General features: G+C 35.9%; 50 protein-coding genes (1 of these 50 cut by a window edge). 18 read left to right on the top strand and 32 right to left on the bottom strand.

Annotated features, from left to right (window positions below):
• Nucleotides 1-56 precede the first annotated feature (56 nt).
• From BXY58_RS03860 to BXY58_RS03845, 4 genes are all read right to left on the bottom strand, one after another.
• Nucleotides 57-1,265, bottom strand: a complete 1,209-nt coding sequence (locus tag BXY58_RS03860; protein WP_120212467.1) for an NAD(P)/FAD-dependent oxidoreductase — start codon at nucleotides 1,263-1,265, stop codon at nucleotides 57-59.
• Between the two features lie 95 nt (nucleotides 1,266-1,360).
• Nucleotides 1,361-2,029, bottom strand: coding sequence for a hypothetical protein (locus BXY58_RS03855; RefSeq protein ID WP_120212466.1), 669 nt, complete (start codon nucleotides 2,027-2,029; stop codon nucleotides 1,361-1,363).
• 93 nt (nucleotides 2,030-2,122) lie between these two features.
• The gene (locus tag BXY58_RS03850; protein ID WP_120212465.1) at nucleotides 2,123-5,470 is read right to left on the bottom strand and encodes a methylmalonyl-CoA mutase family protein; all 3,348 of its coding nucleotides are present in this window, start codon (nucleotides 5,468-5,470) and stop codon (nucleotides 2,123-2,125) included.
• 236 nt (nucleotides 5,471-5,706) lie between these two features.
• Complete coding sequence (locus BXY58_RS03845; protein ID WP_120212464.1) at nucleotides 5,707-7,341, bottom strand: leucine-rich repeat domain-containing protein; 1,635 nt, start codon at nucleotides 7,339-7,341, stop codon at nucleotides 5,707-5,709.
• 98 nt (nucleotides 7,342-7,439) lie between these two features.
• Between BXY58_RS03845 and BXY58_RS03840 the strand changes: the two genes are divergently transcribed.
• Entirely contained in the window at nucleotides 7,440-9,032 is a 1,593-nt protein-coding gene (locus BXY58_RS03840; protein ID WP_147366802.1) for a hypothetical protein, read from the top strand.
• A gap of 45 nt (nucleotides 9,033-9,077) precedes the next feature.
• On the opposite strand, the gene BXY58_RS03835 is transcribed toward BXY58_RS03840, so the two are convergent.
• Both BXY58_RS03835 and BXY58_RS03830 read right to left on the bottom strand, forming a co-directional pair.
• Nucleotides 9,078-9,554 (bottom strand): Dps family protein, encoded by a 477-nt coding sequence (locus BXY58_RS03835; RefSeq protein WP_120212462.1) that lies wholly within the window; start codon nucleotides 9,552-9,554, stop codon nucleotides 9,078-9,080.
• An 86-nt stretch (nucleotides 9,555-9,640) separates the two neighbouring features.
• On the bottom strand, nucleotides 9,641-10,510 hold the full coding sequence (locus BXY58_RS03830; RefSeq protein WP_120212461.1) for a hypothetical protein: 870 nt from the start codon (nucleotides 10,508-10,510) through the stop codon (nucleotides 9,641-9,643).
• A 145-nt stretch (nucleotides 10,511-10,655) separates the two neighbouring features.
• On the opposite strand from BXY58_RS03830, the gene rpsL reads away from it, so the two are divergent.
• The 6 genes from rpsL to BXY58_RS03800 all read left to right on the top strand — a co-directional run bounded on the left by rpsL (nucleotide 10,656) and on the right by BXY58_RS03800 (nucleotide 17,015).
• The gene (rpsL, locus tag BXY58_RS03825; protein WP_002983146.1) at nucleotides 10,656-11,069 is read left to right on the top strand and encodes a 30S ribosomal protein S12; all 414 of its coding nucleotides are present in this window, start codon (nucleotides 10,656-10,658) and stop codon (nucleotides 11,067-11,069) included.
• A gap of 22 nt (nucleotides 11,070-11,091) precedes the next feature.
• On the top strand, nucleotides 11,092-11,568 hold the full coding sequence (rpsG, locus tag BXY58_RS03820) for a 30S ribosomal protein S7 (protein ID WP_002983149.1): 477 nt from the start codon (nucleotides 11,092-11,094) through the stop codon (nucleotides 11,566-11,568).
• Between the two features lie 6 nt (nucleotides 11,569-11,574).
• Entirely contained in the window at nucleotides 11,575-13,692 is a 2,118-nt protein-coding gene (fusA, locus tag BXY58_RS03815; protein WP_120212460.1) for an elongation factor G, read from the top strand.
• A 17-nt stretch (nucleotides 13,693-13,709) separates the two neighbouring features.
• The gene (gene rpsJ, locus BXY58_RS03810) at nucleotides 13,710-14,015 is read left to right on the top strand and encodes a 30S ribosomal protein S10 (protein WP_002661363.1); all 306 of its coding nucleotides are present in this window, start codon (nucleotides 13,710-13,712) and stop codon (nucleotides 14,013-14,015) included.
• A 237-nt stretch (nucleotides 14,016-14,252) separates the two neighbouring features.
• A complete protein-coding gene (locus tag BXY58_RS03805; RefSeq protein ID WP_120212459.1) occupies nucleotides 14,253-16,469 on the top strand; it encodes a zinc-dependent metalloprotease in 2,217 nt (738 codons plus the stop codon).
• 90 nt (nucleotides 16,470-16,559) lie between these two features.
• A complete protein-coding gene (locus BXY58_RS03800) occupies nucleotides 16,560-17,015 on the top strand; it encodes a low affinity iron permease family protein (protein ID WP_120212458.1) in 456 nt (151 codons plus the stop codon).
• Nucleotides 17,016-17,055: 40 nt separating this feature from the next.
• On the opposite strand, the gene BXY58_RS03795 is transcribed toward BXY58_RS03800, so the two are convergent.
• The 12 genes from BXY58_RS03795 to BXY58_RS17190 all read right to left on the bottom strand — a co-directional run bounded on the left by BXY58_RS03795 (nucleotide 17,056) and on the right by BXY58_RS17190 (nucleotide 28,231).
• On the bottom strand, nucleotides 17,056-17,580 hold the full coding sequence (locus tag BXY58_RS03795; RefSeq protein WP_120212457.1) for a DUF4252 domain-containing protein: 525 nt from the start codon (nucleotides 17,578-17,580) through the stop codon (nucleotides 17,056-17,058).
• Between the two features lie 11 nt (nucleotides 17,581-17,591).
• Complete coding sequence (locus BXY58_RS03790) at nucleotides 17,592-18,839, bottom strand: DUF4252 domain-containing protein (protein ID WP_120212456.1); 1,248 nt, start codon at nucleotides 18,837-18,839, stop codon at nucleotides 17,592-17,594.
• Nucleotides 18,840-18,942: 103 nt separating this feature from the next.
• Nucleotides 18,943-19,665, bottom strand: coding sequence for a hypothetical protein (locus BXY58_RS03785; protein WP_120212455.1), 723 nt, complete (start codon nucleotides 19,663-19,665; stop codon nucleotides 18,943-18,945).
• Nucleotides 19,631-20,149, bottom strand: coding sequence for a sigma-70 family RNA polymerase sigma factor (locus BXY58_RS03780; protein WP_120212454.1), 519 nt, complete (start codon nucleotides 20,147-20,149; stop codon nucleotides 19,631-19,633). Before BXY58_RS03780 ends, BXY58_RS03785 begins: the two co-directional genes overlap by 35 nt.
• A 203-nt stretch (nucleotides 20,150-20,352) precedes the next feature.
• Nucleotides 20,353-21,612 (bottom strand): serine hydrolase domain-containing protein, encoded by a 1,260-nt coding sequence (locus BXY58_RS03775; protein ID WP_120212453.1) that lies wholly within the window; start codon nucleotides 21,610-21,612, stop codon nucleotides 20,353-20,355.
• 103 nt (nucleotides 21,613-21,715) lie between these two features.
• Complete coding sequence (locus tag BXY58_RS03770) at nucleotides 21,716-22,648, bottom strand: 2-hydroxyacid dehydrogenase (protein ID WP_120212452.1); 933 nt, start codon at nucleotides 22,646-22,648, stop codon at nucleotides 21,716-21,718.
• 74 nt (nucleotides 22,649-22,722) lie between these two features.
• Nucleotides 22,723-23,250 carry an acyl-CoA thioesterase gene (locus BXY58_RS03765; RefSeq protein ID WP_120212451.1) on the bottom strand — a complete coding sequence of 176 codons (528 nt, stop codon included), beginning with the start codon at nucleotides 23,248-23,250 and terminating at the stop codon, nucleotides 22,723-22,725.
• Nucleotides 23,222-23,899, bottom strand: a complete 678-nt coding sequence (locus tag BXY58_RS03760; protein ID WP_120212450.1) for an HU domain-containing protein — start codon at nucleotides 23,897-23,899, stop codon at nucleotides 23,222-23,224. Before BXY58_RS03760 ends, BXY58_RS03765 begins: the two co-directional genes overlap by 29 nt.
• Before the next feature lie 92 nt (nucleotides 23,900-23,991).
• Nucleotides 23,992-24,660, bottom strand: coding sequence for a T9SS type A sorting domain-containing protein (locus BXY58_RS03755; protein WP_120212449.1), 669 nt, complete (start codon nucleotides 24,658-24,660; stop codon nucleotides 23,992-23,994).
• A gap of 157 nt (nucleotides 24,661-24,817) precedes the next feature.
• A complete protein-coding gene (locus BXY58_RS03750; protein ID WP_120212448.1) occupies nucleotides 24,818-26,953 on the bottom strand; it encodes a TonB-dependent receptor in 2,136 nt (711 codons plus the stop codon).
• 242 nt (nucleotides 26,954-27,195) lie between these two features.
• Nucleotides 27,196-27,864, bottom strand: a complete 669-nt coding sequence (locus tag BXY58_RS03745; protein WP_120212447.1) for a WG repeat-containing protein — start codon at nucleotides 27,862-27,864, stop codon at nucleotides 27,196-27,198.
• Nucleotides 27,865-27,886: 22 nt separating this feature from the next.
• Entirely contained in the window at nucleotides 27,887-28,231 is a 345-nt protein-coding gene (locus BXY58_RS17190) for a DUF2752 domain-containing protein (protein WP_371868421.1), read from the bottom strand.
• 366 nt (nucleotides 28,232-28,597) lie between these two features.
• On the opposite strand from BXY58_RS17190, the gene BXY58_RS03735 reads away from it, so the two are divergent.
• Nucleotides 28,598-31,375 (top strand): bifunctional aconitate hydratase 2/2-methylisocitrate dehydratase, encoded by a 2,778-nt coding sequence (locus BXY58_RS03735; protein ID WP_120212445.1) that lies wholly within the window; start codon nucleotides 28,598-28,600, stop codon nucleotides 31,373-31,375.
• Nucleotides 31,376-31,657: 282 nt separating this feature from the next.
• On the top strand, nucleotides 31,658-33,928 hold the full coding sequence (locus BXY58_RS03730; protein WP_120212537.1) for an aconitate hydratase: 2,271 nt from the start codon (nucleotides 31,658-31,660) through the stop codon (nucleotides 33,926-33,928).
• A gap of 50 nt (nucleotides 33,929-33,978) precedes the next feature.
• On the opposite strand, the gene BXY58_RS03725 is transcribed toward BXY58_RS03730, so the two are convergent.
• From BXY58_RS03725 to BXY58_RS03685, 9 genes are all read right to left on the bottom strand, one after another.
• On the bottom strand, nucleotides 33,979-34,362 hold the full coding sequence (locus tag BXY58_RS03725; protein WP_120212444.1) for a hypothetical protein: 384 nt from the start codon (nucleotides 34,360-34,362) through the stop codon (nucleotides 33,979-33,981).
• A 64-nt stretch (nucleotides 34,363-34,426) separates the two neighbouring features.
• Entirely contained in the window at nucleotides 34,427-34,978 is a 552-nt protein-coding gene (locus BXY58_RS03720; protein WP_229728381.1) for an RNA polymerase sigma factor, read from the bottom strand.
• Between the two features lie 195 nt (nucleotides 34,979-35,173).
• A complete protein-coding gene (locus BXY58_RS03715) occupies nucleotides 35,174-35,749 on the bottom strand; it encodes an acyltransferase (protein WP_120212442.1) in 576 nt (191 codons plus the stop codon).
• A 13-nt stretch (nucleotides 35,750-35,762) separates the two neighbouring features.
• Entirely contained in the window at nucleotides 35,763-36,485 is a 723-nt protein-coding gene (locus BXY58_RS03710; RefSeq protein WP_120212441.1) for an SDR family oxidoreductase, read from the bottom strand.
• Nucleotides 36,482-37,696: an ANL family adenylate-forming protein gene (locus BXY58_RS03705; protein ID WP_120212440.1), complete on the bottom strand. Its 1,215-nt coding sequence runs from the start codon at nucleotides 37,694-37,696 to the stop codon at nucleotides 36,482-36,484. The genes BXY58_RS03710 and BXY58_RS03705 overlap by 4 nt, the downstream gene beginning before the upstream one ends.
• Nucleotides 37,684-37,914: an acyl carrier protein gene (locus BXY58_RS03700; RefSeq protein WP_120212439.1), complete on the bottom strand. Its 231-nt coding sequence runs from the start codon at nucleotides 37,912-37,914 to the stop codon at nucleotides 37,684-37,686. The genes BXY58_RS03705 and BXY58_RS03700 overlap by 13 nt, the downstream gene beginning before the upstream one ends.
• Before the next feature lie 88 nt (nucleotides 37,915-38,002).
• Entirely contained in the window at nucleotides 38,003-38,689 is a 687-nt protein-coding gene (locus BXY58_RS03695) for a LytR/AlgR family response regulator transcription factor (protein WP_120212438.1), read from the bottom strand.
• A 139-nt stretch (nucleotides 38,690-38,828) separates the two neighbouring features.
• Nucleotides 38,829-39,836, bottom strand: a complete 1,008-nt coding sequence (locus BXY58_RS03690; RefSeq protein ID WP_120212437.1) for a sensor histidine kinase — start codon at nucleotides 39,834-39,836, stop codon at nucleotides 38,829-38,831.
• On the bottom strand, nucleotides 39,833-40,180 hold the full coding sequence (locus BXY58_RS03685) for a hypothetical protein (protein ID WP_120212436.1): 348 nt from the start codon (nucleotides 40,178-40,180) through the stop codon (nucleotides 39,833-39,835). Before BXY58_RS03685 ends, BXY58_RS03690 begins: the two co-directional genes overlap by 4 nt.
• A gap of 164 nt (nucleotides 40,181-40,344) precedes the next feature.
• Here BXY58_RS03685 and BXY58_RS03680 point away from each other — a divergent pair, with 164 nt between their 5' ends.
• From BXY58_RS03680 to BXY58_RS03670, 3 genes are all read left to right on the top strand, one after another.
• On the top strand, nucleotides 40,345-42,447 hold the full coding sequence (locus tag BXY58_RS03680) for a TonB-dependent receptor domain-containing protein (RefSeq protein WP_120212435.1): 2,103 nt from the start codon (nucleotides 40,345-40,347) through the stop codon (nucleotides 42,445-42,447).
• Nucleotides 42,448-42,511: 64 nt separating this feature from the next.
• On the top strand, nucleotides 42,512-44,635 hold the full coding sequence (locus BXY58_RS03675; protein ID WP_120212434.1) for an outer membrane beta-barrel family protein: 2,124 nt from the start codon (nucleotides 42,512-42,514) through the stop codon (nucleotides 44,633-44,635).
• Nucleotides 44,636-44,683: 48 nt separating this feature from the next.
• Nucleotides 44,684-46,831, top strand: coding sequence for an outer membrane beta-barrel family protein (locus tag BXY58_RS03670; RefSeq protein WP_120212433.1), 2,148 nt, complete (start codon nucleotides 44,684-44,686; stop codon nucleotides 46,829-46,831).
• Nucleotides 46,832-46,870: 39 nt separating this feature from the next.
• Here the strand turns inward: BXY58_RS03670 and BXY58_RS03665 are convergent, their stop codons facing one another.
• The 5 genes from BXY58_RS03665 to BXY58_RS03645 form a co-directional block, all read right to left on the bottom strand.
• Nucleotides 46,871-47,551 (bottom strand): RluA family pseudouridine synthase, encoded by a 681-nt coding sequence (locus BXY58_RS03665; RefSeq protein WP_120212432.1) that lies wholly within the window; start codon nucleotides 47,549-47,551, stop codon nucleotides 46,871-46,873.
• Between the two features lie 14 nt (nucleotides 47,552-47,565).
• Entirely contained in the window at nucleotides 47,566-48,495 is a 930-nt protein-coding gene (locus BXY58_RS03660; RefSeq protein WP_120212431.1) for a hypothetical protein, read from the bottom strand.
• Between the two features lie 77 nt (nucleotides 48,496-48,572).
• The gene (locus tag BXY58_RS03655; protein ID WP_120212430.1) at nucleotides 48,573-49,412 is read right to left on the bottom strand and encodes a carboxylesterase family protein; all 840 of its coding nucleotides are present in this window, start codon (nucleotides 49,410-49,412) and stop codon (nucleotides 48,573-48,575) included.
• 81 nt (nucleotides 49,413-49,493) lie between these two features.
• On the bottom strand, nucleotides 49,494-50,309 hold the full coding sequence (gene panB / locus BXY58_RS03650; RefSeq protein ID WP_120212429.1) for a 3-methyl-2-oxobutanoate hydroxymethyltransferase: 816 nt from the start codon (nucleotides 50,307-50,309) through the stop codon (nucleotides 49,494-49,496).
• 110 nt (nucleotides 50,310-50,419) lie between these two features.
• Nucleotides 50,420-51,133, bottom strand: a complete 714-nt coding sequence (locus BXY58_RS03645) for a Crp/Fnr family transcriptional regulator (RefSeq protein WP_120212428.1) — start codon at nucleotides 51,131-51,133, stop codon at nucleotides 50,420-50,422.
• 95 nt (nucleotides 51,134-51,228) lie between these two features.
• On the opposite strand from BXY58_RS03645, the gene BXY58_RS03640 reads away from it, so the two are divergent.
• The 6 genes from BXY58_RS03640 to ccoG form a co-directional block, all read left to right on the top strand.
• Entirely contained in the window at nucleotides 51,229-53,607 is a 2,379-nt protein-coding gene (locus tag BXY58_RS03640) for a heavy metal translocating P-type ATPase (RefSeq protein WP_120212427.1), read from the top strand.
• A gap of 112 nt (nucleotides 53,608-53,719) precedes the next feature.
• Entirely contained in the window at nucleotides 53,720-53,911 is a 192-nt protein-coding gene (gene ccoS, locus BXY58_RS03635; protein ID WP_120212426.1) for a cbb3-type cytochrome oxidase assembly protein CcoS, read from the top strand.
• A gap of 15 nt (nucleotides 53,912-53,926) precedes the next feature.
• Nucleotides 53,927-56,212, top strand: a complete 2,286-nt coding sequence (ccoN, locus tag BXY58_RS03630; RefSeq protein ID WP_120212425.1) for a cytochrome-c oxidase, cbb3-type subunit I — start codon at nucleotides 53,927-53,929, stop codon at nucleotides 56,210-56,212.
• An 11-nt stretch (nucleotides 56,213-56,223) separates the two neighbouring features.
• Nucleotides 56,224-56,418, top strand: a complete 195-nt coding sequence (locus tag BXY58_RS03625; protein WP_120212424.1) for a CcoQ/FixQ family Cbb3-type cytochrome c oxidase assembly chaperone — start codon at nucleotides 56,224-56,226, stop codon at nucleotides 56,416-56,418.
• An 18-nt stretch (nucleotides 56,419-56,436) separates the two neighbouring features.
• Complete coding sequence (locus BXY58_RS03620) at nucleotides 56,437-57,321, top strand: c-type cytochrome (RefSeq protein WP_120212423.1); 885 nt, start codon at nucleotides 56,437-56,439, stop codon at nucleotides 57,319-57,321.
• A gap of 110 nt (nucleotides 57,322-57,431) precedes the next feature.
• Nucleotides 57,432-57,671, top strand: the 5' end (the start) of a protein-coding gene (gene ccoG, locus BXY58_RS03615; protein WP_120212422.1) for a cytochrome c oxidase accessory protein CcoG. It continues 1,212 nt past the right edge of the window; only the first 240 of its 1,452 coding nucleotides appear in the window; the start codon lies at nucleotides 57,432-57,434; its stop codon lies off the right edge, out of view.

Below are 57,671 nucleotides of genomic sequence, written 5' to 3'. Positions count from 1 at the left end.
TTGAAGTTTAATTCAAATTTAAAATAAAAAATGAAATTCCCAACTGGCATAGATAATCATCTTCTGAACCTGAAATATTTCGTCAACTCATGCTTTTTACCTTTAAGAAAATCAGAAGCCATAGCCATCCCGATGACCGAAAAAGTAATGCCGTTGCCACCAAAACCTAATACAAAATAGGCGCTTGGAAAGTTCGGGTGTTGCCCAATGTAAGGCAAGCCATCTTTGGTTTCACCAAATGTTCCGGCCCAGACAAAGTCGGTTCTAAAGTTATTTTCAGGTAAATATTTATTAATTTTTTTAATGAGTTTCTCCTCTTTCTCAAACAATAAAGAATCGCGTTTTTTTGCATTCACAAATTCTTCATCTTCGCCGCCCATCAGGATCCGGTTATCATCCGTTGTCCGCATATAGATGTAAGGATTTGCGGTGTTCCAAACCAGCAATCCGTTGAGCTCTTTGTTGTACTCCTTATCACATTGTTCACCAACAATTGCATAAGTTGATAACAGATTGACAAATTTATCCTTGATGATTTCCGTACTTTCAAAACCATTACAGAAAATCACTTTGTTGGCTTTGATGGTATTTCCGTAATCGGTTGTTGCTGTAACGCCGTTTTTCTTGTAATCGAATTTGACAATGTCTGTTTTGTCGAAAATCTCTAAACCCTTTTTATAATTATAATGCAAAATGTCGTGTGCCAGACAAAATGCGTCGATGCTTCCGCCTTGTTCAGAAAGGATTCCGCCAAATGTATTCTCGATTTTGAATTGCTTTTTAATCTCTTCTTCCGAAAGCCATTTCACAGGAAACCCAGCCGCTTTCCTTGCTTCGAATTCTTTTTTAAGAAGTGGAACATCTTTTTTCAAAGCCGCAAAATAAAGAGATTTTTTCTTTGCAAAACCACAATCCGACTTAACTTCCTTAGCAATTTTCTGTAAATCATCAATGGAATTGTAGCAGGCCCAATAGGCTTTTTCCGCTCCATCCTGCCCAATCATCTCGGATAGTTTGAAGAGTGCAATATCAATCTCATATTGAAGCATAGACGTCGTGGCGCTTGTGCTTCCATTCCCGATTTCCCGGCGGTCAACCAAAACTGTTTTGTAACCATCTTTTATCATTTGATGTGCAAGAAGAGAACCTGTGATCCCGCCTCCGATGATGAGGATTTCGGTTTCAATATTTTCTCGGAGTGAAGGATAAGAATGTTTGAGTCCGTCTTTGACGAGCCAGAATGGTTCGGGAGATTTTAGTTTCATATAGTTTATTTCTGATTTGATTTTGTTCTAATCAAAAAGTAAACCGTTGGATTTTTTGAAAAAAATTTCTCAAACTTTGAGAGATTTTAAAAGTCTTATTTAGGATTGAAGATAGCCTTTTCTTCTAATTCAACTTTATCTAGAGCTGTTCTAACACCTTTGATTGAATTTTCATAATTATTGTCCTTCCATTTTTTCAAAAGTTCATTTTTGAAATTATAATTAGCAAGAATAAAATGTTGATCATTCAAATCAATGATTTTTGTGTCAAGTGCGGCGTGAGCCATCTTTCCAGTTTCAATCATTCCATAGTATGAAATCATAAAACCATAATTTACATTTACAAAGAGAAGTTCATCAACACCATACTTTGTTTTCAGATCGCTGAAATCGTAGCTCGAATATTTTTTACCTTCAGCTTTTGTTCCAGAAAATTTCTTTGCGGTTTTAGAGTCAAATTTTTCGTCAATAATGATTACTTCTTTGCCTTTAGACTTAAAAATGTCTGAGTAAATGATTGTCAGTTCATCTTTGGGATGAATGTTTTGACCTATCAGATCTAGCGCTTCTTTGTATTTGTCACCAGATGTCACCGCCATATCTAAAAGGCCTTGCGATCCTTCTTTGAATTTGGTAGGAGGGTTGGAATTTATTAGAATACCGACTTTAGTTGGTTTTTGCCAATAGTCAGCGGACAACGCTACTTTTGGGATACAACTTGTTATTAATAATAAAAAAGAGAAAAATAAGATTAATTTTTTCATGGTGATAATTTTTTCGATTGCGAAAATAATAAAAAAACCTCAAAGAATTTCCTTGAGGTTTTAATTTTAAATAATTGGATGGCGACCTTCGCCCTACATATTTCTTCTGTATTTACCACCCACTTCAAACAAAGCATTGGTAATCTGTCCAAGCGAACAATATTTTACGGCATCCATCATCACTTCAAATAAGTTTTGTTGGTTGATTGCTGCGTGTTGTAAAGTTTTCAAAGCTTCTGCAGATTTATCTTGATTAGAATTTTGGAAATTATGAAGCATTTCAATCTGGAATTGCTTTTCTTCCTCAGTCGAACGGATCACTTCTCCCGGACGAACGGTTGGCGAACCGTCTTTCCCTAAGAAAGTATTTACTCCGATGATTGGATATTCTCCAGTGTGCTTCAACCATTCGTAATGCATCGATTCTTCCTGGATTTTTGAACGTTGATACATTGTTTCCATCGCTCCAAGAACGCCGCCTCTTTCTGTAATTCTGTCGAATTCTGCATAAACAGCTTCTTCCACCAAATCCGTCAATTCTTCAATAATAAATGAACCTTGCAGCGGATTTTCATTTTTCGCTAAACCTAATTCTTTGTTAATAATCAACTGAATCGCCATTGCTCTTCTTACAGATTGCTCAGTCGGAGTTGTAATCGCTTCGTCATAAGCATTCGTGTGCAATGAATTACAGTTATCATAAATTGCGTAAAGCGCTTGAAGAGTTGTTCTAATGTCATTAAAATCAATCTCCTGAGCGTGAAGTGAACGTCCTGAAGTTTGAATGTGATATTTCAACATCTGGCTTCTTTCATCAGCGCCGTATTTCAACTTCATAGCTTTTGCCCAGATTCTTCTCGCCACACGCCCGATTACTGAATATTCAGGATCGATACCGTTGGAGAAGAAGAAAGATAAATTCGGTGCAAAATCATTGATGTCCATTCCTCTTGACAAGTAATATTCAACATACGTGAAACCATTTGCCAAAGTAAATGCCAACTGCGAAACCGGATTTGCACCCGCTTCTGCAATGTGATATCCTGAAATGGAAACAGAGTAGAAGTTTCTTACTTTTTCTTTGATGAAATATTCCTGAACGTCACCCATCAATCTCAAGGCAAATTCCGTAGAGAAAATACACGTGTTTTGAGCCTGGTCTTCTTTTAAAATATCTGCCTGAACAGTTCCACGAACAGTTGCGATAGTTTTAGCTTTAATTTCAGCATAAACATCCGCAGGAATTATTTCATCTCCCGTGATTCCTAATAATTTTAAACCTAAACCATTATTGGAAGGGGGTAATTCTCCGTTATATTTTGGTCTTGCTAAACCTTTGTCGTCGAATTTTGCTTTTAAAACTTCCTCAACCTTAGCCTCAAGCTTATGCTCAGCAATATATTTTTCAACATTCTGATCAATGGCTGCATTCATAAAGAAAGCCAGCAACATCGGCGCTGGTCCGTTGATGGTCATTGAAACCGAAGTCATTGCATTCACCAAATCAAAACCTGAATACAGTTTTTTCGCATCATCTAAAGTCGCGATAGAAACTCCCGCATTTCCGATTTTTCCATAAATATCCGGTGGTAAAGCTGGATCCTGACCGTATAATGTTACCGAGTCGAATGCTGTAGATAAACGTTTTGCAGGCATTTCCGCAGAAACGTAGTGGAATCTTCTGTTCGTTCTTTCTGGACCTCCTTCTCCAGCGAACATTCTCGTTGGATCTTCTCCGGTTCTTTTGAATGGATAAATTCCCGCTGTAAAAGGAAATCCTCCTGGAAGATTTTCCTGACCTTTCCATTTAATCAAATCGCCCCAATCATTATATTTTGGTAATGCGATTTTTGGAATTCTTAAATGAGACAAAGATTCTGTTGAGGTTTCAACTTTAATTTCTTTTCCTCTTACAAAGTATGAATAAAACTCTTCGTGGAAAGCTTTTTTCGTATCATCCCAGGTTTTTAGGAAGTCGATGTTTTCCTGTTGAAGTTCTTTTTCAGCTTTTTGATATTCAGCGTCCAAAGTTTCATTGGAGATAATTTTTTTAACACCATCAATATGATACATTGTTCTGGCTAATTCAGCTTGCTTTTCAATGTTGGCATCATATTGTTTGTTGTTTTCAACGATTTCAGAAAGGTAACGAACTCTTTTTGGAGGAATGATCGTTACTTCGTCTGTAATTTCCTGTTCAACAAAACCTTGTAGATTTAAACCAGTAAATTTATCGTTGACTTTAGAAACCAACCTGTTGTATAATTCTGTCGTTCCGTGGTCGTTGAACTGAGATGCCTTTGTTGCGTAAACCGGCATTTCATCCAATGGCTGTTCCCACAATAAGTGGTTTCTCTGGAATTGTTTTCTAACCGCTTGAAGTGCATCAAGAGCTCCTCTTTTATCAGATTTATTTAAAGCAACCAAATCCGCATAATCCAGCATATCGATTTTCTCCAACTGTGTAGAAGCTCCATATTCAGGAGTCATCACATACATTGAAACATCAGCAAAATCCGAAACTTCCGAACCTGATTGTCCAATACCTGAAGTTTCCAAAATAATTACATCTGGATGAGCCAATTTTAAAACATTCAAAGCGGAATGAATGAACGGAGAGACCGAAACGTTGTTTTCTCTTGTCGCCATCGAACGCATATAAACTCTTGGATCATTGATCGCGTTCATACGGATTCTGTCACCCAAAAGCGCACCTCCCGTTTTCTTTTTAGAAGGGTCGATAGAGATGATTGCAATTTTTTTATCTGGATTTGAACGAATGAAACGTCTTACCAATTCGTCTGTTAATGAAGATTTTCCTGCTCCACCAGTACCTGTGATCCCGATGATGGGAATATTTAAATCTTTTGATTTTTCGTCTATAGCAGCAACCAATTCCGGTTTTTCTTCTGAGAAGTTTTCAACCGCAGAAATGATTTTAGCAATGCTTGTAGAATTTTCAAAACTAATTGATTCTAAATCATTTGCGGTAACTTCTTTACCTGTTGCGAAATCTGATCTTTTCACCAAATCATCGATCATTCCCTGTAGACCAAGCTCACGGCCGTCATCTGGAGAATAAATTCTGTCGATTCCGTAAGACATAATATCTTCGATTTCTTCAGGCAGAATTACACCGCCACCGCCACCAAAGATTTTGATTTGTGGTGAGTTTTTCTCTCTTAAAAGGTCGTAGATATATTTAAAATATTCGTTGTGACCGCCTTGGTAAGAAGTTAAGGCAATCGCATTGGCATCTTCCTGGATCGCTGTGTTAACAACTTCCTCTGCAGATTTGTCGTGTCCAAGGTGAATGACTTCACATCCTGTTCCCTGAATCACACGACGCATGATATTGATCGCAGCATCATGACCATCGAATAACGATGCAGCTGTCACGATTCTTACTTTATTTTTTGGAGTATATTTTTGGGTTTCCATTTCTTAAAATCGATAGTGCCCAAAGATAATATTTTTTGGGAAATGGCAATGAGGAGGGAAGATGGATGTTTGGAATATGAGAGTTTGAGAGTTGAGAATGGGAGGTTTGAAAGTTTTGTGTGGTGATTGAAAACGAAAACCATAGCCCCGATTGCAGCGGTTACCCCACAGCAAGCCTTGGAAGGTGCGGCTGCGCGAGGAGTATGAGCGGAAAGCGGGATTAAGCTCCTAAAAAATTATTGTTTGATGAACTTGAAGTTTTTGTTGCCTTCCTGTGTTTTGATGATCAGCATATAAACGCCGCTTGGAAGTTTGGAAACATCAATTTTTGATTTGGATTCTGACAGCATTTGTTTACCACTCAGGTCATAAATATGAACTTTCTGAATATCATATTTGGTACTTACAATATTAAGGTAATCGGATGTTGGATTCGGGTAAATGTTGAAATACTTTGCGTTTTCTGCAGTTCCAAGAACTTTAACCAAAGAAATAGGCTCTCTGAAAAGCGATAAATCAAACACAACATTATTATCTAAAACGGAATAGGTATAAGCCTCGACGGTATATGTGGCATAATCTGATTCCTGCACGCTATTGAAGCTGAAATCAGCGGTTGTTGTATTGGTTTTCTGATCCAGATTTTTGAACCAGGTGAATGTATAGTCGCTGCCGGATAATGACTGATCCAACTTCGCCGGCTGACCGAGAATACCCAAGATTTCCTTTTCTCCGTCATAGCGTTGGGGTGAATAATCTAAATCGGTTTGTACATTATTGTCAACAATGTAATTGGATAGTTGTGATTTGTTGAATCTATTGTTGCTGAGATACGTAATGGGCGGCAGTCTGTCATCGAGATCACCCGAAAGCTGATTGCTGTTAAGATTTAGCATCAATAATTTTGGCATCCCAAGAAATTCTGATGGAAAATTACCCGAGAGTGCATTATTGTTCAGAAACAATTGCTGAAGATTGGTTAATCCCGTCAACAAAGAAATACCACCGGAGATTTTGTTTCTTCCCAGATTAAGTGTCTGAAGTTTTTTCAGCTGCGAAATCTGAGAAGGGATCTGACTTAATTGATTATTTTCCAAAGACAGCCAAGCCAGATTGGCTAAGGTTGATAACCCGGAAATATTTTGTTCTGTAATATTGTTATTGCTAAGGTTAAGGCTTGTCAGCTGTGTCAATTGTGAGACCTGATTCGGGATCTGGGTTAATTGTAATCCGGATAATGAAAGGCTTGTCAATTTTGGATGATTGGCAATATTAGCAAAAGCATTAGCCGGGATTGGGTTGTTGTCAAGAATCAGGTTTTCTAAATTTGGGAAAGCCGTGATTTTGGCAGGAATATTTTGTAACCCAAGGTCAGCAATATTAAGAATCCTGATATTATTAAAATTCTGAAGCATCGCATTAACATCAGAAATTGTAAACGCGTTGCCGCCCAAAGCCAAATCTTCCAGATTGAAAAGTCCTGTCAGAGAATTGGTAGGATCAGCCGTTAATCTATTGTTGCTGATGTCTAATCTGGTTAACAAGCTTAGAGAAGAAACTCCCATTGGAACCTCTCCCGAAAGCTGATTATTGCTAAGATCCAGTTTTGTTAATCGGGGTAATGAAGAGACATAAGATGGAAAAGTTCCCTTAAGCGCGTTACCAGAAAGGTTGAGCTCTACAACAGCGCCATTCCTTACAGAAACACCAAACCACGTCCGAGGATCTTTTTCCGTATCCCAGGTTCTGTTCCAGTTTTCACCATCTGTAGCGTTGTATATACTGACCAATGCACTGCGTTCTGCATTGGAAATACTCCATTGCGAGAACAGGGAATTGGAAATCAGTAAAAAGAATAGAATTTTTTTCAATTGTGTATAAGATTAATGAGCAAATATAAGAGATAATAGAATTAGTTAATCTGATTTTTAAAAAATTAATGATTATTTTCGCAATCAAAATAAAAACTATGCGCAGATACCTCTATTTTTTGATTCTATTTTTTACTTTTATATTAGGATTCTATTTTTATCTGGCATATAGCAATCTCTCTGGGAATGTATTTATATATCCGTTAGATGATGCTTATATTCATCTTGCTCTTGCAAGAAACTTTGCTGAAAATGGAGTATGGGGAGTCAATCCAGGTAGCTTCGATAGTGCCTCTTCTTCTATTTTGTATACACTTATACTTAGCGGATTGATAAAATTATTTGGAGATAATGTTTATTATCCTTTAATCGTCAACGTGTTTGCTGGTTACGGAACGGTTTATTATGCTTACAGATATTTCAGTGATTTTTATGGAAAGAAAGAGGTTCTATGGGGATTGATTTTACTTATTCCTTATTGCCAGCTTTGCTATATGATGCTTATCGGGATGGAGCAGACCTTGCATATTCTTCTGACTGTAATGATGCTTTACTATCTTGTAAAGAATCTGAAATCTGATTTTGCTAGCTATGATTGTCTTAAATTATTTTTTGTTTCCATGTTATTTGGAGCAGTAAGATTTGAGAGCATGTTTTTTATTTCAATTCTGGCATTTTTACTATTGTTAAGCAAAAATTGGAAAGTAAGTTTAATGGTCTTTTTTGCCGGATTTTTACCAATAGTTATTTTCGGAATTTTTTCAGTTAAAAGTGGCGGTTATTTTTTTCCCAACTCGCTTCTGATGAAAGGAAATTACCCTGAGTCTAATTTTTTTGTTAGCGTTTGGAATATCTTCAAAAATGGGATTGTACTTAATATTTCTTTTTATAAATTGTTTTTAGCGCCATTTCTTATACTATTCTTCTACTTTTTGTCAAAGTATAAAACTTTTGATTGGAGAAAAATAGTGGTTAATGAAGTTGTTACAATCACTGTTTTTGGAACCATTGTATTGCATAGTCTTTTTGCCGTGATACGTTACAGGTATGAAAGCTATCTCACGGCTGCTTTGGTTTTAATTCTTGTTCCAGTTGTTGTTGCTTTTTTCACACAAAAACAAGCGGATGGTAAATTTTCTTTATACAGGAAACTTGTTTTGGGCTCGTTTTCATTAGTGGTGGTTTATAGCATATATATAAGTGTGTTTAATTATAAGGTTGTTAAATATGCTTCAAAAAATATAGAAGAACAACAGATCGAAATGGCTAGATTTTTACACATTTTCTATCCAAATCAAAAAATTGTAGCCAATGATATTGGTGCTATTTCTTATTTTTCCGATGTTGAGATATTTGATATTGCAGGATTGGCTTCTACCAATGTTGCCGGTTTTTATCTTGAGAATAAGCATTTGGGGACCAAGCTTTTTGATAAAAAATACCACGATTATATGTCGGAAATAATTCATAAAGATAAATTTCGGGTAGCAGTTATCTATCCAAAGTGGTTTCCTGATGGTGTTCCGGCGGATTGGATTCCGATTGTGTCATGGACAATCAAGAAAAAAACGGGCGTTGCCAATCAGACAGTTGTTTGGTATGCTGTTAATGAAAAAGAAGCGGGTATTCTTTTGCAAAACCTTAAAAAATTTGATCTTAATAAGAATGTTGAGAAACAATATTACAAATAAAAAAATCCAGCTTATGAAAGCTGGATTTTATGTTAAGTTTAAATTTTACTTCCCAAGATAAGAATTATACATCCAGACTTCTTTTTCCTGTTCTGTGATATAGTCGCTCATTTGAGAATTGGTTCCTTCGTCGCCGGCTTCCTCAGTGATATCCAGAAGCTCTCTCTGAAGATCGATAACAACTTTGAAAGAATTAAGGATAATTTCCACACTTTTGTTACCATCACTTACTTCTTTGCTTTCTTTGATTGTAGAAACCGTAAGATATTCGGAATAATTGTGAGCTGGTGTTGCGCCTAGTGTTAGAATCCTTTCCGCAATTTCATCAATTTTTAAAACCAAACTATTATAAAGCTCCTCAAATTTCGGATGCAAGGTGAAGAACTGTTCGCCTTTGATGTTCCAGTGCGAACCTCTTGTGTTTTGGTAGAACACTGAATAATTGGCTAATAATACGTTGAGTTTGTCTGCGATTTTTTTACAATCGGCTTCATTCAGCCCGATTAATGCTGCATTTTTCATAATAAATAAATTATGCTGAACTACTATTAATAACTATGCCAAAATCCTTTGAATTTTAGAACAAGAAAATGATTTTTTTCATTGTATTATTTTATAATATCTATGGCTTTTCTTACTTCATTATTATCCGGCTGCTGTTTAGGACATTTTTGCACGCCCGCAGCATATTTGTCTTTTATGAAGTCATTATAATCCTCACAGTTTTTGAAAATATTAAACTCCTGATTCTTATAATCCCAAACGATTCCTTTTCCGGAATTGACTATTCCAGGTGCTCCAACGTTATAAGCCCAACCCTTTGCCCACACATTGGCTAAAGGAACTTCTGTATAGATATAATTGTCACCACCAAATAAAGCTTTTACAAAACTATTGGGAAAGTCCGCTGTTTGCGCTCTGTCTGTCTTGTTTCTGTGGGTCAATATTGCGGCCACATTAAAATACAGGCTACCGTGATAAACAACTGCAAAAACATCTTTAAGTTTTTTATCAGATTTTGTATCATAGAAAAAACATTCAGTAACGCTATCATCTACTAACTCTTTTGTGAAACCAATCAGTCCTTTTTTTGAAAGTTCTTCATTGCCGGAAGGTGTTTTCTTTATAAAATCTTCCTTTGTAGCATAGATCCCTTCCGGATAATCACTTTTAGTCGTATTCTCTTTAATCAAAGTAGAATTAGTAAGTGAAGTACTTTCTCCTGTTATCAATGTGAATTTTGGATCCGATGCTGCTACTTCTTCAATATTTTTAATTGAATTGTCATACAGCTCTTCCATTTGCTTATTGGTTGCATTGAGGTAATGAGCTTTTCCGTTCTTATCCCAAGTCAAGTCTTTGAATGCAATGGTCTCGTTAGTTAAAGTTGTAAGAATTCCTTCTTTGTAGTTTTTCTTTTCTTGAGAAAAGATACTGGTAAATAGTAGTAAAGCGACTAATGCTAATGCTCTTTTCATGATTAATAAATTATTTAAGTTTTTTGCAAACATACAAAATGCCCGTAAAAAATTAAGATTATAGAAATTAAATTTAATTTCCCATAACTGCTTGTAGATTAAAAAATTATTTATATTTTTGCACCCTAAAATAAAAAGCAATTAAATGCCTACTATTCAACAATTAGTAAGAAAAGGAAGAGCCACGCTTGCCAAGAAGAGCAAATCGGCTGCCCTTGATTCTTGTCCACAAAGACGTGGTGTATGTACGAGAGTATATACTACTACACCGAAGAAACCTAACTCTGCACTTAGAAAAGTTGCAAGGGTAAGACTTTCTAACGGTAAAGAAGTTAACGCCTACATCCCGGGCGAAGGACATAATCTTCAAGAGCACTCGATAGTATTGGTAAGAGGCGGAAGGGTGAAAGACCTACCGGGAGTACGTTACCACATCGTAAGAGGTGCATTAGACACTGCAGGTGTAAATGGAAGAACACAGAGAAGATCTAAGTATGGAGCTAAGAGACCTAAACCAGGTCAGGCTGCAGCTGCACCAGCAAAAGGAAAGAAAAAATAATCATTAAATAAGGAATAAGACAATGAGAAAGACGAAAGCGAAAAAAAGACCGTTGTTACCAGATCCGAAATTTAATGATCAATTGGTAACTAGATTCGTAAATAACCTAATGCTTGACGGTAAGAAGTCAATCGCATTCAAAATTTTCTATGATGCATTGGATATCGTAGAAACTAAAAAAGGAGATAACGAAAAAACTGCACTTGAAATCTGGAAAGATGCATTGACTAATGTAATGCCTCACGTAGAAGTACGTTCTAGAAGAGTAGGTGGAGCTAACTTCCAAATTCCTATGCCAATCAGAGCTGATAGAAAAATTTCTATGGCAATGAAATGGTTAATCAAATATTCTAAAGCTAGAAATGATAAGTCTATGGCTTTGAAATTAGCTAACGAAGTTGTAGCTGCTTCAAGAGAAGAAGGTGCAGCTTTCAAAAAGAAAACTGATACTCACAAAATGGCGGAAGCTAACAAGGCTTTCTCGCACTTCAAATTCTAATCTGAAATGGGAAGAGATCTTAAATTTACAAGAAATATTGGTATTGCTGCTCACATTGATGCAGGTAAGACTACCACTACAGAAAGGATTTTATTCTATACAGGTGTAAACCACAAAATTGGAGAGGTTCACGATGGTGCTTCTACAATGGACTGGATGGAACAGGAAGCAGAAAGAGGTATTACAATTACTTCTGCTGCAACTACTTGTAACTGGAATTTCCCAACAGATCAAGGTAAGAAATTACCTGAAACAAAACCTTACCACTTCAACATCATCGATACACCGGGACACGTTGACTTCACTGTAGAAGTAAACAGATCTTTGAGAGTATTAGATGGATTGGTATTCCTTTTCTCTGCAGTAGACGGAGTAGAGCCTCAGTCTGAAACAAACTGGAGACTTGCTGACAACTACAAAGTTGCTAGAATGGGATTCGTAAACAAAATGGACAGACAAGGTGCTGACTTCTTGAACGTTGTAAAACAAGTAAAAGAAATGTTAGGATCTAATGCAGTTCCAATCGTTTTACCAATCGGTGCTGAAGAAGATTTCAAAGGGGTTGTAGACTTAATCAAAAACAGAGCGATCATCTGGGATGAAGCTGGACAAGGTGCTACTTATGAAGTAGTTCCAATTCCGGAAGATATGAAGGATGAAGTTCTTGAATACAGAGAGAAATTAGTAGAAGCTGTAGCTGATTATGATGAGACTTTGATGGAGAAATTCTTCGAAGATCCGGATTCAATTTCTGAAGAAGAAATCAACGAAGCACTTAGAAAAGCTACTATCGATCTTTCTATCATTCCTATGACTTGTGGTTCTTCTTTCAAGAACAAAGGAGTACAGTTTATGTTGGATGCTGTTTGTAAATATCTTCCTTCTCCACTAGATAAGGATAATATCAAAGGAACAGACCCAAGAACTGATGCTGATATCGAAAGAAAACCATCTGTTGAAGAGCCTTTCGCTGCATTAGCTTTCAAAATTGCTACTGACCCGTTCGTAGGTAGATTAGCATTCTTCAGAGCTTATTCAGGAAGATTGGATGCTGGTTCTTATGTGTTGAACACAAGATCTGGTAACAAAGAAAGAATCTCAAGAATCTATCAGATGCACGCTAATAAGCAAAATCCGGTTGAGTATATCGAAGCTGGAGATATCGGTGCAGCTGTAGGATTTAAAGATATCAAAACAGGAGATACGTTATCTGATGAAAAGAACCCAATCGTTCTTGAATCTATGATCTTCCCGGATCCGGTAATCGGTATCGCTGTTGAGCCTAAAACTAAAGCTGACCAGGATAAAATGGGTAACGCTTTGGCTAAATTAGCTGAAGAAGATCCAACGTTCCAGGTTAAGACTGACGAGGCTTCAGGACAAACTATTATCTCTGGTATGGGTGAGCTTCACTTGGATATCATCGTAGACCGTATGAGAAGAGAGTTCAAAGTAGAAGTTAACCAAGGTCAGCCGCAAGTAGAGTACAAAGAAGCTCTTACACAAAAAGCTAACCACAGAGAGGTTTACAAAAAGCAATCTGGAGGTAGAGGTAAGTTCGCGGATATCGTATTCGAAATCGGTCCTGCTGACGAAGGTAAAACAGGTCTTGAATTCATCAACGAAATTAAAGGTGGTAACATTCCTAAAGAATTTATCCCTTCAGTTGAAAAAGGATTCAGAGAAGCTATGAAGAACGGTCCTTTAGCTGGATTCGAAGTAGAAGCGATGAAAATCGTTCTTAAGGACGGATCTTTCCACGCAGTTGACTCTGACCAATTATCTTTCGAATTAGCTGCTAAGCTTGGTTTCAAAGAATCTGGTAGAGCTGCTAAAGCGGTGATCATGGAACCAATTATGAAACTGGAAGTTGTAACTCCGGAAGAATATATGGGTGATATCGTAGGTGACCTTAACAGAAGAAGAGGTACAGTAAACGGTATGGACGATAGAAACAACGCTAAAGTTATCAAGGCTTTCGTACCACTATCTGAAATGTTTGGTTATGTAACTTCTCTTAGAACTTTATCTTCAGGTAGAGCAACATCTTCTATGGAATTCGAAAAATATGAAGCTGCTCCGAACAACGTTGCTGAAGAAGTAATCGCTAAGGCTAAAGGTTAATATTAAATTAGATTAAAATGTCACAAAGAATCAGAATAAAACTTAAATCTTACGATTACAACTTGGTAGATAAATCTGCAGAGAAAATCGTAAAAACGGTAAAGGCGACTGGTGCTGTTGTAAACGGTCCTATCCCATTGCCAACGAACAAGAGAATCTTCACGGTGTTGAGATCTCCGCACGTCAACAAGAAGGCAAGAGAACAGTTCCAACTTTCTGCTCACAAAAGATTGATGGATATCTACTCTTCTTCTTCCAAAACTGTTGATGCTCTAATGAAATTAGAACTTCCTTCAGGAGTAGACGTAGAAATTAAAGTGTGATAATTGAGCCTTTTGGCTTATCATATTGATATAAATCCCTTTTCGAAAGAAGAGGGATTTTTTTGTTGTAATAAATTATGACATCTTAAAATAAGCTTAAAATAATATTTAGAATTTTTATTAAAACAGGATTATTTATAGATAAATTAAATTACTTTGTTAAAATTAAAATATTTTTTAAAAATCAATACAATATTTATAATAAAATATTACATTTGTCACCCTTAATTTAAGAATATGAAGAAAACATTAACTACTTTGCTATTTTTAGGTAGCTTACCATTGATTAATGCGCAATGGAGTAAAGCAACACCTAATGTAGCACTCACAAAAAAAAGTGATAACTCAGTTTATTACAAATTAGACATCGATGCTATTAGAGGTCAATTGCTGGCAGCTGATAAAGTTGATAAGAATGTTGGAACTGTTACTGTCAGTATTCCAACAGCAGATGGAATAGAAAGATTTGCTGTGAATAGCTTCCCGGTAATGGATGAAACTTTGGCTAATCAGTATCAATTGGGATCTTATGTTGGAGTAGGAATTGATAATCCTACAAAGTATATTAGATTCAGTGTTGCTCCTAATGATTTCCAATCCATGATTATTGATAATGGTAAATATGAGTTTATTGAGCCGGCAACAGATAACAAGGCTTTTTATTCAGTTCATGGAAAGACCAGTAAAAATGGTGCTTTTGTTTGCGGTACAAAAGAAAGTACGGAGTCTATTGAGAGATTAAATCAATTAGCAAAGAATGGAGCTGCAGAAAAATCAGGGAACAAAAAATTCCATACACTTAGATTAGCCATGTCTGTTACTGGAGAATATACAACGTATTTTGGCGGAACAGCAGGTGCACTGGCTCAAATCAATGCAACGCTCACAAGAGTAAATGGCGTTTTTGAACAAGAATTTAATTTACATCTTAATATGGTCAATGCTCCGAATCTCATTTTCACAACAGCATCTTCTGATCCCTACAGCAATGCAAGTCAAATGTGCAAATGGAACTATGAGCTAATGAATGTTCTTCATGGAGGAAACTATGGTATAACAGATGCAGATTATGATATAGGACACTTATTTGGTGCAACTGGCGGAGGAGGAAATGCTGGATGTATTGGATGTATTGGAAGCAATGATATTACGACAACATCTTACTCAGCAGCTAACGGAGGTTGTGGATACGCATATATCGCTCCAGATAATTATAAAGGCAGTGGTATTACATCCCCTGGTGATGATGTTCCAAAAGGTGATAGCTTCGATATCGATTATGTGGCGCATGAGCTGGGACATCAATTAGGAGATTCTCATACCTATAGCTTTTATGAGCAATATCTGAACAAAGAAATGGAACCTGGTTCTGGATCAACAATTATGGGATATGCAGGAATCACTGGCTCAACAACTGATGTTCAGGCCCATTCTGATCCTTATTTCCATAGTGCAAGTATAGACCAGGTTCAAGCCAATCTTGCTTCAAAAACGGTAGATGTTGAAACGGATATTGCCAATAACCCTCCGGTTGTTACTGCTATGACGACTTCTTACACTATTCCAAAAGGGACAGCATTTGTATTAACAGCTAATGCTACAGATCCAGATGGAGACGCTCTTACTTATTGCTGGGAGCAGATGAATAATAGCACATTAGCCAATGGAGTCACTAAAAGTAATATTGGCAATACAACATCTGGGGCTAGCTTCAGATCATATCCTCCAACCGCAAATCCAACAAGATATTTTCCAAAACTCTCTACAGTTCTGGGAGGCACAGTGAAAAATACAGCAGACTTTGAAGCTGCATCTACAGTTGCCAGAACAACTAATTTCAGAGTAACTGTGAGAGATAATAAACCAGGAGGGCAAGCACAGACCGCTTTTGCAACACAAACAATTGTGGTTGGATCTGCAAGTGCATTTACTGTCAACACACCTTCTACATTATCTGCAGGAGGGAACTCGACTATAACTTGGGTGGTTTCAGGAACTACAGCAAATCCATATAATGTTGCTAATGTTAAAATTGATTTCACGTCAGATAGTGGTGCAACTTGGACGACCTTAGCAGAATCAGTACCTAATTCTGGTACAGCAAGCGTTAATATACCTGCCAGTTTAATCGGTAAATCTGGACATGTAAGAGTTTCTGCTATAGGAAATGTTTTTTATGCCGTAAAACCGGCAACAGTAAGCGCAACATTAGCTGTGTCTGATGTGAGTTCGAAATCACTTCAAGTGTATCCTAATCCGGTAAAAGATGTTCTTAATGTTACAAACGTCACGGTGAATTCTTCTTACGAGATTTTCAATGCTGCAGGACAGATTGTATCTAAAGGTAATCTGGGTTCTGGAAAAATTGCTGTTAACAAATTAGCCAAAGGTGTTTATTTCATCAGTATTGATGATAAAGGTACAGTAGTTAAAACTAAATTTGTAAAAGAATAATCATCTAAAATTATTTCATATTAGGCCTCCAATTTTGGAGGTCTTTTCTTTTCTATTAAATTGATATATTTAATTAAAATTTAAAATAAAATGCAGAATAAAAATCTTTTCGAAAAATTTGCGAATTGGGCCACAAATTTCACCGGTAGTTCATACGCATTCATAAGCGCGACATCAATTGTAATAATTTGGGCAGTTTGTGGACCAGTTTTCGACTATTCGGAAACGTGGCAGCTAGTCATAAACACGGGAACTACTATTATCACTTTTCTGATGGTTTTCCTTATTCAGAAAGCACAAAATAAAGACAGTAAAGCGATCCAGTTAAAACTGAACGAGTTGATTGCGGCCAGCAAACAAGCGAGCAACAGATTGGTAGATGTAGAAGATCTTACAGAAAAAGAGCTGGATCATCTCCATAATTATTTTGTAAAAATTGCCGAATTATCCAAGAAAGATGAAGATATTCATAAGTGCTACTCTATTGATGTAGCAGTTAAAAAGCATAAAATTAAATACTCCAATAGAAATTCAGAAGATTTCTAAAGCACAAAAACCACTACAAAATAGTGGTTAATTGAAAAATTTAGTTTCTATGAATTTTGATTTGATTTTTTTCTGTCGCATTGATGATTTTTGAGATATCATCCGGCGTGAATTTCCCTTTCACATCTACAAAAATACTTTCGTCATTATCATCATTAACGGTGATTATCATTCGCTTGATTAAGTCTTTTGACTGTTGTGCATTGATGCTGATAAGCTGGCCCTGTTGTTTTACAGACATCCATTCTTCGTAGTTATTTTTGGAAAGATATTTTTGGAATTCTGCTTTAACCGGCGTTTTGGAACTTTCGACAATCAGCACTTTTACGTCGCTGATCCTCTTGACCAGATCAATCACTTCCTGGCTTTCGCCGTCTTCTCTTAAAGCCTGCTTCACGTAGGATTTCGCTAAGAAAGTCGGAACATTGATACTCACAAAAGTCGAATTTTCTTTGAATCCCGGATTATCAAAAAAATCGGTGTGAACTTTATTTTGAGAAACCATACACGACTGAAGAAAAAAACCGACAATCGTCAAAATAATAATGTATAAGAATCGTAGCATAATTTTAGTTTTTAGTTGATTGAAGTAATGCTTGCGCCTGTAACTTCCTGGGCAGATTTGCTTACCTTAGAAGGATTTCCTCTGTACTGGATGGATGATGCCGAACTTGCGCTTGCTGTCAGACTTTCTGTTGTATTGATTTTCACATTGGCTCCGGAAGAGGCATCTACAACTGCTGATTTGGTAACAAAATCATTAGCCGATATAGAACTTCCGCTGCTTGCGCTGTAAACGCCGGAATCTGCTTTGCCCGCTAATTTGATAGAACTTCCGCTACTTGCTTCCAAAGCCAGGGATTTGGTTTCAAGGTTCATTTTGACATTAACACCGGAAGATACTTCCAAGGCCGTGTTTGTAGAGATTTTAAAGTCTCCCGAAACCTGTGACCCAGATGTACAGCTTGCAGCAAAATTGGTTTCATTAACTGGTGTTACTGCTTTGAAACTGGAACCGGATTTAGTAACCAATCTGGATAATTTTGGTCCGGAAACAATCACTTTAAGACTATTGAAATTCAGATTCTTAACACCTTTGTTTCTCACAAAGATTTTCAATACACCATTTTCAACTTCAGTGATAACATATTGTTGCTTTTCAGGTTCTACTTTCACAACCACACTTTGCTTTGGACTTTGACTGAATTCTACATCAACTCCCGAAGAAGTTTCTATCCCATTGAAAGCAGGAACATCTCTTACACTGCCAACATTAGTTTTATCAGATTTGATTGTAGAAACCGGATTTAGAGAAGATACATTTTTAGTTTCCTGCATCAGATTGTTTACATCCTCCATAGAGATTTTTCCGTCCAACATCATCAGTACAGAACTGTCTTCTGACATAATGTTAAGAATCAGATTGTCCATCACATTGGATGTGATATCCTGAGCCATAAATTTGATTTTAGCATCACGATTGTTCACAGTGACCAATTCCTCATATTTCATATTTTTGAGAGAATTTGCAATTTCCTTTTCGATTTTCTTTTCGTCTACAAGAGGATTATCTGATTTTGCAGATTTTTCCAGAACCAGCATTTTAAGTCCATTAACTTTTCCTAAAAGCGGTTGAATTTTACCTAATTCTTCGTCATCAATTTTAAGATTATTCAATAACTTGAACATAGGTTTTGCAATCTTGATAGAGGTCACACCTTCTGTGTCCTGATATTTATCAAAGAGCTTATTAAGTTCTTCTGTTTGTCCGAAAATATTAGTGGACAGAAGAAATAATACGATGAATATTGATATTTTTTTCATAATAATTTTTGGTTGTTGTCTAAGGTCTTATGCAATCGCCATTTCGTTAGTACTATTTCAGAAGATTCGTAGATAGCGACTTCATTTTTGATTAATTAATATTTTAAAAATTAAGAATCCTGTAAAAATCCAATGATTGATTTTGGGCAGATTCTGCCTGATTTATGGTTTGGGTAACGTTACTTGCAAAATAATTAAAAGTATCCTCTGTTATAGCGATGGCTTCCTGTTCGCTGTAGATTGGTTTTCCATTGATGATAACATAATTTGGATTATACTCCGAATCTGAGTTTACTTGATTTTGGGCTTGATTATCAGTTTTAATTGGTTTCGGCTGCTGAGAAGCGAATTGCGCTTTTGGTTGTTGATTTTCCGCTGAATTTTTCTTCTCAATCGTTTGCTTTACTGGATGCATATCTTGTTGAGCTAAAACCGGCTGTTGAGTCTGAGTTTCTTCTACCGGAGCAGCTTTTCGCGCTTCAACTTTCTTAGGCGCTACATTATGATTAGCAATTTGAGGTGCTATGTTCTCAGGATTGTTGAACATCCAAAGTCCTGTGATTCCCATTAACATTACCAAACTCGCAGCCATCCAATATTGTGTGTAAGATTTCCTTTTTACAATCGGAAGCGCAACTATTTTTGGTTCTTCGGTTTTCTTTAAGAAATCGTCGAAGCTTATATCTAATTTATCCTGTTTCTCTTCATTCAGAAAAGAAAAATAGGGGTTATCACTTTCGTTTTTGAGAAACAGATGTTCTTCCGGCGTCAACTCTTCGCCTTCGAAGAATCTAGATTCCCAATCCTTGTATCTGTCTGTTTTCATATGCATAAAGTTTGTTAATTGATTCTTTCACTTTTTGTCTGGCTCGCATCAGGTTCACGCGGACTGCGTTTTCCTCCATCTCCATAATTTCCGAAATCTCCGAAATCTCATATTCCTCGACATCTTTTAAGTGAATGACCATTTTTTGTTTCTCTGGCAGTTGGTTAATAAATCCCAAAATCTGCTCTCTCATATTATTGGTTTCTATCTGATAAAGTTCTGACTGATGTCTCGTCTGGCTTGCAAACCCGAGTTTCACTTCGTGATGTTTCAGGCGGTTCAGACATTCGTTTTTTACACTTCGCAGAGCAAAACTTTTCAGATTTTCCACAACCATCAATTCATCTTTCTTTTGCCAGAATTTCATCATCAGATCCATTACAACATCTTCGGCTTCATCTGCGCTCATCAAAAACTTTTTCGCAAAACGATACATCTCATCTTTGAGAATATATACCGTTTGTTTAAAGTGGTCTTGAGTCATAGATTCAGTTTAATGTTTGAGGTTAAAAGTTTTTATTCTTGAAACCTTATCAATTCTTGGTTGTTTAAAAGTAAGACATTTGTCAATCAGAATTTATTACATCAAAAATAAAAAAAGAACTTTAATAATTATTAAAGTTCTGATAATCAATTTATTATTTTTTATAATATTTTTATATTTCTGCCGTTATATTGTGTGGTTATTTATTCTCCGGCATTCACACTAGCAGAATCATTTTCTGCCGAAGCTCCTTTAGGATTCATTGTTTTGTTAAATTTTTCCATTTCGAAAGGGAAATTTTCAAACAATCCTGATAACGACAATGCGGAATAAACTCTTTGTGAGTACTTGTTTCCAATAGCAATAATCGTCACTTTCGATTTCAGAAGGTGCGCAAAAACCGAATTGGTGCCGTGCCACCAGCCATTGTGATAGGTCAGTTTTTCTCCGTTATCAAACTCCTTCATCCGGAAACCTAAACCATAATTGTTGATTCCTTTTTTCTCGTTGCTGTAAGGTTCGAAGATTTTGTTGGCTAATTCCGGTTTCAAGAAATCTTTTGAAAATAGCGCCACTGAAAAATTCAATAAATCTTTTGGTGTTGTGTAAACGTTTTTATCTCCATAAATCAAGTCCAAATTTGCCAATGGATACAATCTGAAACCGCTGTAGAAAGATTGTGAAGCTGTGGGAATATCTTTTTTCTGGAATATAAAAGTATGATTCATTTTCAATGGTTTGAAAACAATCTCCTGCATCGCTTCAGGAAAAGGTGTTGCAGTCACTTTTTCTACAATCAGCGCCAACAAAGCAAAGTTGGTATTGCAATACATAAATCCTGTGTTGGAAAGTCGCGCCAATTCTGGTTTGTATTTAATCAACACCTCCAAAACATCCTGATTTGTAATGAAGTCTTTTTTGAGTTCTTCCGGAGCAGGTTTGATGCCTTGGTCAAAATGCTCATATTTTGGAAGTCCGCTTCTCTGGGACAACAAACTGAAAACAGTAATATCCTTATAAGGAAACTTTGGAAAAAACTTAGTCAAATCATCTTCCAATTTCAGTTTTCCACCTTCAACCAATTTCAAAACAGCCATTGCCGTCATAGTTTTGCTAACAGAAGCTACGTGAAGTGGTGTGTTTTCATCAATTGGCATTTGCTTATTTTCTCTGCCAAAACCTCTATATTTTTCGAAGATGATTTTATCCCCTTTTGCAACAAGAATTCCTCCACTTAGGTCGCCTTGTTCCCAGATTTTCTGATAATAATTATTAATGAGAGGGAGAATCGTGGACTCGTTTTCTAAAGTAGATTCTGCTGGTGTAAATACTTTTGATAAATCGACGTTGCTGTAATTGGGAAGTTTGGATTGGTAGATTTCTGCTGTTTCTTCTTTTTGTTTTTTGCAGGAAATGATGGTGGCAACTGCTAAACCGACTGTAATTAATTTTCTAAAATTCATTGTTCTCCAAACTTCGTTAAGGCTCGCAAGTTAACATAAAATGAGTCTTTAGAAGATACCAATTTTCTTAAGAATTGTTAAATGTGGAGAAATTTTTCGAGACTTAATTTTTAAAATCTGCAAGAATTTTATCTACAATAACTTGTGCCAATTTCTCTTTGCTTTGATGTGTCCAACCTCCAATATGCGGTGTAACAATCACTTTTTCAGAATCTAATAAATATTTCAAATCCTGATTTTCTGTTTCCAGGTTTTCAAAAGAAGGCTTTTCATATTCCAGAACATCCAGACAAGCACCTAAAACTTTACCCGCTTCAATAGCTTGTACTAAGGCTTTAGTTTTCAAATTTTTTCCACGAGCGGTGTTCACAAAATAGAAATTCTTTTCCATTTTAGAAATGAATTCTTCATCAATCAAATAATTGGTTTCGCCCGTCAAAGGGATGTGAAGACTTAAAATATCAGCTCTTTTTTGAAGTGTTTCCAAAGAAACTTGTGTTGCAAATTCATCGGAAAGATTAGGCAAAATATCGTGAAAAATCACCTCAACACCAAAACCTGAAAGCCTTTTCGCTGTGGCTTTTCCCATATTTCCGTAACCAATGATTCCGAAAGTTTTTCCTAATAATTCATCACCACGATTTTCTTCGCGTTTCCAGATTCCGTTTTTCACTTCGTTCGATGCAATGAATAATCGGTTCATTAGAATTAACAACATTCCAACAACGTGTTCAGCAACGGAATCGCGGTTTCCCTCCGGCGAATTAATCAATTTAATTCCTAAACTTTCGGCCGTTTCAATATCGATATTTTCCATTCCAGCTCCCACTCTGGCAATGAACTTAAGATGAGAAGCTTTGGTCAAAAAGTTCTTGTCCAATGGAATTCGGCTTCGGATGATAATTCCTTCATAATTCTGGATTTTTTCCAAAACCTCATCATAACTGGAAGTATAATCTGCATCGAAAACAAAGCCTTTTTCAGAAAGTTGTTGTTCTATCAATGGATGATTGGTATCTAATAATAAGATTCTCATAAATAATTATAAATGATAATTTATAGTTGATAAACGATAAAAAAGAAACGGAAGAAAAAATCTTCCGTCATTAATTATATTTCAATTTCTCCTGCAAACAATTTTTTCAATTCTACAGAATCTGTTGGTTTCATTCTTCCGGAAAGAATCAGGGACAATTCTTTTCTTCTAAGTGCTGCATCAAAACGTTTCACCTCGTCTTCTGTTTCCGGCTCTATAGTAGGAATCGGAATCGGGCGATTGAATTCGTCTACCGCAACAAAAGTATAAATCCCTTCATTGGTATGGATTTTTGTTTGATTAATCGGGTCATCTAACCAAACATCAACATAAACCTCCATTGATGTCGAAAATGCCCTGGAAACTTTAGATTCCAAAACTACAATTCCACCTTCTGGAATCGGATGATTGAACGATACGTGATTCACAGACGCTGTTACAACTCTTCTTTCACAATGTCTTGTCGCTGATATAGAAGCCGCTCTGTCCATTCTTGACAATAATTCGCCTCCGAAAAGATTTCTTAATGAATTGGTTTCGTTGGGTAAGACAATATTCGTCATTACCGTAAGGCTATCTATTGGTTTTTTGGATTTTTGCATTAGTTGTAGGTTTTATACTATCTGTTTTTATAGAATCTTGTTTGGGAGCCACCAAAACTTTTGGTTTCTCAACTGTTTTGACAATTTGTTTTGCCGGGATATTTGATGATTTTCCGAATATCAGTTCTTGGTCTCCAAAAAGAAATAATGCTGTTGCTCCAACAACAATGACACTTAGAAAAGTCCAGATGACACCCTTATTGAAACTGTAATCTTCTGTAAAATTATTTTTTGATTTTAAAGTTTTAAGATGCTGTAAATCCACTTTTTCAAAACCAAAAACATCCTCATCATTATCCGTTACTTTAACAACCTTGTTATCTTCGTTTAATTGATATTGTCCAAGATTTTCAAGATTCAGAACATTTTCTGTCTGTAATTTCTGAAACCACTTTGCTACTTCATTTTTAAGGTTCATCTGAACAATGAAAAGATTGGAGTTGGTTTCATCAGCAATATATTTCGCTAACTGATTGTCGTAACCAGACGGATTATATTCGAAAGCAACAGTCTCTTTCGGAGGAATAATCATAGAATTTTCCGCATCAATTTTAGCAGATTCCCTGGTAAGCTGGAATATGCCAAACTCAGGAACTTCTGCCCTATTATGCTTCAGAAGATATTGATATAAAAGATATTCAAAATTCATCGCCACAAAACTACATAATTTTTGATGTTAAAGAAAATATAAAAGGTTGCTTTTATTAGCAACCTTTTTGATTTGATATGAATTAATTAAACTTAGTATGCAAATTTCACAGATTCTGAAATATTGTTACCGGAAATCGTCATCAGATACATCCCTTTTTGAGAAAGATTAAGGTCAACTGGGTTTCCATTGGCGTTCACTTTTAAAGTTTTGATAACCCTTCCTCCGAAATCATAAACTGTAACATCCAGATTTCCTTTTGCTGAAGTGAATAATTTCCCCGCAGCAACCTGAGATTTAGTTTTTGATCCAACTTCTGAAACAGCTAATGTTGTCAAAGTTGTTGGTCCTTCAAGATCTCTATCTGCAGATTGAACAGTTGCACCATTTTGTTGATTTTTGAAAACAATTCCAATTCTTTGAACTATTGTTCCCTGAGACATTGTATTATTAGAATTGGTAAACAACTTTGTGTTCAAATCAATTGTTCCTAAGTAAGCTCCTTCTGTATCATTCCAAGTCATTGTTGTATTGGAATTACTCCAGGCATCATCAAAGTTTCCCTGGTTATTATCTCCGTCAGATTGAGCAGACCAGACATGAACATAGATTGTCGGATTACTCTGTGGATCATAGAAACTCCAGTCTCCTGATTTCCCGTAAGTTAATTTGTAAACACCGTTTGATACGGTATAAGTTAATTGTGCAGAAAGTGCAGCGCCTGCAAATGCCGCAAGCACTAATGAATAGATTTTTTTCATAGATGTAAATTTTTAAGGTCTATATTTAATTTTAATGAATTTTTTATCAAACAATTAAAATCCTTGTAAATCTAATATTAATTTTAAGTTAACAGTAAAAAATCTACAATCAGACCTTAAAAAAAACATAACTAATTAATAATCAATTATAAAAATTTTATTTAAACTTCAAAGAAAGCCCAAAAAGGAAGTTAATTCCGGCTTGTGCGAAGTAATACGGTCCACTAAAACCGTTGTTAACATACTTCGTATTAGTGAAATTATTTAACAAGAACCGAAGTACTACATCTTGTCTTTGAAAAGGTAATTTATATGACATATTAAAATCAGGAACGAAATAAGAGTCCAACTGATTGACTTTATCTCCCGAATTATCCAAATATTGCTTTCCAACGTATTGCGCTGTAACACCAAGGTTGAAGTTTTTAAAAGGTGAATAAACGATATTACCATTAGCAATAATATTGGGAGAAAACGAAATATCCTCTCCTCCTAGCGTTTTCTTGACCGTGATTTCGTTAGATGGATTAGCCGGATCAGGCTCCTGCACATCCACCGTATATTTCATGATTTTATTATTGCTTAGCGTAAGATTTGCGGACAACTGCAATTGTTCTGACAATCTTGCCAATGCTCCCAATTCAATTCCCAGTCGGTAACTCTTGCCGATATTCTCTTTGATAAATTCTCCAACGTTGGTCAATTGCCCATTCAGCGCCAACTGATCAATGTAATACATATAATAGGCATTGGCCGTCAAAGCCACTTTACCAAATTGTTGTTCCCAACCCGCTTCAAAATCGTGAAGCGTTTCCGGTTTCACATCCGGATTGGCAAAAAGATCGTCTCTATTTGGCTCGCGGTGTGCATTAGCATACGAAACGAAAATCTTTCCATTTTCTATATTGAAAATAACTCCAGCTTTTGGATTGAAAAAAGTCCATTTTTTGTCCAGATCAGCACCTTCACCATCGCCTTGTGTAATGATCTTAGTATTATAATCGATATTCCTTAACTGCAGATCTCCAAAGAACTCGAATCGATTCAGTTTATAAATAGCCTTTGCAAATCCTGAAACTTCGTTCTTAACAGAACGGTTTCTGTAATATTCAAACTCATCAATTTGAGGAATAAAAACACCTGTTACATTTCCAAAATGTTTTCCGTAATACTGATTAGCAACTGCTCCGACATTAATACTCAAATCTCCCAGGTTTCCATACAACGTAGAAATCACACCATAGAAATCATTGTCCAGCCATTTTTTTCTGATGAAATCCGAAGTTTTGATTTCGGTTCCATTGTCGATGATGTTAGGCAAATTATATTTAGAAAATTTGGCATCCTGCTTATAATTCTCATACCAGCCTTTTCCTTTGGTATAATGTGCTGTGGTTTCTAATTTCCATTTGTCAGAAAATCTTTGATTCCATAATAATTGATAATGATTTTGCCTGTAATTATCGGTTTCGTTATCATAAAACCCCACAATATTCTCCCAACTCGCATCATAAATTGCTCCGGAATAATTGAATTTGGGATCCGTCTCCCAAGTTGCTTTATCAACGCCATTCCAGGCCTGATACGTTTTCTCTTTTCCTCCAAAAGCCAAAAACCTCAACTCTGTATTCTTCTCCTGGAACAAAGCAGAAAAATTATAGGAATGAAGATTAGAAAAAGCCCTGTCGATGTAACCATCGGAATGGATGTGCGTATATCGTCCCATCACAGACAGGCGGTTTTTCCAGAATTTCCCGGAATTGATCTCCGCCGAATATTTGTAAGTATTAAAGGATCCATAAGAATCATCTGACTTTACAGAAAACTCTTCTGCAGGATCTTTGGAAATGACATTAACACTAGCTCCAAAAGCAGAAACACCATTAGAAGAAGTCCCCACACCTCTTTGGATAACAATCTGTGACGCCGAACTTGTCAAATCCGGAACATTGACAAAAAAAGTACCTTGGGATTCGGAATCATTGTAGGGGACGCCATTTAGCATCACATTAACGCTGGTTCCCGCTGTTCCTCTAATCCTGAATCCTGTGTAACCAACACCATTTCCAGCATCAGAAGTGGAAATCACAGACATCTGGTTTTTCAAAAGGATCGGTAAATCCTGACCAAGGTTCTTATCCGCCAAATCTTTTTCGACATTAATGATCGCTTTGGCAACCGGAGTTCTCTTTGTGAATTCGACCGCTTGGATACTTGTAACTTTTACAGAATCCGTTGTTTGTGAAAGATAGAATGGAGCAATGAATACCCCTAAAAAAATAAATCCTTTCATTCTCTTAAATTTTTGTTGTTAAAATTTATTGGAATAAAAGGGGCGATTATGGTTATAAATGATTTGTGATGATTGATAAATGATTTTTTATAACGTTATTATTAATCACTTATCTTTTATCATTCATCGTTTATAATGAATGTTTCCCTAAACAGCATTATCTGTTCTAGGTTCATTGGGTATAATCTCAGCTTGTTACAGCACCCCTTCAATTTCTGACTGCGAAATTAGAAAAATTTTAGTTAATATGCGTGATTATTTTTATTGATGTAAAAATATTCCTTTCCATCTCGGGAAACCTCAAAGAGATTAGCCATTTTCCAGCTGAGATTTGTTTTGATATCGTCATAGATAAACGGAATAACAACCTGATTATTTTTATTAATTATACCAAATTTGTTATCCAAAACAGCTATGATCATTGGGTTTTCTTTATCACTATCCAGAACATACAACATCTGATACTGAGGATAGATTTCGAAATCTTTGTAGTTTTTATAATCCACATCTTCTTTGCTTACCAAACCGTAAAAACCATTCATTACAAAAGCTTTATATTTTGGAGACTCATACGGCAAAGTACATTTTCCCAAATCTTCATTTTTATACTGGTAAACCCGCGTTCCTTTTCTATCTATCCTGTAGGTGATTTGATTTTTCTCAACTGTCGCATAATCATCAGAGCCATACATCCTGACTTTTTTGTTGGGAGAATTCAGCAAGTTGCAGTCTTCGGAAAAGAACATAGCGATATGATATTCGGCTGGTATTACTACTTTACCAGATTGGTTAACGTAACCTGTTTTCTGATTGATGGTCTGAGGAATAAGCGCAGGAATAGCCGTATCCTTCATTTGAGAATATGTCGCAAGAAAGAAGCCTGTGAGACATAAGCTTAGTAATTTTTTCATCGTCGGTTTGTGTGTTAGAAATTCAGAACAGACTTTTGTAATAATCTGTATTTCTGAACAGCGAAAATAATAAAACTATTATTAATACAATTAAAAAAAACAATTTACTTTTCGATAAACGGTAGAACCAACTGGTTTTAGCAGAAAATTTAAAAACCTTTAACACAAAGAATAACAGTACGAAAGGAATTGCTATTACAAATAACGGATTGTATTGGAAGGCTCTTGAAAATCTGAAATGAAGCAATTCGTGAAAAGCTCTTTGAACACCACAACCTGCACACTCATAACCCGTCATTTCTTTTAATGGACACTTTAGGAAATATGAATTTTTTGACGGATCAAAGAAAAAATAAATGGAAATCAAAATCAGGAAAAAGACAAAAATGACTATCTCCTTTTTTTTATTTTTAATTAAGCCATTGATTTTCAAAACAATATAATTTCATCTATTTCTGATTCTCAAAATAAAAATTATTATGATAAAAATATAAAATAATAGACAAAATACATCTAATTTATTTTTAATCTAAATTATTCTATTCTTAAAAAAGCTCAGAATTTCGTAAATTTGGGCGAATTTAATAAGAAATTAAATTTCATAGATAGAATCAGTAATTATTTGAAATAAAAATCTGAAAACTATCTCACTACACATAGATTTTGTTACTATCCGAATCTTTCACATAGTAACAAATCTTCTAAATTAAAGAATGAAAAGACTTCTATTATTATGAATTATCAGGATTACATCCAAGAGATTGAAGAAAGAAAAAGCCAAGGGCTTCATCCAAAGCCAATTGATAGCGCTGATTTATTAAGCGAGATCATTTCACAAATCAAAGACACAAATAACGAATACAGAGCAGACTCTCTTAAGTTTTTTATTTATAACACCTTACCTGGTACCACAAGTGCTGCTGGTGTAAAAGCTAAGTTTTTAAAAGAAATTATCTTAGGCGAATCTGCCGTTGAAGAAATCACGCCATCTTACGCATTCGAGTTATTGTCTCATATGAAAGGCGGTCCTTCTATTGAAGTTTTGCTTGATTTGGCATTAGGTAATAACGAAAACATTGCAAGACAAGCAGCTGAAGTTTTAAAAACTCAGGTCTTCTTATATGATGCCGACACAGCTCGTTTGAAAGAAGCATACGAATTGGGCAGCAAAATCGCTAAAGATATTTTGGAAAGCTATGCAAAAGCAGAGTTTTTCACAAAACTTCCGGAAGTACCGGAAGAAATCAAGGTTGTGACTTACATCGCTGGTGAAGGTGATATTTCTACCGATTTATTGTCTCCGGGAAATCAGGCGCATTCGCGTTCAGACCGTGAATTGCACGGAAAATGTATGATTACGCCGGAAGCGCAGGACGAAATCAGAATGCTTCAGGCTCAACATCCTGATGCAAGCGTAATGTTGATCGCTGAAAAAGGAACAATGGGAGTTGGCTCATCTCGTATGTCTGGTGTAAATAACGTGGCGCTTTGGACAGGAAAACAAGCAAGTCCTTACGTACCTTTCGTAAACATCGCTCCGATTGTTGCCGGAACAAACGGCATTTCTCCGATTTTCTTAACAACAGTTGACGTAACCGGAGGTATCGGAATCGATCTTCAAAACTGGGTGAAAAAAACCGACGAGAACGGACATCCTGTTCGTAATGAAAATGGAGATATTGTTTTGGAAGAAAAATATTCTGTTGCTACAGGAACTGTTCTTACCATCAATACGAAAGAGAAAAAATTATATAACGGAGAAACTGAATTGAAAGACATTTCAAAATCATTTACTCCACAAAAATTAGAATTTATCAGAGCTGGTGGTTCTTATGCTATCGTTTTTGGTAAGAAAATCCAGACGTTTGCTGCTAAAACTTTAGGAATTACAGCTCCGACAGTTTTCGCACCTTCAAAAGAAATTTCTATCGAAGGGCAAGGCCTGACTGCCGTTGAAAAAATCTTCAACAGAAATGCAGTGGGTGTTACTGAAGGTAAATTGTTACACGCAGGTTCTGATGTTAGAGTTGAAGTTAATATCGTTGGATCTCAGGACACGACTGGTTTAATGACTGCTCAGGAATTGGAATCGATGGCTGCAACGGTAATTTCTCCCATCGTAGACGGAGCTTATCAGTCAGGATGTCATACGGCTTCGGTTTGGGATAAAAAAGCGCAGGCTAATATTCCTAAATTAATGAAATTTATGAACGATTTCGGGGTAATCACAGCTCGTGACCCGAAAGGTGAATACCACGCAATGACAGACGTTATTCACAAAGTTCTTAACGATATTACGGTTGACGAATGGGCCATCATCATCGGAGGTGACTCTCACACAAGAATGTCTAAAGGGGTTGCTTTCGGAGCTGATTCAGGAACAGTAGCTTTAGCTTTGGCAACAGGTGAAGCATCAATGCCGATTCCTGAATCGGTAAAAGTGACTTTCAAAGGCGAAATGAAGGAGCATATGGATTTCCGTGATGTGGTTCACGCAACTCAGGCTCAGATGTTGAAGCAATTCGACGGAGAAAACGTTTTCCAGGGAAGAATTATCGAGGTTCACATCGGAACTCTTCCGGCTGACCAGGCATTTACATTCACAGACTGGACTGCAGAGATGAAAGCTAAAGCTTCTATCTGTATATCTGAAGATGATACTTTGATCCAATCATTGGAAATTGCGAAAAGCAGAATCCAGATTATGATTGACAAAGGAATGGATAACAAAAACCACGTTCTTCAAGGTCTAATTAACAAAGCAAACAAGAGAATCGAGGAAATCAGGACTGGTGATAAACCTGCCTTGACTCCGGATGCTAATGCAAAATATTATGCTGAAGTAGTTGTAGATCTTGACGTAATCGTTGAACCGATGATCGCCGATCCAGATGTAAACAACGAAGATGTTTCTAAAAGATATACGCACGATACCATCAGAGACCTTACTTTCTATGGAGGTGAGAAAAAAGTTGACCTTGGTTTCGTAGGTTCTTGTATGGTTCACAAGGGTGACTTGAAGATTGTTTCTCAGATGTTGAGAAATCTTGAAAAACAAAATGGTAAAGTAGAATTCCAGGCTCCATTAGTAGTTGCGGCTCCAACTTATAATATCATTGATGAATTAAAGGCTGAAGGCGACTGGGAATTATTAGAGAAATATTCAGGTTTTGAATTCAACGATGCTGCTCCGAAAGGCGAAGCCCGTACACAGTATGAAAATATGATGTACCTTGAGCGTCCTGGTTGTAACCTTTGTATGGGAAATCAGGAAAAAGCTGAAAAAGGAGATACTGTTTTGGCAACTTCTACACGTCTTTTCCAGGGAAGAGTTGTTGAAGATTCTGAACGTAAAAAAGGAGAATCTCTACTGGCTTCGACTCCGGTCGTTGTTTTATCAGCGATCAAAGGAAGAATCCCAAGTATCGAAGAATACAAAGAAGCTGTGGAAGGAATTGATTTAACGACTTTCGTTCCATCGATTAAAGAATTGGTAACTGTTGGTCATTAATTTTTGACTAAAATTTAAATATAAAATGGAAGATTTTGCGAGAAGTCTTCCATTTTTTGTTTAGAATTCTTCTATTTTAATGGCTTTAATATTATTTTAACTTAGGTCAAGATCAACTATTTTATTTTTTCCTTAACTTCATAGTTCAAAAATATTATTACGATTCGTCATATTTATCCTTTATCTACAAGTATAGGAATAGAATTTGATGAATTGTATTGGTTTAAATTTTCTGCTTCAATATCAGAAGTAGAATTAATAAAGAATAAAAAATATCGAAATATGACTTTTGACTTGGATATGATCAAAAAAGTTTATTCTGATTTCGAAAGCAGAGTAAACGAAGCAAGAGCTTTTATGGGAAGACCTCTTACTTATTCAGAAAAAATTCTTTGCGCTCACCTTTTTCCATCTCAGGCAAAAGAAGCATTTAAAAGAGGAGAATCCTATGTAGATTTCGCTCCGGATAGAGTGGCAATGCAGGATGCAACAGCCCAAATGGCTCTTTTACAATTTATGCAGGCTGGAAAGAAAAAAGTTGCGGTTCCGTCAACAGTTCACGCTGATCATTTGATTCAGGCAAGAGTGGGTGCAGCCAAAGATTTAATCGAAGCTGAAAATAAAAATAACGAGGTTTATCAATTCCTACAGTCGGTTTCTAATAAATACGGAATTGGTTTCTGGAAAGCTGGAGCTGGTATTATCCATCAAGTTGTTTTAGAAAATTATGCTTTTCCTGGCGGAATGATGATTGGAACCGATTCTCACACAGTAAACGCTGGTGGGCTTGGAATGGTGGCTATCGGCGTTGGTGGCGCTGATGCCGTGGACGTAATGGCTGGAATGGCTTGGGAACTTAAATTCCCTAAAATGATTGGTGTAAAATTAACGGGAAAATTAAATGGTTGGACTGCTCCAAAAGATATTATTTTAAAAGTGGCAGGAATTCTTACCGTAAAAGGTGGAACTGGTGCTATTGTAGAGTATTTTGGAGAAGGTGCAAATTCGCTTTCTTGTACAGGGAAAGGTACGATTTGTAATATGGGTGCGGAAATCGGAGCAACAACTTCTATTTTCGAGTATGACCAAAATATGAGCAAATATCTCCGTTCAACTGACAGAGAAGATTTGGCTGATGCGGCTGATTCAATTGCTCATGTGCTGAAAGCAGACCCAGAAGTTCACGCCAATCCGGAAAAATATTATGATGAAGTGATTGAGATCAATCTTGACACTTTAGAGCCTTATCTCAACGGACCTTTCACTCCGGATTTGGCAACACCAATCTCGCAAATGAAAGAAATTGCTGAGAAAAACGGCTGGCCAACTAAAATCGAAGTCGGATTGATTGGTTCTTGTACTAACTCATCCTATGAAGATATCGCAAGAGCAGCTTCTGTGGCGAAACAAGCTAAAGAAAAAAATCTTGAAGTTAAAGCTGAATACACCATCACGCCAGGTTCAGAACAAGTTAGATTTACGGTAGAAAGAGACGGTTTCCTGAAAACTTTTGATGAGATTGGTGGTAAAGTTTTCGCTAATGCTTGTGGACCTTGTATCGGACAATGGGCACGTGAAGGTGCTGAGAAACAAGAAAAAAACACGATTGTTCATTCCTTCAACCGAAACTTCTCTAAAAGAGCGGACGGCAATCCTAATACTTACGCTTTCGTAGGTTCTCCGGAATTAGTGACAGCAATGGCGATTGCGGGGGATTTGAGATTCAATCCTCTGACAGATAAATTAAAAAATAAAGACGGTGTCGAAGTGATGCTAGATCAGCCAAGCGGAGACGACCTTCCAAGATTAGGATTTGATGTAGAAGATCCTGGTTACATTGCTCCTGCAGAAGATGGCTCTAATGTAGAGGTAATTGTATCGCCGACATCTGACAGATTGCAAATTCTGGAGGCTTTCCCAGCTTGGGACGGATTGAATATTACTGGTGCAAGATTATTAATCAAAGCTTATGGAAAGTGTACTACCGACCACATCTCTATGGCTGGACCTTGGTTGAAATACAGAGGACATCTTGACAACATTTCCAATAATATGTTAATTGGAGCCGTGAACGCCTTCAATATGGAAACCAACAATGTTAAGAACGAATTAGATGGCAAGTACAAACCAGTTCCTGACTCTGCAAGACAATATAAAGCGGCAGAAATCCCAACGATTGTTGTCGGTGACGAGAATTATGGTGAAGGTTCTTCCAGAGAACACGCTGCAATGGAACCAAGACATCTTGGTGTAAGAGCGGTTTTGGTTAAATCTTTTGCCAGAATCCACGAAACCAATCTTAAAAAACAAGGAATGCTTGGATTAACCTTTGCAGACAAAGAAGATTATGATAAAATCCAAGAAGATGATACAATTAATTTCTTAGATTTAGATCAATTTGCGCCAGGTAAACAACTGACTTTGGAATTTGTTCACGCTGATGGAACTAAGGATATTGTGAAAACGAACCATACTTATAATGCTGGACAAATTGCCTGGTTCAAAGCTGGTTCTGCTCTTAACCTTATCAAAGCAATGGAAAAAGAAAGTTAAAACTTTACTTTACAGATATAAAAAGTCTCACAAATTGTGAGACTTTTATTTTACGCTTTATTTTCTTCTGTTCGAGGTTGTTCTGGTCTGCAGAATTTGGATTCGAATCGTTGTTTCCACATCTCTTTGAACTTTTCACGTTCTTCTTCGCTGCCACAGAATTGGGTTTCGAATTTCTGCTTCCAGCTTTCTTTCATAGCATCTTGTCCGTCAAAACGATGTCGTCTCCCAAATTTTTTCTTTCCATTAAATCCTCCGAATAAAATCTTTGATAACACCAAAATCCCCAGAGATTGCCAATAATTAATTGCTTTCACACCTAAAATGTCAGGCAAAAGGATATTCCAAAGCCATTGGAAAAACCAAACAAATAAACCTATCGCTGCAATAATGCAAGGAATAGCTAACCAAAATTTCTTTTTATTTCTTTTCATCTGTACCTACATATTATTTTAATTGTCAGATGGAACGCTAGTGCGTTTCATTTTATTCTAAATATTAATCGTTCAAATCATCATAAAGACTTTGCAGTCTTTTGCGCAGATGTTTTACTGCATATGATTTTCTACTAATGATTGTTTTTATGTTTTCGCCTTCTTCGTCAGCAATCTCCTGTAGCGTTTTATCTTCCAGCTCATTTTGGATATAAACCCGTTTTTGTTTTTCCGGTAGTTCGTCCAAAGCTTTCATCAACTCATTCCAGAACATCTCTTTGAAAACACCGAGTTCCGGATTATTACTATCATCTGCTAAAAGAATATCTTTCACATTCAGTTCGCCGTCTTCATCCTGATAGACAAAATCTTCCAGAGATTCGCTTTTCTTTTTTCTGTAACTATCGATGATTTTGTTTCTGGTAACCGAATACAACCAAGCACCAACATTTTCTAACTCGTTCAAGTTAGTCAATCGGCTGGTCTGAAACCAAACTTCCTGCAGAATATCTTCCGCATCTTCTGTCTTTGCCACTTTAGAGTTGATAAAGCGCAAGAGCTGGGAACCGTAATTTTTTACGACTTCCGTAATCGATGCAGATTTTTTTTCGGCCATTTGCTGTAAAGATAGCGACTCCATATGAATATGACGACGCTGATTTTTTTTTACCTTAAAAATTTTTATTTTTTTCTAAAGTATTTTTTAAAATGTTGAATCTCTCGCAGCCCGACTTGAGTGGAGCTCTTTTTCTTTTTTTGCGAAAAAAGAAAAAAGCGGGAACGGAAGGCGGATTAAGCTGCCCAAATAAAATTACATCAAAGGCAACCTCATCAATTCGTGCTTCCCGAAGATGATGGAATTAGCTGGAACGTTTCTGGAAATAACGCAATTCGCACCAATGATACAGTTATCGCCAATTGTTACGCCTTTGAGAACAGTAACATTACTGTAGATTTTCACATTTTTACCGATGATGATTGGTGCAGTATTGAATTTGTTTTTGTGCCAAATGTATTCTGGTTTTGTATCGAAAGCGTGGTCGTGATCATAGAATTTGCAGCCTTCAGCAATGCAGGTATCATCGCCCAATTCTATTTTATCTAGACAATTGATGGAAATATAATGACTGAGATCTACATTATTTCCGAAAATCAATGTTCCTCCGTTTCTTATCCTAATGGCATTATGATCTCTCCAAATCACATTTTTGCCGATCTCGAATTTGGCATTGTCATCCAACTCAAAAGTAGTCGCCTTTCCTATTTTAAGATCAGAATGAAGTGTGACTCCGGAATGCGAATTGAGAATACTATAGGAATATAGCTTCTCGATTTTCGCAATCGTTTTCGGAATGATATTCAATGCTTTATATATTAAATTGATCATGGTTTTGTGTTTTTTATAATGTTCCGGAATCTACAAAAATTTCTTGTCCAGTAATCGATTTTGCTTTTTCACTTGCTAGAAACAAAACGGTTTCTGCCACAGACTGCATATCGGTTTCTTTTTTCAATGCGGTTCTTTTGAAGATTCTGTTTTTGTGATCCTGAGTCAGTTTTGCATTCATTGCGGTTTCCATATAACCAGGAACAACGATATTGGAACGGATCCCTCGTTCGCCCCATTCTCTGGAAATATTTTTGGAAAAAGATTGCAAAGCACCCTTAGAAGCCGCATACATCGACAAACCTTTGTAACCTGTGTGTGCGCTGATCGAAGAAATATGAATGATGCTTCCGGAAACCCGGTTATAAATCATATTTCTGATGGCATATTTTGTCAAAAACATTGGCGAATACAAGTTGACATCGAACATTGTTTTCAGATCTTCGTAATTAAGATTCGTAACAATATCATCATAAGCCATCGCTGCATTGTTAATTAATACGTGAATTGGAATTTGATTTTTGACAAAATCTTTGAAAACTTCTTGTTGGATATTTTCCGGATTAGACAAATCGAATGTTTTGAAGAAAAAATTTTCCGGATACTGTTTTTCAAGGTCTTTTAATTCCTCCGATTCGGTTCTGCTGAGTCCATAAACCGTGTGTCCATTTTCCAGAAACAACTTACTGATTTCTAAACCAACACCTCTGGAAACTCCTGTTATTAATACGTTCATACTATTTTCTTTTTTCCGGTTCTGGTCAATTCTATCTTGTCAACAAAGGTTATTTTTCTAGGGATTTTGAAATTCTGAATTTTCCCATTTAAGAAAAATCTAACTTCTTCTTCCTTCAATTCGGTATTTGGGTGCAGTTCGATTTCGCAACAAATGATATTTCCTAAAACAGCATTGGCCTTTCCATAAACTCTTACATTTCGGATATTGGAATGTTGGGTTAATTCGTCTTCAACTTCGTAAGGATTCACTTTGTAACCTCCGACATTGATTAATTCATTTTTCCTGGATGTGAATCGGAATCTTCTTTGTTCATCATCAATCCACTCGATCAAATCGCCAGTGGCATAAAAATCATCAATCAAATTCAATTGCGCTGTTTTGCCGAATAAATCTTTATGGATATATAATTCGTCATCAACTACTTTTATCAATCCAATGTGTTTTTCCTGAACAAAAAACTCATCATTCTGAGAAGAAAATAATGGCCCTGTTTCTGTGGAACCATAAACATTGTTGATTCTTGCGTTAGGAAAAGCTTTTTCTATTTCAGAAATCAAATAAGCATCAGATTTTTCGCCACCAACAGTAATTTTTTTAACTGAATCAAAAGACTCTTTCAACGGCAAAAGCAAGCGATAAAAAGTTGGTGTGGATGAAAGATTCGTGATGCTGTATTTTTTGATCGAATCAATTATAAAATCTTTTGGTGCAAGAAAAACATTAACCAAAAGATTCTGATTCAATATGGCCTGAAAAAAAACTTGTACACCAGCAACGTGAGTGGGATTGAAAGCAAAGCCCCAAACATCATTTTTTCTCTCATCAGAAACATTAATTTTCCTAATCAGATTTTTCAAAGGATGCGTAAATTTTCTAGTAAAACCAGTCGTTCCCGAAGTAAACAATGTGATCTCTGACTGAGAATATCTAATCGAATTAATCAATTCTTCTACTGAAGAAAACTTTTTTGGGTTCTCGATTTTGATTAATTGATTAATCTTTAAATCGTTTGACTGGATCTCTTTTTCAGAAATATCAGAATCCATCAACGCAATATTTTTCTCATTGACCAATGCAAAAATCCAATTGAGAAAAAAAGACTTCAAATCCGGGTAAATGTAGCAATCTGTGTATGAATCAGAAGTGTTGACTTCTGTCAGAATTTCCTCGTAAGACAAAGAAAAATTCTGATCTATTAAGAAAAACATTGAAGTTTTGTATAGATTTCGTTGATTGTATTGACCAAACCATCTTCAAAGATGTCAACCCCGAATTCTTCTTCAATTTTTACAGTAAGTTCAGCAAGATCAAAAGAATCGAAATTAAGATTTTCTCTAAGGGTCTGTTCCGGAGTAATTTCCAGAACGGGTTCTTCGAATTTATTCTTTTTGATGGAGTTGATAATTGTCAATAATTTTTCTTGCATCGTTATGTGTTTCTTGCAAAATTAACAATATTTCTGTTTTGTTTACAATTAGAAGAGAAGAAATTTAGAATATTATGGATATAAACTATTATTTTTTAATTTTCAAAAAGAATTCGGATTTGTAAGTTTCTCCGATTGGGATTTCGATTTCGGAATTTATAGAGACATTTTTTACATCCATTTTCTCGATTTTATCAATGTTGATGATAAAAGATTTATGAACTCTTGCGAAATTCTCAGGCAGTTGATTTTCCAGAGATTTCAAAGTCTCAAGAACGATGTATTCCTGATTTTCAGTTTTGATATTGACATAATCTTTGATGCTTTCTATAAAAAGAATCTCATTGAAATTGACTTTATGCTGTTGTCCCGAAGATTTCACAAAGAAATAAGAACCCAGCGAATCTTGACTGACAGCAAAACGTTCTTGCGCTTTTAATGCACTTTTTTCAAAACGAGCAAACGAAATTGGTTTCAGAAGATAATCGACAACATTATGTTCGTAGCCTTCCATAGCATATTCTGCGTAAGCTGTTGTAAGAATATATTTCAGCTTATTGCCGACGATTTTCATAAAATTAATCCCTGTCAGTTCTGGCATTTGAATATCCAAAAAAATCAAATCGGCTTCATTATTTTGGATAAATTCCATTGCTTCAATTGGGTTTTCTGTTGAAAAAACCAATTCAAAAAACGGAATTTTTTCAACGTAACTTCCTAGCAAAGAAACTGCGAGAGGCTCGTCATCCACAACGATACATTTAATTCTTTTCATTAACTAATATTATATTTACTCCTTTTTAATTTTTTCAACCACGAAAGTCACAAAAGAAATGATTGAAAAATAAAGCAATATAAAAGAACAAAATAGCCATTGTTTCTTTCAATTTCAACTCTTTTGTGACTTTTGTGGTTTATATATTCAAATCGATTTTCAAATCTACAGAATATTCTATTTCGGTTTCGATAATATTGAGTTCGTGTTTTTTTGGATAAAGGATTTCCAGTCGTTTTTTCACATTGCCAATCCCAATTCCCGAAAGTGAATCTTTGGAACGTTGTTTTTTAAAATTATGAAGATGAAAATGAAGTTTTTGATTCTCATCAGAAATTTTCAAAGTAAATCCTTTTCCTGAAAAATCACCGTGTTTGAAGGCATTCTCTACAAAAGGAACGAGAAGCATCGGTGAAATATTAAGATTCGGAAAATTGATTCTCTTCTCAATGATTAATAATTCCGGATTTTTGATTCTTAATTTTTCAAGCTCAATCAGACTTTCAAGATAGCCAATTTCTTTTTCCAAAGAAATAAAATCTTTTTCCAAATCTTTTGTGCTGTATCTTAACAACTGACTCAATTCTTCAATAGCTGGTAGTGCTTTTTCTGATTGCTGATAAACCAAAGAATAAATATTATTCAAAGTATTGAAGATAAAATGAGGATTGATTTGCGTCTTCAAAGCCTGAAGCTCGGAGTTCTTTTTTTCTTCTATTAATTGTCTTTTCTCAATTTCGGCATCGGACATCAACTTGAACAAACAAAAAACCGTGCTTATAAAAATCGTTGTACTGCTGTAATAGATATTATCATAAAAATAAAAACTCAAAGATGTTTTCTCATTGTAATTCCTGATCCCAAAAAAATAAGGCGAGAAAATCTCTTCCACACAATAGCGAATCAATACAAAACAAAAAACACTTAAAAGAAAAGCAAGCAGTGTTTTGGAGAGATTTTGAATATTGAAGAACTTCGGAATTACAAAAAAATAGTTGACGTAAAAACATATAAAGCTTGTAATAGCAAAGGTTATTTTAAAATAATCGGCTTCTGTTTCGAATACTAAATAAGGAAATATAAAAGTTCCGAGAATGTAAATACACCAATAAAATATATGGAGAAATAAGAGCTGTTGTTTTTTCATCGTAGTTCTTTGTGATTAATTAGAATCGGTTTATTAGATGAATAATGCAAATGTATAGAAACCATTTCCGCATTTTTATTTTTTAAAATCAAGTTACTTTTTTTAGGCAATCTGTAAGTAAACTCAGAATTAGCCGATATACTTTTCTGCATTTTCAGTTCAGAAACCATTTCTACTTCTTTATCTGATAGATTTTTAATGGATAAAGTTGCAGGTGATTTTACTTTATTAATAATGATGCTATCACCGGAAGCTATCGTCAGCGTTTTCCAGACATCTACTCTATGGTTACCAATACAGGAAACCGTAGATATTAAAATTAGAATGAGTATTAATTTTTTCATAGCTCAAAAGTAATAACAACAAAAAGATTTCGACGGGCAATTTCTATGAACCCCGATTTTTTATCGATGAAAATATTTTGGTCGGATTAAAGCCGGGTCAAATCTAAATGCTATTTCATAAAAAAAACTTGGAAAATACCTTTGTCTCAACAAAATCAAAAATTATGAAACTGAAATACTTATTCATCACAACTCTACTTTCAACTGCAACTTTTGCGCAGACACAAAAAGACAGTCTTAAAGAAATCGAACAGGTCAACATTCTCGTAAAGAAAAAATTATTGGAAAGAAAAGCCGACCGATTAATCTTCAATGTGGATGCATCAATCGCTTCACAAGGAATGGATGCCGGCGAAACGCTTGCCAATGTTCCAATGTTGAAAGTGGATGAGAATCTCGGAACCATTTCTATCACAGGAAAAAGTAATGTAAATGTGATGATAAACGGAAAAATGCTGAATCTTTCCGGAACTGCTCTTTTGAATTATCTGAAATCGATTCGTTCTGAAAATATTTCGAAAATTGAAGTGATTACAACGCCGCCTTCCAAATATGAAGCACAGGGAAATAGTGGACTTATTAATATCATTCTAAAGAAAAATCCGAATCTAGGTTTTAGCGGAAATATCAGCACAGGTTTCACACAAAGAACTTATTTTAACGGAACCACCAACGGAACACTGAATTACCAAACCGAAAAGCTTAGTTTAAGTTTAAAAACAAGCTACATTGATGGGGCAAAACGCTCTAATGAAAGATATACTATACTTGGAGAATCTCAAAATTACAGTGAGTCTACAAGAAAAGATATGTGGCAGGATTTGACACCAAGTCTTAACGCGTCTTATAAAATCAATAAAAACTCCGAAGTTGGAATGGAGTATATTTTTGGACACGAAAAATCAGGAATGGATATCTTTAACACAACGAGAAACATCAGTTCTGATTTGACAGAAACTAATCTTTTGACCAATACATTTCATAGAGAAAAATCTCCGACCCATACTTTGAGTGCTTATTATGATTTGAAGTTGGATTCGTTTGGAAAAAAGCTGAGTTTCGCTACTAATTTTTATAAAAATAATAACGACACCGAAGTTAATTTCTCGACTTTGACACTGCCAGAAAATACGATTCAGGATGTGAAAACGTTGTCAAAAATCACACCTCAGATTTTCTCTGTTCAAGGCGACTTAGAATTGCCATTTAAATTTGGAACGATTGAAACAGGTGTTAAATTCAATCAATTCAGAAATTCTGCAGACTTGAAATACCTTGATTTAAAAGACAGTCAATATATCATCGACGACAAAAAAAGCAGCACCTTTAGATATCAAGAAGAAAATTACGCTGTTTACGCAAGTTTTGCTAAGAATTTTGGGGAACATTGGGAAACCAAAGCGGGAATCCGATATGAACATACGTTTGTAAAAAGCACCGCGAATCAATTCGATTACGGACAATGGTTTCCTTCGGCTTTTGTCTCTTACAAAGAGGATAAAAATGTGTTCAGTCTTTCGTATTCAAGAAGAATTAACCGACCAAGTATGAGCAACTTGAATCCGTTCCGCTGGTACGAAAATCCATATTCTTATTCATCAGGGAACCCTTTATTGACGCCTTCTTACATCAACAATTATGAATTAGGTTATACGTATAATAACAAGTTTTCGACAAGCGTTTATTATCTTAGATTGACTAATGCTTTTGGACAAATCGGTTACTTGGATGGTATTTCTCAAAATGGAGATTATCAGAATTACTATAACAATAATTTTTATGGAGCTAATGTTTCTTACACAGATACTTTCTTCAAATTCTGGGAAGCCACTATTTCTGCAAACGCATCTTATCAAAACTCAGAAGTTTTCAATATCAGTGCGGAAACATCCAAAGGAACTTCTGTAAGTTATTCTATCAACAATACATTCATTTTAAATAAATCAAAAACGGTTTCTCTATTCCTAAACTACGATCAAAGTTTACCTTACAAAAATGTGAATTCTTATTTCCATAATTTCTCCAATCTGAATTCCGGAATCAAGTTTTCTCTAATGGAAAAGCAACTTCAAATCAATGCAACAGTGACGAATATTTTTGCTCAGCGATTCCGTGGAGATATGTATTTCAGAGATAATAGTCAGCATTTTAATAATTACTGGGATGGCAGAAGTTTTCGTTTGAGCGTGAATTATACTTTCGGAAATAAGAAAAAACAAATCAACAAAAAGCAGATTAATTTCGAAGAAAAAGACAGAGCGAACTAACTTCATTTGATAAATCTAATTAACATAATGTAATAAATCCTGCAAATCAGTTGTCATTAATGATATGAAGAAATCCATACTTTTTGCCTCAGCACTATTTAGTACATTATCTTTTGCCCAAACACAGGATACTGTAAAAATTCAAAACATAGAAACCGTAACGGTGGATGGAAAGAAAAAAATCATCGAAAGAAAAGTGGACCGTTTGGTTTATAATGTTCAGAATTCGATGGTTTCGGAAGGAAGTTCTGGAACAGAAGTTCTTGCCAACACACCTTTGCTGAAAGTGGATGAAGAACAAGGCTTGCTTGCGATTGCCGGAAAAAGTGGTGTTTCCGTTATGGTGAATGACCGAATGTTGAATCTTTCCGGTGCTGAACTGATGAACTATCTGAAAAATCTGCGTTCGGAAAACATTTCAAAAATAGAAGTCATCACAACGCCACCTGCAAAATATGAAGCCCAAGGAAACAGTGGAATCATCAATATCATTCTGAAAAAAAATCAGAATCTTGGCTGGAGCGGTTACACCAATACCTATTACCAGCAATCCACTTATGGAGGTTTTGGCGGCGCGCTTGGTCTCAATTATCAAAACGAAAAACTAAAATCTTCTATCAAACTCCGAGGTTATGATAGTGAGAAAAGGTCTGTTGAAAATTACAAAATCATTGGTGAAAATTCCAGCATCAGCAGAGATGACAGACGAGATATGAATGATGGATTGGGAATGAATGTAAGTTTGGATTATTCTTTGAGTGAAAAAGCCAATGTTGGATTAATCTATGATTTGGCCAAAGGTCATTCTAATATGGACATCAATTCTGTTTCCCGTTATTTCACGAACGATGTCAATACATTTAATACAGATACAAATTCCAAACACCGCTCCACCTCAACTTCTCAAATGCTGAATCTTTATTATGACCAAAAGTTAGGCGAACATAAATTAAGCTTCGGAGCGAATTATTATGGCAATCTTCCGGAAACCAATGTCAATTTTGTGACCACCGATTTGTCTGATCAATCTGACCAAATTGTAAGAAATCTATCTTCTGTAGATTATGAGATCTATTCCGGACAGGGCGATTTGACGCTTAATTTCAAAAACATACAATTGGAAACGGGTTTGAAATACAGTCAGTTTTCTAATAATTCTGACATCGGTTACTTTAATTTGATCAATAACGATTACATTATCGACCCGCAAAGGAGCAATCTTTTCAATTATGATGAGAAAAATTATGCGGCTTACATCAGTGCAAGTAAAGACTTTGGAGAGAAATGGTCGGCAAAATTCGGGTTGCGTTATGAATATGCAGAAACAAAAGGATTCTCTCCTTCCACCCAAGTGAGTTCAGAGAATAATTATGGAAAACTATTTCCAACCGCCTACATTTCTTACAAAGCCAATGATAATAATCAATTCATTATCAATTATTCCAGAAGAATCAACAGACCCTATTTCCGTGCTCTGAATCCGTTCCGCTGGTACTCCAATCCCAATCGTTATTTTGCAGGAAATCCTAGTGTGCAGCCTTCTTTCAATCATAATTTTGAATTTAATTACATTTTCAAAAGTAAATTCAATGCGAGTTTGTATTACGAAAGAAGTCTAGATAACTTTGGCCAGATTACCTTCATCAACGGCATTGATATAGAAAGTACTTTTTATAATTATTATAATGAGGATACTTATGGCCTTAATCTTAATTATACCGATACGTTTTTCAAGATTTGGGAAACCAATTTATCCACTTCATTAAGCTACAGTAATACCCAGATTACCAAATATGAGGCACTGGCAAAAAACGGACAGTCATTTTACTATTCTGCCAACAATACTTTCCAGCTGAACAAGGCTAAAACTTTTTTTCTTTTTGTTAATTACTGGCACTCTTTACCATCCAGAAGTAGAAATATGACGACCAGAGGAAACTCGAGTGTCAATGCCGGAATGAAATTCAGTCTAATGGAAAAAGCACTCCAGATGAATATTTCTGTCAACGACATCTTTAAAACTTCAGGATTCCGGGGCAGTGTTTATTTTGAAGATAATGTTCAGTCCTTTAATAATTACTGGGATGCTAGAAGATTGACTTTTAGTGTGACTTATAATTTTGGAAATCAAAAAGTGAAAGCCAACAACCGAAACGTAGATTTTGACGAGAAAAATAGAGCGCGTTAATTGTAACAAAATCCAAAATAAGACGTCTAATTCTACATAAACTAACCTATGAAATTAAAATCAATCCTTCCAATTTCTGTATTATTTCTAAGTCAAATCTACTTCGCACAGGAAACACAAAAAAAAGAAACGGACAAAGAAAAAGAAATAGAAGCGGTCACCATTACCAAAACTAAAAAAGCAGTTGAACAAAAAGCAGACAGAACCATTTATGATTTCTCTGAGCAACCACACCTTAACTCCGGTAACACATTAGAAGGATTGCAAAAAATCCCTGGGTTGGTGGTTTCCGAAATGGCAGGGATGATTTACCAAGGGAAAGCACTGGATGTTTATATGGACGGAAGACCTTTAAATATCTACAGTACACAACTAACCGCTTATCTAGAAGGACTTCCTGCAAACAGCATCGAAAAAATTGAAATCATTACCCAACCAGGAGCGGAATTTCCTGCAACTTCTGGTGGCGCAATCATCAATATCATCACGAGCAAAAATGCTAAATCTTATTTGTCTGCAACTTATGCCGGCGGTTATCGTTTCAGCAATTATGACCATTATAGAAGCAAATTCAATAATAGTTTAACGCTTAATTCCAAAAACAAGTGGTTTGGCTGGCAGCTCAATGTCGGACAAAATTATAACGAAAGTGAAACCAAATCCACAATTGACGAAATCTCTCGACTTTACAATGATAACGTCAACAGAAATCAATATTTGCGAAGCGCCTTCACATTTGACATCGGAAAAGACCGGTTGCTTTTGAATTACAATCTTTCGCTGGGTTCTTCGGATCGTTATGTAGATAGATTTGAACTGATAAAAGGAATTGAGTCTACTGGTAAGGACATCATTGACCAAAGCAATACGCGAAATGAGGTAACGGCAACGTATCAGAAAAAATTTGATGATAAGAATAAAAAATTGGAGTTCAAAGGCTCATACACCAATTTCAGCAATGATTTTGGTCAAACAAAAATGGACTTCTCGCCTATTCCCGCATTTCAAGAGAATTATTTGATAAACGGTTCAAGTCAAGATGCTTACAATTTCCGAGTGGATTACGCTCAGCCAATCAAGGTTTTAGATGAAGGAAAATTAAGTTTAGGTGCTTATTATGATCAATTAGAATTTTCTGCAGATCTTTTTGGAATAGAAAATTTGGATTATAAAAGCAAGACGACTGCTTTTTATTCAGAAGCGAGTGCTACCAAAGGAAAAATGGATTTTGTTTTAGGACTTCGTGGAGAATATTATAATATCAATGGAACAAGCTTAGACTTTGAAACCCAAACTTATGATAAATTAAGATCATTTGAAAAATTCAAAGTGTTTCCTAATGCGAGTATTCAATACAACATTATTCCAAAAATTGCTTTCTTTAATGTTAATTACAATAAGAAAATAACGTTACCTAATGTTGCTAACCTAAATCCAAATAATACGCGATACGAAAGTGAAAACATCAATTTTTCTGGAAACCCAAATCTTCAGCCAACTATTTTCGATAATTTCGAGATTAAGTTAAGCGCTTTGAATTATGCTTTCATCGGATATAATTTTACCAATACAAAGAATCAGGTTGTACAAATTGTAAAAAGAGAAGGCGATGCTATTTCACAAACAAGCGACAACCTTGACCGCCTGAAAACACATAATTTCAATATCGGATTTCCCATTCCTTTAGCAGTTTTCAATACACCGTTTAAAGACATTATGAAAATGGATATGAATCCTGACCAAGTGAGTTTCATCTTCCTCTATGGTTCATATCAATTACAACAAATAGATCAAATCATTAATCCAAAAGGTTATTGGACTTATAATATATCAGGACAATTTATTTTGCCTTATAAAGTAAAGTTCAATGCGAATTACACTTACCTAACAAAAGGAAATGAGTTCTTTTTCTATCCAAACAAATCATTCTATAATACATTGAATCTATCACTGTCGAGAAAATTCAATAAAGACAGAATGACGCTAACATTGTTTGCTAATGACGTTTTCAATACCAACGAAACGAATCTGAGAACAACGAACGCACTTCCGAACGTTTACATCAGAAACAAAAACGACACGAGAAGCTTTGGACTTTCTTTCAATTATAAAATCCCGACAAAAAATAAGTTGGCGAAAGAAGCGCCGAATATGTTAAATCAAGAGAAGAAAGAAGAAACTTCTACCACTTTATAAACAAAATCCGAAAGAGACTCTTTCGGATTTTCTATTAATTTATTCTTCACAAGCTTTCCAGACGGCATCATTCTGCGGAACTGGCGCGATGATTTGTATATTCTCTTTTGTTACTGGATGAATGAATTCAAGCTTTCTGGCATGAAGTGAAATTCCACCATCAGAATTGGAACGTGGCGCACCGTATTTCAAATCACCTTTGATTGGAACTCCGATTTTCGACAGTTGAGCTCTGATCTGATGATGCCTTCCTGTTTCCAAATCAACTTCCAGCAAAAGATAATTGTCCAAAGTCTTGATTACATTATAAGTCAATATCGATTCTTTTGCACCTTCCGTTGCTTTGGGATAGACAATCGCCTTATTATTTTTCTCATTCTTTTTGAGGTAATGAACCAATCTTTGAGATTTCGGAATCATTTCTTTTCCAACGACTGCCCAATATGTTTTTTTAACTTCACGATTCTTTACCATCTGAGTCAATCGTGAAAGCGCTTTGGAAGTTTTTGCATAAATCACCAATCCGGAAGTTGGCCTGTCAATCCTATGAACCAAACCAAGGAAAACATTACCCGGTTTTTCATCTCTTTTTTTGATGAAATCTTTAATCAGTTCCAGCAAAGACAAATCACCGGTTTTATCACCCTGGACGAGTTGTCCGGCTTTTTTGTTGATGATCATCATATGATTGTCTTCGTAAACGATTTGAGAAGATTCCATTAGTTATAATTATATTAAAAAATAAATGGTCCAGCCCATTCACTACTTTTATCTCCGCAGTTAGATTTCACATAAAAACCCTTCCAATTACAATACATATTGCTTATTGCAATAGATTTGTTAGAGGTTGTAAAAGTTTGAGCGGTTGGAGCACTGTTTACATCCTGGATCAGAGAGATTGTATAACTCTGCGGACTTCCATAAGAATCCCAGGTAAAGCCTCTTGTTGCACCTAACTCAACATTACAACTTCCTGATATAACATAGCTATTCAGATTAAATGGCTTGGGGCAAGAAGTTCCTATTGTATAAGTGAATTTTTTGAACTGATTAGGATCGCCGTCTGAACAAAACGTTCTGACATAAAAATCGTAAGCTGTTTCATTTGGAAGGTTCTTTATTGAAATAGAAGTATTCCAGCCCTCTGTTTTTTGCCTTATTCCTGTACCTAATTGAAACCCTGCCGGTCCATATTCCACTTCATATTGATAAACACTTCCCGAAGAATATGAAAATTGCAAAATAAGCTCATTAAGATTGTATTGATAAAACTGTACAGACGTATTTCCTTTACACTGGCTTGGTTTAGTTGTAACACTAGAGAGTTTATATGGCGCACTGCTTTCTGTACTGCTACAAATTCCTGTGATATAAAAATCATAAGTAGTGGATGAAGCCAGATCACCTATCTCTGCATAAGTATTTGAAGTTGTGAAAGAAGTTCCCGAGCCTTGTGAAAAACCTGTAAGTCCATACTCTATTTTATAAGAATTGGTACCGTTTCCGGAAGAGTAATTGATTGTTATAGTAGAGCTACTAGCGCTAAAAGAAACATTGCTCACTTTTCCGCAACTGCTTCCCTCTTCATCTGTATGTTCTTCTCTTGAACATCCTAACAGACATACAATTAATAGTAAATAAAAGAAATTTGTTATTTTCATCATTGTTGTGTTTAATTGCTGTAAAAATATTATTTTTTATAATTCCAGCAATAACAACTTGTTTTTTATCTGATACTTTTTTATTGATGCTGTTGCAGAAGCCATTTCGGGATTTCGTCCATGAGTTCTGCAGAAAGGATATTGTTGTGGTATTTGTTTTTATATTCCCAAAGAAAAACTTGGCCCTTAGACTTCATTTCATCAAAAAACTTAAAATTGCTTTGAGGAAAATTATCGGTATCGAGACTTCCGTGAACAATCCAAATTGGCATTTTCGTAAGTTCGTCCATTTTATCAAACTGAGAAATTCCAGAAACATTAATTGCAGCTGCAAACAAATCCGGTCTTTTGGAAATCGCATTAGAAGTCGTTGCGCCTCCCATAGAAAATCCCATGACGTAGATTCTGTCGCGGTCAATATTTTCATTAATAACTAAAGAATCAATGGACTTCAATACTAAATCCAAATGCTCATTAGACTCAGAAACTTTGACATTTCTGCTTTCATCGAGATGATAATTGGAGGAACGAATTGGGAATTGTGGTGCTAAAACATACACCGGATATTGTTTTCTATTTTCGGGAAGAAGCCACATTTTGGACAAAACGCCCATTTGAGAAGTATTATTTGTACCAATTGCACCAGAACCGTGAAATACCAAAACCAATGGATATTTCTTATTTTGTTCAACTTTCTTTGGTTTTAGAAAACGATAATTCACAGCCACTTTTCCATTATCAAATTTTCCAGCTTTAAAGTCGGAATAATCCAAACTCTTGATGTATTTGATTCTGGCTAATGATTGTAACGAATCGGCTTTGTCGTGAAATTCAGTCTTAGTTCCATACTTCATTTTCTGCGAAGTGCAGGAAAATAGAAATAGGGCAGAAAATAGAATTATAAAAATTTTAGAAATCATTCTTTATTATTTTAACCACAAAAGTCACAAAAGAAATACTAAGTAAATCTTTTGTGACTTTTGTGGTTTATTCTTAAAGTTTTAATAACTCTCCTTATCATTTGGGAAATCAGCACTTTTCACATCTTTCACATACTGAGAAACTGCACCTGTAATTTCTGAATAAAGGTCAAGATATCTTCTCAAGAATTTCGGAGAAAAACCTTGATTCATCCCAACCATATCGTGATAAACCAAAACCTGTCCGTCACAATCCGGTCCGGCTCCAATTCCAATTGTAGGAATAGAAATACTTTCCGAAGCTTTTTTAGCAAGCGCTGCCGGAATTTTTTCCAAAACAACCGCAAAACATCCTAATTCTTCCAACAATTTGCAGTCAGAAATCAGTTTCTCCGCTTCCGCATCTTCTTTGGCTCTTACTTTATAAGTTCCAAATTGGTAGATGCTCTGAGGTGTCAATCCAAGATGTCCGCAAACAGGAATTCCTGCATTCACTATTTTTCTGATGGAATCTTCAATCTCTTTTCCACCTTCGATTTTCACAGCGTGAGCACCACCTTCTTTCATCATTCTCACAGCCGATTCTAAAGCTTTCTCAGGATTACTTTGATAAGTTCCAAACGGTAAATCTGCTACAACCAAAGCCCTTTCAACACCGCGAACGACACATTGTGTATGATAAATCATTTGGTCAAGCGTAATTGGCAAAGTCGTCTCGTGACCAGCCATTACATTCGCCGCAGAATCTCCAATTAGTATAGAATCCACACCGCCTGCGTCCACCATTTTCGCTGTTGTAAAATCGTAAGCCGTCAGCATTGTAATCTTTTCCTTATCGAATTTCATTTTTCGTAAGGTTTCAGTCGTGATTTTTTTAATTTCAGAATGTACAGACATAGGAATTATAAGTGATAAATTATTAATGATAAGTGATAGTCATTAATAATGATTGATATGATAGAAGTGATCGGTTTATTGAAAACGACGAATTGATAATCAATTATCATTTATACAACAACGTGACCAAGCTTGATTAATTTTTCTCTGTTTAGGATTTTGATGTTTCTTCCTTCAACCACAATCAAATCATCTTGTTTGAATTCGGAAATCAATCGGATGGCACTTTCGGTCGCAGTTCCAATCAGGTTGGCAATTTCTTCTCTGGTTAAAGAGATTTTGATGAAACCTTCCGGGTCAGTTCCCAGCTTTTGTTCTAACAAAATTAAAATTTCCGCCAATCTTTCTCTCACTGTTTTTTGCGCCAAGAAAGTGACTGTGTTAGCAGATTCGCCCAATTCATAAGCAATTTTTTGAAGCATTGCGTAAGATAGTTTTGGGTCAACCTCTAATAATTTCAGGAAAATATCAGACGGTAAAAACTGAACCTTCATTGGCGTCATTGCTTCCGCTTTGGCCTGGAAATTCTCACCACAAAGCAAAGAACGGTAGCCTATCAAATCGTTTTCTTTACAGAATCGCAGAATCTGGTCTTTACCATAAACACCTGATTTTGACAATTTTGCCGTTCCTTTTTCGATAAAATAAACACCTTTTGGCGACTCGCCGTCTTCGAAAACGACATCACCTTTAGAAAATTCCAGAACTTTGAGCGCATTGCTGTAAACTTCAAAATCTTCCGGAGTAAGACTTTCGCGCAAAGATTCTTTGTTAAATGCTTTTGAGAAGTTTTCTTCTATAACCAATTGTTGTTCAAGAGACATACCTATGACATTTGTCAGCAAAAATAAGACTTTTTAACGCTACATACCAAGATTTTTGACGTAATTTTGCAATCCAAATATCTGAGTATTTTTTAATGGCAGAACAATGCTTTCACTGCGGTCAGAAAATCGATAAAGAACAAATCCTTTTCGACGATAAAATCTTTTGCTGCAACGGCTGTCAATCGGTTTACGAAATCCTGAACGTTCACAATCTAGAGAACTTTTATAATATCAATAAAAATTCCGGAATCCGGCCAAGTAATGAGAACAATGCTCAGTTTGATTATCTGGACACGCCTGAAGTTTTCACAAAAGTTGTTGATTTTTCCGAAGGCGGAACGACGCTTGTGACTTTCAAGATCCCTGTAATCCATTGCTCTTCTTGCATTTGGTTATTGGAGAGCCTTCATACGATTAATAACAAAATCAAATATTCTCAGGTTAATTTCACAAGAAAGACGGTTCAAATTTCTTTCAAAGAAGATGAAATAAAACTGAGTGAAGTTGCAAAATTCCTGACGAATCTTGGTTACAAACCGGTTATCAATCTGGAAACTGCTGAGAAAAAACAGGATAAACTCGACAAAAGTTTATTAATCAAATTGGCTGTGGCTGGTTTTGCTTTCGGAAACGGGATGTTTTTCAGTTTCCCCGAATATGTTTCGGGAGATGATGTTTGGTTTCATTCATTCAAACATTTATTCAGAATTATTTTATTCTTGCTGGCAACGGCGGTTGTATTTTATTCTGCTTCAGATTATTATAAATCAGCCTGGTACGGTTTGAAAAACAAAATCATCAACATCGATGTTCCGATTGTTTTGGGAATCTTCGTTCTTTATGGCAGAAGTATTTACGAAGCTGTAACCGATTATGGTCCAGGTTATTTCGATACACTTTGCGGATTACTGTTTTTTATGTTGTTGGGGAAAACGTTTCAGAAAAGAACCTACAACTCATTATCCTACGACCGAGATTACAAATCTTTCTATCCAATTGCCGTAACAAAAGTTGATTTTGATGGAAAACAGGAAAACATTTTGTTGTCCGATTTGGCAGTTGGTGATAGAATTATGGTTAGAAATCAGGAAATCATTCCAGTAGATTCGATTTTGATTAAAGGCGAAGGAAACATTGACAACAGTTTTATTACTGGAGAATCTGCACACATTTCTAAAAAACCCGGTGACAAAATTTTTGCCGGAGGAAAACAATCAGGTTCGGTTTTAGAATTGGAAGTCATTAAAAGTGTTGACCAAAGTTACCTTACTCAGCTTTGGAATAAAGAAGCTTTCAAAAAGTTTGAAACCGGTCTTGATACAATGACCAATACGATTAGTAAATATTTCACATTCATCATTTTAGGAATCACTTTAGTTGCCGGAATCTATTGGTCAACTATTGATTTTGAAAAAATGTTCCAAGTGGTTTCTGCGATTCTGATTGTTGCCTGTCCTTGCGCTTTAGCTCTGTCCGCACCGTTTACTTTTGGTCACATTATGAGAATTTTGGGTCGAAATAAATTCTATGTGAAAGATACTTTAACCATTGAGAGACTGGCAAAAGTTGACACACTAGTTTTTGATAAAACAGGAACCATTACTGAAAATAAAAAAACAAATATCAATTTTGTTGGAACAGAAATCGAGGAATTTGATTTGAAAAATATTAAGTCTTTGCTTAAAAACTCCAATCATCCGCTTTCAAAATCGCTTTATGATTTCATTGAAGTAAATGACGATTATTTTGAAATTGAAGATTTTGAGGAGATTTCAGGAAAAGGTTATCAAGGAAAAGTAAGAGGAAGCACTTATAAGATTGGTTCTGCGAGTTTCACAGGGCAAGAATCTCAGAATATGGAAACTGCAGTTTACATTAGCAAAAATGGAGAATTCATCGGGAAATTTATCTTCAAAAATGAATACCGAAATCATCTGGCTCAACTTTTCCAAAATTTAAAAAATTATCGAATCAATATTCTGAGCGGCGACAACTCTTCCGAGAAACCTATCCTGGAAAAACTGATTCCGACAATTTCCGAAATGAAATTCAATCAAAATCCTGAAAACAAACTGGACTTCATCAAATCATTACAGGATAAAGGAGAAAAAGTAGCCATGCTGGGCGACGGACTGAACGATGCGGGCGCTCTGAAACAGAGCAATGTCGGAATCGCCATTGCAGACGACAGCAACTCTTTCACACCATCATCCGACGTGATTATGAACGGTGAAAAAATCCCGGAATTGGATAAATTCCTGAAGCTATCAAAAGACGCTATCAAAATTGTAAAATTCACATTCATAATCAGTTTGTGTTATAATGTTGTCGGAGTTGGGTTTGCTGTTTCGGGCCATATGCATCCACTTTTCGCAGCTATTTTTATGCCTCTGAGCTCTGTGACGGTTGTAACATTCACAACACTTTCTACTTGGATCAGAAGTTCAAAATATTTTAAGATAAGCATTTAGAACCGCCTTATTTAGAGCGATTATAAATTATCCATATTTTGTCCATTCTGACCAAAGTCAGTAATTTTCACTAAATTTGACGACTGTTTTTGCCTTAAATTTGTGAGCAGATATGGAGATTCTCTACTTAATGATTATCTGCAGCGTTTCTTTAGCTGTTATATTCCTGATTATCTTTATAATCGGCGCAAAAAAAGGGCAGTTCGAGGACGATGAATCACCTGCAGTCAGAATTTTATTTGAAGACGAGGTGAAGACAAAAGAGGAGAAAAATGATACTCCTGAAAAAAACGAAAAAGAATAATTGCTATTTGTAGATATGGAAACACAAAAATTTAGTTATGACAACGGGATTGTTCGCGCCTTTCTTATTGCGACAGTCGTTTTCGGTTTAGTAGGTTTTTTATTGGGACTTACGGCTGCGTTGTTACTATTTTATCCTGAATTACCCGAATTTTTCTTGGGAACAGACGACCCGACCATCAGAACGCTTAGAAGCGAAGGAATGCAAGGTTTGATCAATTCTCAGGGGGCATTTGGATTTGGTCGTATAAGAATGATGCACACGAGTATGGTGATTTTCGCATTTGTCGGAAACAGCTTTTTCTCAGGCTTTTACTACTCAATCCAAAGATTATTGAAAACAAGAATGTGGAGCGACACGTTGTCTTGGATTCATTTTTGGGGATGGCAATTAGTACTTGTAAGCACGATTATCACTTTCTTTATGGGGCTTAATACCTCAAAAGAATACGCAGAACACGAGTGGCCGATCGATATTTTGATCACTGTAGTTTGGGTCCTTTTTGGTCTTAATATGTTTGCGACAGTAGCGATAAGAAGAGTAAGACATTTGTATGTAGCAATCTGGTTCTATATCGGAACTTGGGTTGCAGTTGCAATGCTACATATCTTCAATAACTTAGAAGTTCCATTATCATTCACAACCTGGAAATCATATTCAGCATACGCTGGGGTTAAGGATGCATTGGTACAATGGTGGTATGGTCACAATGCAGTTGCATTCTTCTTAACAACTCCGGTTCTTGGGATGATGTACTACTTCGTACCAAAAGCTGCTGACAGACCAGTTTTCTCATACAAATTATCAATCATCCACTTCTGGTCATTAATCTTTGTTTATATCTGGGCAGGTCCGCACCACTTGCAATATACCGCATTACCAGCTTGGGCACAGGCAGTAGGAACAGGCTTCTCTATTATGTTGATTGCACCATCTTGGGGAGGAATGCTGAACGGGCTTCTTACACTAAGAGGAGCTTGGGATAAAGTAAGAGAAAATCCGGTTCTTAAATTTTTCGTAGTCGCTGTAACGTGTTATGGTATGGCAACTTTCGAAGGTCCGCTTTTGGCAACTAAAACTGTAAACAAAGTTGGTCACTTTACCGACTGGGTGATTGGTCACGTACACTTAGGTGCATTGGGATGGAACGGTTTTATGGCATTTGGTGTCATTTATTACTTAGTTCCGATCTTGTGGAGAACCAAGCTGTGGTCTGTAAAATTAGCTAACTGGCATTTTTGGTTAGGAACTTTCGGGATTATTTTCTACGCTGTACCATTATATATCTCCGGATTTACTCAAGGTTTGATGTGGAAACAATTCAATCCGGACGGGACTTTGGTTTATAAAAACTGGTTGGATACTGTAACTGCAATTCTCCCATATTTCAAAATGAGATTTGTTGGAGGGTTCTTATACTTCTCCGGAGCCATATTAATGGTGGTTAATTTGGTTGCTACAGCAAGAAAAGGTTCTTTCCAAAAAGAAGTTCCTGCAGAAGCACCAGCTTTGGCCAATGTAAAAAAAGGAAGAAAAGAAGGCGAAACGTTCCACCTTTGGTTAGAAAGAACACCGCTTTATTTATCAATATTATCTTTTATCGTATTAGCAATTGGCGGGGCGTTAGAAATACTTCCTACGATATTTGTAAAAGACAATGTTCCTACAATTTCTGCAGTTAAACCTTATTCCCCGCTAGAATTAGAAGGTAGAGACATCTATATCAGAGAAGGTTGTAATGCCTGTCACTCTCAGATGATTCGTCCGTTCCGTGATGAGGTTGTAAGATTTAACGGTAAGAACGGGCAATATTCCAAAGCTGGAGAGTTCATCTATGACAGACCATTCCTGTGGGGATCTAAAAGAACTGGTCCGGATTTGCATAGAGAAGGTGGTGCAAGACCAGATTCTTGGCACTTCAAGCATATGTATAACCCAAGATCAACATCCGCAGGTTCTATTATGCCTAGATATCCTTGGTTAATCGAAAATACCCTAGACAGAAGCAATACCAAAGCTAAATTGGAATTGATGAAGAATTCTTTTGACGTTCCTTATACAAAAGCTCAAATCGATACCTTGGATTCTTGGATGAACAATCAGGCTAATGGTATTGTGAAGAACGTTTTTGCTGAAGCTAATGATGTTAAAAAATCATTTGACGAATCAAAAGCGAATAAAACAAAAGCTGGCGAGCAATTTGTACCGCTTGAGAAAAGAGAAATTGTAGCCTTGATTTCTTATCTGCAAAGATTGGGAACTGACATCAAAACGACAGAAGTAAAAACTGCTAGTAATTAAAATTAAATAAAATGATTCCGCAAAGTTTCAAAGACATCGTCTCTAGTGTAGAAAACGCAGGGTTCTTCCAAACTTTGGCAATGATCATCTTCATCTTGTTCTTTTTGGTTGTGGTTTACATCGTAATCAACAGACCGAAAAAATATTACAAGGAAGAAGAGAACGCACCTTTGGAAAAAGACGATGACGAGAATCAAACTTTGTAATTTATAAAGAAATTAATCATGAAAAGAAGAACACCTGTTTATATTAATATTTTAATCGTTTTAGGATTATTATTAGTAGTCTTTTATATGTTCTCGCAAACATCAGACTTCCTGACATCAAGATACTTCTTGGGAACAGCTCTGATCAGTATCATTGTTGTATTCATTCAAACAGCCATTGGCGATTTGATTGAGAATGAAAAATTCAAGAAACTAACTGATGCTGAAAAAGCTGCTTATCTAAAGGAAAAAAACGTACCTTATTTCCAATATCTTTGGAACGGTGCATTCAAAAGCCAGTCTGAAAAAGAAGAAAAAGATATCCTTATCGACCACGGTTTTGACGGAATTATGGAGCTTGACAATCAGCTTCCAAAATGGTGGTTAGGTCTATTCTATTTTGGCGTTGCATACTGTATTTTATATGTGTCATCATATTTCTTAACAGACTTTGCACACCCTTACAAAGAGTACGATCAGGAATATAAAGAGCAAATTGCTGCTGTAGAGGATTATATGAAAACTGTTCCTCAGGCTACTATTGAAACAGCAAAATTCTCTGAAGATAATGTAGAAGAAGGAAAAGTTATCTTCCAAACCAACTGTGTGACTTGTCACGGTGAGGGAGGTAAAGGCGGTATCGGACCAAACCTTACAGATGGTTTCTGGATCAACCAGCCGGAAAAGACTTTGTTCAAAAACGTTTTCTATATGGTTGAAAATGGTAGTAAGAACAATCCTACTATGCAAGCTTGGGGTAAGAATGGTATTCTTACCGGAAATGATATAGAAAAAGTTGCGGCTTACGTCTATCACATCAACCAGGAACAGGCGCCTATCACGCCTGCACAAGGTGGCGCTGCTCCTCAGGGAACAGAAGCTCATTGGGAAAAATCTAATTAATACATACAAAAGAGATTGTCAGAAAAATATCGTTCTGTTCGGAATGATATTTGAAAAAAGAATTACCATTAATTCCTTTTTCGGGCAATCTCTTTTTTTATCTAAATGATATGAGTACTACAGAAAAAAAATACAACGAAGCCGAAAGCTGGGTAGTAGAAGCTGAAACATTCAGAGACTCTGTTGGTACAATGGATAATACCGGAAAAAGAAGATGGGTCTATCCAAGAAAACCGAAGGGAAAATATACCAATTACCGAGTCCTCGTAAGCATTTTCTTATTAATCATCTATTTTACTTTGCCGTTCCTCAAATTTAATGGGAATCCGCTGTTGATGTTCAACATCATA

Origin of the sequence: Epilithonimonas arachidiradicis, from assembly GCF_003610695.1 — a bacterium.
Lineage (GTDB): Bacteria > Bacteroidota > Bacteroidia > Flavobacteriales > Weeksellaceae > Epilithonimonas > Epilithonimonas arachidiradicis.
The sequence above is the reverse complement of the archived record's forward strand: the minus strand, read 5'-3'. Positions and strand labels throughout refer to the sequence as shown.

What these genes read in the sequence shown, in the direction of transcription:
- BXY58_RS03780 (WP_120212454.1), bottom strand. Translation starts at nt 20,149, where the DNA reads ATGACTCAAGACCACTTTAAACAAACGGTATATATTCTCAAAGATGAG.
- BXY58_RS03795 (WP_120212457.1), bottom strand. Translation starts at nt 17,580, where the DNA reads ATGCTACGATTCTTATACATTATTATTTTGACGATTGTCGGTTTTTTT.
- BXY58_RS03835 (WP_120212462.1), bottom strand. Translation starts at nt 9,554, where the DNA reads ATGAAAAATGCAGCATTAATCGGGCTGAATGAAGCCGATTGTAAAAAA.
- ccoS (WP_120212426.1), top strand. Translation starts at nt 53,720, where the DNA reads ATGGAGATTCTCTACTTAATGATTATCTGCAGCGTTTCTTTAGCTGTT.
- BXY58_RS03725 (WP_120212444.1), bottom strand. Translation starts at nt 34,362, where the DNA reads ATGAAAAGAAATAAAAAGAAATTTTGGTTAGCTATTCCTTGCATTATT.
- BXY58_RS03770 (WP_120212452.1), bottom strand. Translation starts at nt 22,648, where the DNA reads ATGAGAATCTTATTATTAGATACCAATCATCCATTGATAGAACAACAA.
- BXY58_RS03805 (WP_120212459.1), top strand. Translation starts at nt 14,253, where the DNA reads ATGAAGAAAACATTAACTACTTTGCTATTTTTAGGTAGCTTACCATTG.
- BXY58_RS03840 (WP_147366802.1), top strand. Translation starts at nt 7,440, where the DNA reads ATGCGCAGATACCTCTATTTTTTGATTCTATTTTTTACTTTTATATTA.
- BXY58_RS03800 (WP_120212458.1), top strand. Translation starts at nt 16,560, where the DNA reads ATGCAGAATAAAAATCTTTTCGAAAAATTTGCGAATTGGGCCACAAAT.
- BXY58_RS03745 (WP_120212447.1), bottom strand. Translation starts at nt 27,864, where the DNA reads ATGAAAAAATTACTAAGCTTATGTCTCACAGGCTTCTTTCTTGCGACA.
- BXY58_RS03620 (WP_120212423.1), top strand. Translation starts at nt 56,437, where the DNA reads ATGAAAAGAAGAACACCTGTTTATATTAATATTTTAATCGTTTTAGGA.
- BXY58_RS03680 (WP_120212435.1), top strand. Translation starts at nt 40,345, where the DNA reads ATGAAACTGAAATACTTATTCATCACAACTCTACTTTCAACTGCAACT.
- panB (WP_120212429.1), bottom strand. Translation starts at nt 50,309, where the DNA reads ATGTCTGTACATTCTGAAATTAAAAAAATCACGACTGAAACCTTACGA.
- rpsL (WP_002983146.1), top strand. Translation starts at nt 10,656, where the DNA reads ATGCCTACTATTCAACAATTAGTAAGAAAAGGAAGAGCCACGCTTGCC.
- BXY58_RS03730 (WP_120212537.1), top strand. Translation starts at nt 31,658, where the DNA reads ATGACTTTTGACTTGGATATGATCAAAAAAGTTTATTCTGATTTCGAA.
- BXY58_RS03705 (WP_120212440.1), bottom strand. Translation starts at nt 37,696, where the DNA reads ATGTTTTTCTTAATAGATCAGAATTTTTCTTTGTCTTACGAGGAAATT.
- ccoN (WP_120212425.1), top strand. Translation starts at nt 53,927, where the DNA reads ATGGAAACACAAAAATTTAGTTATGACAACGGGATTGTTCGCGCCTTT.
- BXY58_RS03715 (WP_120212442.1), bottom strand. Translation starts at nt 35,749, where the DNA reads ATGATCAATTTAATATATAAAGCATTGAATATCATTCCGAAAACGATT.
- BXY58_RS03855 (WP_120212466.1), bottom strand. Translation starts at nt 2,029, where the DNA reads ATGAAAAAATTAATCTTATTTTTCTCTTTTTTATTATTAATAACAAGT.
- fusA (WP_120212460.1), top strand. Translation starts at nt 11,575, where the DNA reads ATGGGAAGAGATCTTAAATTTACAAGAAATATTGGTATTGCTGCTCAC.
- BXY58_RS03750 (WP_120212448.1), bottom strand. Translation starts at nt 26,953, where the DNA reads ATGAAAGGATTTATTTTTTTAGGGGTATTCATTGCTCCATTCTATCTT.
- BXY58_RS03660 (WP_120212431.1), bottom strand. Translation starts at nt 48,495, where the DNA reads ATGATGAAAATAACAAATTTCTTTTATTTACTATTAATTGTATGTCTG.
- BXY58_RS03720 (WP_229728381.1), bottom strand. Translation starts at nt 34,978, where the DNA reads ATGGCCGAAAAAAAATCTGCATCGATTACGGAAGTCGTAAAAAATTAC.
- BXY58_RS03765 (WP_120212451.1), bottom strand. Translation starts at nt 23,250, where the DNA reads ATGCAAAAATCCAAAAAACCAATAGATAGCCTTACGGTAATGACGAAT.
- BXY58_RS03775 (WP_120212453.1), bottom strand. Translation starts at nt 21,612, where the DNA reads ATGAATTTTAGAAAATTAATTACAGTCGGTTTAGCAGTTGCCACCATC.
- rpsG (WP_002983149.1), top strand. Translation starts at nt 11,092, where the DNA reads ATGAGAAAGACGAAAGCGAAAAAAAGACCGTTGTTACCAGATCCGAAA.
- BXY58_RS03850 (WP_120212465.1), bottom strand. Translation starts at nt 5,470, where the DNA reads ATGGAAACCCAAAAATATACTCCAAAAAATAAAGTAAGAATCGTGACA.
- BXY58_RS03645 (WP_120212428.1), bottom strand. Translation starts at nt 51,133, where the DNA reads ATGTCTCTTGAACAACAATTGGTTATAGAAGAAAACTTCTCAAAAGCA.
- BXY58_RS03760 (WP_120212450.1), bottom strand. Translation starts at nt 23,899, where the DNA reads ATGAATTTTGAATATCTTTTATATCAATATCTTCTGAAGCATAATAGG.
- BXY58_RS03640 (WP_120212427.1), top strand. Translation starts at nt 51,229, where the DNA reads ATGGCAGAACAATGCTTTCACTGCGGTCAGAAAATCGATAAAGAACAA.
- BXY58_RS03690 (WP_120212437.1), bottom strand. Translation starts at nt 39,836, where the DNA reads ATGAAAAAACAACAGCTCTTATTTCTCCATATATTTTATTGGTGTATT.
- BXY58_RS03830 (WP_120212461.1), bottom strand. Translation starts at nt 10,510, where the DNA reads ATGAAAAGAGCATTAGCATTAGTCGCTTTACTACTATTTACCAGTATC.
- BXY58_RS03670 (WP_120212433.1), top strand. Translation starts at nt 44,684, where the DNA reads ATGAAATTAAAATCAATCCTTCCAATTTCTGTATTATTTCTAAGTCAA.
- BXY58_RS03785 (WP_120212455.1), bottom strand. Translation starts at nt 19,665, where the DNA reads ATGAAAACAGACAGATACAAGGATTGGGAATCTAGATTCTTCGAAGGC.
- BXY58_RS03625 (WP_120212424.1), top strand. Translation starts at nt 56,224, where the DNA reads ATGATTCCGCAAAGTTTCAAAGACATCGTCTCTAGTGTAGAAAACGCA.
- BXY58_RS03735 (WP_120212445.1), top strand. Translation starts at nt 28,598, where the DNA reads ATGAATTATCAGGATTACATCCAAGAGATTGAAGAAAGAAAAAGCCAA.
- BXY58_RS03665 (WP_120212432.1), bottom strand. Translation starts at nt 47,551, where the DNA reads ATGGAATCTTCTCAAATCGTTTACGAAGACAATCATATGATGATCATC.
- BXY58_RS03675 (WP_120212434.1), top strand. Translation starts at nt 42,512, where the DNA reads ATGAAGAAATCCATACTTTTTGCCTCAGCACTATTTAGTACATTATCT.
- BXY58_RS03655 (WP_120212430.1), bottom strand. Translation starts at nt 49,412, where the DNA reads ATGATTTCTAAAATTTTTATAATTCTATTTTCTGCCCTATTTCTATTT.
- BXY58_RS03685 (WP_120212436.1), bottom strand. Translation starts at nt 40,180, where the DNA reads ATGAAAAAATTAATACTCATTCTAATTTTAATATCTACGGTTTCCTGT.
- BXY58_RS03860 (WP_120212467.1), bottom strand. Translation starts at nt 1,265, where the DNA reads ATGAAACTAAAATCTCCCGAACCATTCTGGCTCGTCAAAGACGGACTC.
- BXY58_RS03695 (WP_120212438.1), bottom strand. Translation starts at nt 38,689, where the DNA reads ATGAAAAGAATTAAATGTATCGTTGTGGATGACGAGCCTCTCGCAGTT.
- BXY58_RS03755 (WP_120212449.1), bottom strand. Translation starts at nt 24,660, where the DNA reads ATGAAAAAAATCTATTCATTAGTGCTTGCGGCATTTGCAGGCGCTGCA.
- BXY58_RS03710 (WP_120212441.1), bottom strand. Translation starts at nt 36,485, where the DNA reads ATGAACGTATTAATAACAGGAGTTTCCAGAGGTGTTGGTTTAGAAATC.
- rpsJ (WP_002661363.1), top strand. Translation starts at nt 13,710, where the DNA reads ATGTCACAAAGAATCAGAATAAAACTTAAATCTTACGATTACAACTTG.
- BXY58_RS03790 (WP_120212456.1), bottom strand. Translation starts at nt 18,839, where the DNA reads ATGAAAAAAATATCAATATTCATCGTATTATTTCTTCTGTCCACTAAT.
- BXY58_RS03700 (WP_120212439.1), bottom strand. Translation starts at nt 37,914, where the DNA reads ATGCAAGAAAAATTATTGACAATTATCAACTCCATCAAAAAGAATAAA.